This is a genomic window from Rhodovulum sp. YNF3179, assembly GCF_050586465.1.
GTDB lineage: Bacteria > Pseudomonadota > Alphaproteobacteria > Rhodobacterales > Rhodobacteraceae > CAJXYS01.
Map to the genome: position 1 here is coordinate 329,898 of NZ_JBOCEG010000005.1, position 57,671 is coordinate 387,568.

The 57,671-nt window shown below is 66.0% G+C and carries 40 protein-coding genes, 1 tRNA gene and 1 pseudogene (2 of these 42 cut by a window edge); 19 read left to right on the plus strand and 23 right to left on the minus strand.

The genetic code is table 11. The annotated features are described in order from the left end of the window. The 7 genes from ACQ5SP_RS11380 to ACQ5SP_RS11410 all read right to left on the minus strand — a co-directional run. Positions 1-1,643 carry the 5' portion of a hypothetical protein gene (locus ACQ5SP_RS11380; protein ID WP_430938490.1) on the minus strand. It extends 163 nt beyond the left edge of the window, so the window shows 1,643 of its 1,806 coding nt (coding positions 1-1,643); its start codon is at positions 1,641-1,643; its stop codon lies beyond the left edge, outside the window. Between the two features lie 17 nt (positions 1,644-1,660). Continuing rightward, complete coding sequence (locus ACQ5SP_RS11385) at positions 1,661-2,884, minus strand: HlyD family type I secretion periplasmic adaptor subunit (protein ID WP_430938491.1); 1,224 nt, start codon at positions 2,882-2,884, stop codon at positions 1,661-1,663. Between the two features lie 84 nt (positions 2,885-2,968). After that, positions 2,969-4,615 carry a hypothetical protein gene (locus ACQ5SP_RS11390; protein ID WP_430938492.1) on the minus strand — a complete coding sequence of 549 codons (1,647 nt, stop codon included), beginning with the start codon at positions 4,613-4,615 and terminating at the stop codon, positions 2,969-2,971. 11 nt (positions 4,616-4,626) lie between these two features. Further along, complete coding sequence (locus ACQ5SP_RS11395) at positions 4,627-6,000, minus strand: TolC family protein (protein WP_430938493.1); 1,374 nt, start codon at positions 5,998-6,000, stop codon at positions 4,627-4,629. 211 nt (positions 6,001-6,211) lie between these two features. Continuing rightward, entirely contained in the window at positions 6,212-7,927 is a 1,716-nt protein-coding gene (locus tag ACQ5SP_RS11400; protein ID WP_430938494.1) for an ATP-binding cassette domain-containing protein, read from the minus strand. 106 nt (positions 7,928-8,033) lie between these two features. After that, positions 8,034-20,456 (minus strand): hypothetical protein, encoded by a 12,423-nt coding sequence (locus ACQ5SP_RS11405; RefSeq protein WP_430938495.1) that lies wholly within the window; start codon positions 20,454-20,456, stop codon positions 8,034-8,036. A 714-nt stretch (positions 20,457-21,170) separates the two neighbouring features. After that, on the minus strand, positions 21,171-22,205 hold the full coding sequence (locus ACQ5SP_RS11410; protein ID WP_430938545.1) for a zinc-binding dehydrogenase: 1,035 nt from the start codon (positions 22,203-22,205) through the stop codon (positions 21,171-21,173). A 220-nt stretch (positions 22,206-22,425) separates the two neighbouring features. On the opposite strand from ACQ5SP_RS11410, the gene ACQ5SP_RS11415 reads away from it, so the two are divergent. Continuing rightward, a complete protein-coding gene (locus tag ACQ5SP_RS11415) occupies positions 22,426-23,205 on the plus strand; it encodes a transglutaminase-like cysteine peptidase (RefSeq protein WP_430938496.1) in 780 nt (259 codons plus the stop codon). Between the two features lie 47 nt (positions 23,206-23,252). On the opposite strand, the gene ACQ5SP_RS11420 is transcribed toward ACQ5SP_RS11415, so the two are convergent. Further along, entirely contained in the window at positions 23,253-24,926 is a 1,674-nt protein-coding gene (locus ACQ5SP_RS11420) for an alpha/beta hydrolase (RefSeq protein WP_430938497.1), read from the minus strand. Between the two features lie 291 nt (positions 24,927-25,217). Here ACQ5SP_RS11420 and ACQ5SP_RS11425 point away from each other — a divergent pair, with 291 nt between their 5' ends. After that, positions 25,218-26,255: an alpha/beta hydrolase gene (locus ACQ5SP_RS11425; RefSeq protein WP_430938498.1), complete on the plus strand. Its 1,038-nt coding sequence runs from the start codon at positions 25,218-25,220 to the stop codon at positions 26,253-26,255. Positions 26,256-26,266: 11 nt separating this feature from the next. Here the strand turns inward: ACQ5SP_RS11425 and ACQ5SP_RS11430 are convergent, their stop codons facing one another. After that, complete coding sequence (locus tag ACQ5SP_RS11430) at positions 26,267-26,452, minus strand: hypothetical protein (RefSeq protein ID WP_430938499.1); 186 nt, start codon at positions 26,450-26,452, stop codon at positions 26,267-26,269. A gap of 1,304 nt (positions 26,453-27,756) precedes the next feature. Here ACQ5SP_RS11430 and ACQ5SP_RS11435 point away from each other — a divergent pair. The 7 genes from ACQ5SP_RS11435 to ACQ5SP_RS11465 all read left to right on the plus strand — a co-directional run bounded on the left by ACQ5SP_RS11435 (position 27,757) and on the right by ACQ5SP_RS11465 (position 34,335). Then, positions 27,757-28,551 carry an alpha/beta fold hydrolase gene (locus tag ACQ5SP_RS11435; RefSeq protein ID WP_430938500.1) on the plus strand — a complete coding sequence of 265 codons (795 nt, stop codon included), beginning with the start codon at positions 27,757-27,759 and terminating at the stop codon, positions 28,549-28,551. 300 nt (positions 28,552-28,851) lie between these two features. Beyond that, on the plus strand, positions 28,852-29,595 hold the full coding sequence (locus tag ACQ5SP_RS11440; RefSeq protein ID WP_430938501.1) for a gamma-glutamylcyclotransferase: 744 nt from the start codon (positions 28,852-28,854) through the stop codon (positions 29,593-29,595). After that, a complete protein-coding gene (locus tag ACQ5SP_RS11445) occupies positions 29,592-30,656 on the plus strand; it encodes a dipeptidase (protein WP_430938502.1) in 1,065 nt (354 codons plus the stop codon). The genes ACQ5SP_RS11440 and ACQ5SP_RS11445 overlap by 4 nt, the downstream gene beginning before the upstream one ends. Then, the gene (locus tag ACQ5SP_RS11450; RefSeq protein WP_430938503.1) at positions 30,644-31,414 is read left to right on the plus strand and encodes a gamma-glutamylcyclotransferase; all 771 of its coding nucleotides are present in this window, start codon (positions 30,644-30,646) and stop codon (positions 31,412-31,414) included. Before ACQ5SP_RS11445 ends, ACQ5SP_RS11450 begins: the two co-directional genes overlap by 13 nt. After that, positions 31,411-32,274, plus strand: a complete 864-nt coding sequence (locus ACQ5SP_RS11455; RefSeq protein WP_430938504.1) for a GNAT family N-acetyltransferase — start codon at positions 31,411-31,413, stop codon at positions 32,272-32,274. Before ACQ5SP_RS11450 ends, ACQ5SP_RS11455 begins: the two co-directional genes overlap by 4 nt. A gap of 360 nt (positions 32,275-32,634) precedes the next feature. Further along, positions 32,635-33,810, plus strand: a complete 1,176-nt coding sequence (locus tag ACQ5SP_RS11460; protein ID WP_430938505.1) for a CynX/NimT family MFS transporter — start codon at positions 32,635-32,637, stop codon at positions 33,808-33,810. Positions 33,811-34,077: 267 nt separating this feature from the next. Beyond that, complete coding sequence (locus ACQ5SP_RS11465; RefSeq protein ID WP_430938506.1) at positions 34,078-34,335, plus strand: hypothetical protein; 258 nt, start codon at positions 34,078-34,080, stop codon at positions 34,333-34,335. 191 nt (positions 34,336-34,526) lie between these two features. On the opposite strand, the gene ACQ5SP_RS11470 is transcribed toward ACQ5SP_RS11465, so the two are convergent. The 6 genes and pseudogenes from ACQ5SP_RS11470 to ACQ5SP_RS11495 all read right to left on the minus strand — a co-directional run bounded on the left by ACQ5SP_RS11470 (position 34,527) and on the right by ACQ5SP_RS11495 (position 39,020). Continuing rightward, positions 34,527-35,162 (minus strand): glutathione S-transferase family protein, encoded by a 636-nt coding sequence (locus ACQ5SP_RS11470; RefSeq protein WP_430938507.1) that lies wholly within the window; start codon positions 35,160-35,162, stop codon positions 34,527-34,529. Positions 35,163-35,359: 197 nt separating this feature from the next. Beyond that, positions 35,360-35,785 (minus strand): hypothetical protein, encoded by a 426-nt coding sequence (locus ACQ5SP_RS11475; RefSeq protein ID WP_430938508.1) that lies wholly within the window; start codon positions 35,783-35,785, stop codon positions 35,360-35,362. A gap of 181 nt (positions 35,786-35,966) precedes the next feature. Then, the gene (locus ACQ5SP_RS11480) at positions 35,967-36,392 is read right to left on the minus strand and encodes an ester cyclase (RefSeq protein ID WP_430938509.1); all 426 of its coding nucleotides are present in this window, start codon (positions 36,390-36,392) and stop codon (positions 35,967-35,969) included. Positions 36,393-36,812: 420 nt separating this feature from the next. Beyond that, positions 36,813-38,246 carry a pyridoxal phosphate-dependent decarboxylase family protein gene (locus ACQ5SP_RS11485; protein WP_430938510.1) on the minus strand — a complete coding sequence of 478 codons (1,434 nt, stop codon included), beginning with the start codon at positions 38,244-38,246 and terminating at the stop codon, positions 36,813-36,815. A 118-nt stretch (positions 38,247-38,364) separates the two neighbouring features. Continuing rightward, positions 38,365-38,523 (minus strand): annotated as a pseudogene (locus ACQ5SP_RS11490) (integrase core domain-containing protein); the annotation flags it as partial. A 410-nt stretch (positions 38,524-38,933) separates the two neighbouring features. Beyond that, positions 38,934-39,020, minus strand: a tRNA-Leu gene (locus ACQ5SP_RS11495). Positions 39,021-39,156: 136 nt separating this feature from the next. Here ACQ5SP_RS11495 and ACQ5SP_RS11500 point away from each other — a divergent pair. Beyond that, a complete protein-coding gene (locus ACQ5SP_RS11500; protein ID WP_430938511.1) occupies positions 39,157-40,140 on the plus strand; it encodes a complex I NDUFA9 subunit family protein in 984 nt (327 codons plus the stop codon). 3 nt (positions 40,141-40,143) lie between these two features. Here the strand turns inward: ACQ5SP_RS11500 and ACQ5SP_RS11505 are convergent, their stop codons facing one another. After that, positions 40,144-40,962: an undecaprenyl-diphosphate phosphatase gene (locus tag ACQ5SP_RS11505; RefSeq protein WP_430938512.1), complete on the minus strand. Its 819-nt coding sequence runs from the start codon at positions 40,960-40,962 to the stop codon at positions 40,144-40,146. Between the two features lie 228 nt (positions 40,963-41,190). Here ACQ5SP_RS11505 and ACQ5SP_RS11510 point away from each other — a divergent pair, with 228 nt between their 5' ends. The 7 genes from ACQ5SP_RS11510 to ACQ5SP_RS11540 all read left to right on the plus strand — a co-directional run bounded on the left by ACQ5SP_RS11510 (position 41,191) and on the right by ACQ5SP_RS11540 (position 51,415). Continuing rightward, positions 41,191-42,630, plus strand: a complete 1,440-nt coding sequence (locus ACQ5SP_RS11510) for an NAD(P)-dependent oxidoreductase (RefSeq protein ID WP_430938513.1) — start codon at positions 41,191-41,193, stop codon at positions 42,628-42,630. A gap of 69 nt (positions 42,631-42,699) precedes the next feature. Then, entirely contained in the window at positions 42,700-47,235 is a 4,536-nt protein-coding gene (gltB, locus tag ACQ5SP_RS11515; protein ID WP_430938514.1) for a glutamate synthase large subunit, read from the plus strand. Between the two features lie 138 nt (positions 47,236-47,373). Next, positions 47,374-47,907: a DUF1269 domain-containing protein gene (locus tag ACQ5SP_RS11520; protein WP_430938515.1), complete on the plus strand. Its 534-nt coding sequence runs from the start codon at positions 47,374-47,376 to the stop codon at positions 47,905-47,907. Positions 47,908-47,940: 33 nt separating this feature from the next. Then, on the plus strand, positions 47,941-48,702 hold the full coding sequence (gene mtgA, locus ACQ5SP_RS11525; protein WP_430938516.1) for a monofunctional biosynthetic peptidoglycan transglycosylase: 762 nt from the start codon (positions 47,941-47,943) through the stop codon (positions 48,700-48,702). Positions 48,703-48,762: 60 nt separating this feature from the next. Then, entirely contained in the window at positions 48,763-49,428 is a 666-nt protein-coding gene (locus ACQ5SP_RS11530) for a glutathione S-transferase family protein (protein ID WP_430938517.1), read from the plus strand. 80 nt (positions 49,429-49,508) lie between these two features. Further along, positions 49,509-50,540: a tRNA epoxyqueuosine(34) reductase QueG gene (gene queG, locus ACQ5SP_RS11535; protein ID WP_430938546.1), complete on the plus strand. Its 1,032-nt coding sequence runs from the start codon at positions 49,509-49,511 to the stop codon at positions 50,538-50,540. After that, complete coding sequence (locus tag ACQ5SP_RS11540) at positions 50,537-51,415, plus strand: SDR family oxidoreductase (protein ID WP_430938518.1); 879 nt, start codon at positions 50,537-50,539, stop codon at positions 51,413-51,415. The genes queG and ACQ5SP_RS11540 overlap by 4 nt, the downstream gene beginning before the upstream one ends. A gap of 64 nt (positions 51,416-51,479) precedes the next feature. Here ACQ5SP_RS11540 and ACQ5SP_RS11545 read toward each other — a convergent pair whose 3' ends face one another. Together ACQ5SP_RS11545 and ACQ5SP_RS11550 are read right to left on the minus strand one after the other, a co-directional pair. Then, on the minus strand, positions 51,480-51,665 hold the full coding sequence (locus ACQ5SP_RS11545) for a hypothetical protein (protein ID WP_430938519.1): 186 nt from the start codon (positions 51,663-51,665) through the stop codon (positions 51,480-51,482). Between the two features lie 159 nt (positions 51,666-51,824). Next, entirely contained in the window at positions 51,825-52,409 is a 585-nt protein-coding gene (locus ACQ5SP_RS11550; protein ID WP_430938520.1) for a L,D-transpeptidase, read from the minus strand. A 164-nt stretch (positions 52,410-52,573) separates the two neighbouring features. Here ACQ5SP_RS11550 and ACQ5SP_RS11555 point away from each other — a divergent pair, with 164 nt between their 5' ends. Continuing rightward, on the plus strand, positions 52,574-53,125 hold the full coding sequence (locus ACQ5SP_RS11555) for a CAP domain-containing protein (RefSeq protein ID WP_430938521.1): 552 nt from the start codon (positions 52,574-52,576) through the stop codon (positions 53,123-53,125). Between the two features lie 25 nt (positions 53,126-53,150). Here the strand turns inward: ACQ5SP_RS11555 and ACQ5SP_RS11560 are convergent, their stop codons facing one another. The 3 genes from ACQ5SP_RS11560 to ACQ5SP_RS11570 all read right to left on the minus strand — a co-directional run bounded on the left by ACQ5SP_RS11560 (position 53,151) and on the right by ACQ5SP_RS11570 (position 55,529). After that, positions 53,151-53,648 carry a L,D-transpeptidase family protein gene (locus ACQ5SP_RS11560; RefSeq protein ID WP_430938522.1) on the minus strand — a complete coding sequence of 166 codons (498 nt, stop codon included), beginning with the start codon at positions 53,646-53,648 and terminating at the stop codon, positions 53,151-53,153. A 77-nt stretch (positions 53,649-53,725) separates the two neighbouring features. After that, complete coding sequence (gene rlmN / locus ACQ5SP_RS11565) at positions 53,726-54,907, minus strand: 23S rRNA (adenine(2503)-C(2))-methyltransferase RlmN (protein ID WP_430938523.1); 1,182 nt, start codon at positions 54,905-54,907, stop codon at positions 53,726-53,728. Positions 54,908-54,998: 91 nt separating this feature from the next. Continuing rightward, a complete protein-coding gene (locus ACQ5SP_RS11570) occupies positions 54,999-55,529 on the minus strand; it encodes an invasion associated locus B family protein (protein WP_430938524.1) in 531 nt (176 codons plus the stop codon). A 181-nt stretch (positions 55,530-55,710) separates the two neighbouring features. Here ACQ5SP_RS11570 and ACQ5SP_RS11575 point away from each other — a divergent pair, with 181 nt between their 5' ends. After that, positions 55,711-56,706, plus strand: coding sequence for an asparaginase (locus tag ACQ5SP_RS11575; RefSeq protein ID WP_430938525.1), 996 nt, complete (start codon positions 55,711-55,713; stop codon positions 56,704-56,706). Positions 56,707-56,733: 27 nt separating this feature from the next. On the opposite strand, the gene ACQ5SP_RS11580 is transcribed toward ACQ5SP_RS11575, so the two are convergent. Further along, positions 56,734-57,153, minus strand: coding sequence for a universal stress protein (locus ACQ5SP_RS11580; RefSeq protein WP_430938526.1), 420 nt, complete (start codon positions 57,151-57,153; stop codon positions 56,734-56,736). Between the two features lie 118 nt (positions 57,154-57,271). Further along, on the minus strand, positions 57,272-57,671 hold the final stretch of the coding sequence (locus tag ACQ5SP_RS11585; RefSeq protein WP_430938527.1) for a mechanosensitive ion channel domain-containing protein. 956 nt of this gene lie beyond the right edge of the window; the window shows 400 of its 1,356 coding nt (coding positions 957-1,356); its start codon lies off the right edge, out of view — the gene reads right to left on this strand; the stop codon is at positions 57,272-57,274.

The window sequence follows — 57,671 nt, forward strand, 5'->3', positions numbered from 1 at the left end:
TCGCGCAGGGTCTCGAACTGCGACCGGATCAACTGGACGATTTCGTCCCGCCGGCCTTCGTTCTCGAGGATCATCCGGTTGATATCGACGAGGCTGGAAAGCTCGCGCCGGCGTTCTGAGGCCTGTTCGGACAACCTGGCGAGATGCTCGCCAAGGGCCTTGCTCCGCCCGATCAGCGCGGTGAGGCGACCCTCGTAGCGTTGCTGGCCTTTCACGAGAGCGTCTTGACGTTGGCCGGCACTCTCCATGGTGGACTGCAGATTGGCGAGGTCCTGCTGGATTTCGGCAAGTCGGGTCAGGGCGTCGAGTTTCTCGGAGATTGTTGCCAGAGAGGTCCCGGTCGCATGCAGCCCCGCCTGCATCCGTTCCGCCGAGTCGCGGACCATGGCGGCGCGGCTCTCCTCTGCTTTTGCGTTGGTCCGGTAGGCCTCCACGAGCGTTTTGTTCACGGATTTCTGATCGTCCACGGCATCGTGCAACGCGTGCAGCATGCGATTTCGCGCGACACTCTCCGACTGGAACCCCGTCAACAGCGCCTGGCTCGATTGTGCCTGCGACCGCATCGAGAGATCGAGCGCGGCAAGCTGGGACCGCGTCTGGTCGAGCGCCCCGGGCAGGTTACGGATGACGTTCAGCGTGTCCGGCAGAGCCTCGGCGCTTTTCACGAAGCGGTGCATCCCTTCGATGGCTTCCTGGTTGGACAGCGCCAGCCGGCGGACCGCCGCGTCCGTCTGGCCGACGAGATTGACCAGCTTGTCCATCCGGGTGCCGGCTTCCTGTTCGCGGGCGGCCACGAGGCTGATGAACTCGGCGATGGAGTCGCTGTCGAAGCTTTCCAGGGCCGGATCGAGGGCCTTTTCCCGCAGAACGTCCGTGAGGCTGCGGCGGGACAGTTCGAAGTAGCGTTCGGCCGCCCGGGCGAGGATCAGACCCATGATCCCCGTGGTCATGGAGCCGACCAGGCCGAACATGGACGAGCTGAATGCGGTGCCCATGGCGGACAGGGGTTCCTGGAGCGACAGGACCATGTCGTTGAAGGCCGCGTTCAGTTCCTCGGCGCTTTCCCGGCCCGTGCCGCCGCCCACCTGCTCGAGGATTTCCCCGGCCGAGACGAGTGTCCGCAGCAGGCCGATGAAGGTTCCCAGAAGCCCGAGGGAAACGAGCAACCCGGTCAGGTATTGCAGGAACACCAGCCTTTGGCGGAACCAGGCGCGGATAATGTCCATCTCTGCGCGCACCGTGTCCCGGATCACGCGGGTGCTGAGGGCCTGCGTCTCGCCCAGCATCTTGGACACCGCCATCGCGAGATGGGTTTCTTCCGGAAGTGCCTCCACCCGGAGGTCGCCGCTGTCGATCTGGCGCTTCAACATGCGCAGCGCGGCATATTCTTCATCGATGTGAAAGGCGCTGAGAACCCCGGCGACAACCCCGAAACCGAGCACCAGCAGGATCATGAAATTGATGAAAAAGTTGGCATTCAGCGCGAACAGGAAAAAGTCGAGGATGAAAAGGACGACAGCGGTCAGGAATCCGATCGGAAGAAGCGCGACCACCTTTACGGGGAGCCCGATTTCCGTCGGCCTGACCTCGTCGCCCGGCTTGCGCCGGGGCGATCCGCGTCCCTGTTTTGCGACCTCGTTCATCTTGACCTCCGGGTTACTCAACTGCTGTCCTGCAGGGCCGTGGAGAGACCCCTGACGACCGGCGAAGACAGGTACTGAAAGACGGTTCGCTCGCCGAGAACGATGTCGGCCGTCGCCACCATGCCCGGCACGAGCGGGCGGCCGAATTCGGCATAGCTTTCGCCGTCGACGCCGATGCGCAGGCGGAAGAAGCGGTTGCCGTTCTCGCGCGGCAGCGTGTCCGAGCTGACATCCGTCACCCGGCCTTCGAGCGTGCCGTAAACGGCATGGTTGTAGGCGCTGACCCGGATCTTTACCGGTAGGCCGGACGTGATTTCCGCGCGGTCGGCGGGGCGGACCCAGGCCTCGATGGTGGGGCGGTCGGTATCGGGCGTGATTTCCATGATCGGCTCGCCGGGGCGGACCACCCCGCCGATCGTCGAAACCTCGATCCGATTGACGGTCCCGTTGGTGGGCGACAGCACCGCGGTCCGCTGAAGCCGATCCCGCGCCGCGTTCATGTCCTGTTCGAGACGGGAGAGTTCGACGCGCACTTCGTCCAGCCGGAGAAGCGCGGACTCGCGGAATTCCGCAACCAGTTCGACGGCGTCGTTCTGTGCCTCCTCGATCTGGAGGCCGAGCTGCGGGGCACGGCTGTCGAGCTCTACGATCTGGGCGCGCACATCCTCGACCTGGCCCTCCGCCTGCAGCACCTGCAGCCGCGATCCGGCGGAGCGGCGCTCCATCCGCTGGTAAACCTCCAACTGCGCCTGCGCGTTCTCCAGCCGCCGTTCCAGCGCCAACCGGCGCGCCGCGTTCTCGTCAAGGGCCGCGCGCAACTGCGCAATCCTGTTGTCCATCCCGTCGAGCGAGAGACGGAGGGTATCCTGCCGGGCCGCGTAGATCTCGCGCTGCCGCGCGACGGTCTCCGGGGGCGAGGCGACCCCGGTCCAGTCCGGCCGGCGTTCCGCCACCTCGGCCATGAGGCGTTCGGCCTCTGCATAAAGCGAAGCGAGGCGCACCTCCCGCTCGCGGACGGTGGACTCGGCCTGGATGTCCGAGATCCGCAGCAGGGTCTGGCCCGCGCGAACCTCCTCGCCCTCACGCACGAGTATCTCTGAAACGACGCCGCCCTCGAGGTGCTGCACGATCTGCACGAATTCCGACGGAACGACGCGCCCCTGGGCCCGCACCACGCGGTCGACCTTCGCCGTCAGGCTCCAGAACAGGATCAGCAGAAGAACCAGGGTGATGATCGTCACGACCGCCCTCGGCAGGAGATACCATTCCTGCCGACCGAGCCGGGGACCGTTCCTGTCCGCCCTTCTCGCGCGCGATGCCATGACCTAGCCCCCCGAGCCTGCGGCGGCCTGCGACGGGAACAGCTCAAGCACCAGGCGGCCCTTGCGCAAGGGGCTTTGTGCGTCATGCACCCGAACCGAGATGCGCGCGCTGCCGATATCGTTATCGAGCAGGTAGTTGCGGACATCCATGGCGCGGAAGAACGCGCTCTGACGCTCCATCGTCAGGTAACTGACCGCGGGATAGGCGTGAATCTCCACGACAGGGGGGGTATCGGCCTCGAAGATGGGCCCAAGCAGTTCGCCCAGGGTCGCCCGGGCATCTTCGTCCAGCAGGATCGACTCCGCCGGGTAGTCGATCACGATCCGGACAAGATCGCGATCCCCGGCCGCGACCGCGTTCTCGCCCTCGCCTTCGGCCTCGGGGACGCGCGCCTCGATCTCGATTCCTCCCCCCGTCGGGGCGAAGCCGCTGGGCTCGCCCGCAGCCTCGGGCGCAGCGATCTCGTCGGTCTCTTCACGCTCTGCGTTTTCCGGGTCGGTGGCACGTTCATCGGCTTCGCCATCACCGGGCCGGGCCGCGTCCGTCTGTCCGGATCGAGCCTCCGCATTCGAACCCGCCGCGGCGTCCGCGGGTCGTGCCCCCGGAGGCACTTGATCGGGGGCCGCTTCCTCGGCGCGGGCCTCGGCGGGGCTTTCCGTCTCCGGCGCCCCTTCATCCGCCTGTTCCGGGGCCTCGGCCGCCGCCGGCGCCCCGCTCTCCGCGACGGTCGCCGCGTCGTCTGCCGGGGCGGCATCCTGCGCCGCGGGGGCTTCGGGGACGTCGGCCTCGGCAACCTGCTCTTGCGGACGCATGGGATCGGCGTCCTCGGCGCGGGTTTCGCCGGGGCTTTCCGTCCCCGGCGCCCCTTCATCCGCCTGTTCCGGGGCCTTGACCACCGGCGGCGCCCCGCTCTCCGCGACGGTCGCCGCGTCGTCTGCCGGGGCGGCATCCTGCGCCGCGGGACCTTCGGGGGCGTCGGCTTCAGCAACCTGCTCTTGCGGGCGTGTTGCCTCGTCGGGGGTCTGGCCGGCCATGGTCATGTCCGGGGCGCCGTCGGCTTGTGCATCTGCACCGACGGGTGCCGGGTCTGCTGGCCGGGCGTCGTCACGCGCGGCCGCCGCCCCGGTCGCGGTCGCCGGGTCGCCCGGCGGGCTTGGCCGGGCCTCTGCCTCTGCGGGATCAATCGGTGCCTCTTCGGGCGTGTCGGCCGCTTCTTGAGGCATCTCCGCCTGGTCGTCGGCGCCCGCACGCTCCTGCGGGGTTTCGGCCGGCGCACGCGCGGCGTCGAGGCGGGCGCGAAGCTCCGCGTTTTCGGCCTCGAGCGTCTGCAACCGCGCGAACAATTCGCCAACCTCCTGCCGCGCGGAGGAGGACAGGTAGGCGTCGGGGGCGGGAGCCCGGGGCGCGTCCGACCCAGGGGGGGAATCTTCCCCCGTGGGCGCGACACTGAAATCCTGCAGGATGCTCTCGACCGTCTCGGACACCCGGTCCGCCAGCATGCCCTCGACCGAGACGCGGGTCTTTACGACCGAGTAGAGGGACAGGGACATCGCCAGGATCAGGATGATGAAGACCATGCCGAGCAGCATGTTGCTCAGCGCATCGACGTAGCCGGGCCAATAGCCCTCGATCCGGTCGTCGTCGTCCAAGGCGCCACCACTCATTTGCCGTCAGCCCGTTTGGCGGTGTCGAATTCCGCCAGGAGATCACCAAGCAGATGCTTGGCCTGAAGCAGCGTCACGGCCTCGGTGACGGCGAGATTCGTCATCTCGACCCTGGCCTCGTAAAGCGTCTGGTAAGCTTCGAGGACCTCCAGCGTGTTCGGATCGGTCGTGAGGAACTGTTCTTCGAATGCCGCGACAACCGCCTCGCTGGCACGCAGCCGCGCAACGGTCGCGCCGTATTGTTCGTGGATGGACCCGAGGAGCGCGTAGACGTTGCGCAAGTTCCGGCTGAGCTGCCGCCGCGCCTGCGTGAGACGCAGTTCGTATTCCTCGTTTCGCGCCGCGTTGAGCCGGCGTTCGGAGTCGAGCTGGCCGTTGCGAAACAGGGTCATGTTGAAATTCAGGCCGACCTCCGTCTGGTCCTGGGTGCCGCCGGTCGCCGACAGCCCGTCCTCTATGGTGTGGGACAGTTCCAGGTTCACGACGGGATGCCGTTTCAACTCGGTCCGCCGTTCCTCGAGAAGCGCCCGGTCCAGCTGAATGCGGCTGAGCGCGATTTCGTTGTTCGCCTCCATCGCGTGCTCGAACGCCGCCGTGATGCTGGCCGGCAACCGATTGCCGAGCGTCGCGGGCACGCGCAGCGTGTCGGGGATGAACCCGGTCTTGCGCGTGAATTCCGAGATGTTCTCGGTCAGTCCCGCCCGGATATCGGAGATGGAGGCACGCACCGTCTCTATCCGCGCGCGCACCCGCTCGCGATTGGCCGGGCTTGCCCCGCCGGCATCGACGCGCTCTCCCACGATCGCGAGGAGCGCGTCGAGCTCCTCCTCGTGGCCTTCGGCGAAGCGGACGATCAGCGCACTTTGCACCACCGAGAGATAGGCCGTCGCGATGTCGAGCGCGGTCAGCGACCGGATGTTTCGCCGCGAGATTTCCGCGGTCTCCACGTCGTTCTCGCGGAGCTCTACGTCATGCAGCAGGGACAGGTTGAAAAGCGGCTGGCGCAGCGCGACGCTGAGCTCCGATGCCTCCGCGCCGGGTGAAAGGCCGGACAGCCCGTCGGACGACCGCACGGCCGTTGATCCCTCGAGCGTGATCTGCGGACCCATCGCCTGGCGCGCCGCATCGGCCCGCGCACGTTCCTGGTTCAGCTGCACCTCGCCGATGCGCGCTTCGGGGACGCTGTTCAGGGCCCGCGCGATGACGCCCGAAAGGCTCATGGCGCCATCGATCGCCTCCACCCCGATGAGGAGCTCGGGTTTCGGAACGGGGATCGCGGCGGGCGTCCCCATGACGCGGCCCAGCTCGGCAAGCTTCAGGGTGGCGGACTGCACCCGAAGCTGCGCATCGCCGGGCAGCGGGCGCGGCATGTCCTGTTCCGGCGTCCTGCCCCCGGTTCCGATAAGCCGATCACCGGCGCATCCTGCAGCCATGACACTGACCAGGAGGAGGGACACGGCAAGTCGCAGCCGCTGGCGGGCAGTCCGTTCACGGCCTGCCCGCGTCAGCGGTCCGGTTATCGGGCGTGCATATCCTACACGTTCCAAGCCCACTCCTGCTCGTCTCCGCCCGCGGTGTTCATCAGGCCGATTTTCGTCTGCTGTCCTGCCCATCCATGGCCAGCAGGTCGTTGGGGCTGCCTGCGGCTGCAAGTTTTCCGTCATTCACGTAGATCAGGCGGTCCGCGACCCGGATCAGCTCCGGATCATGGGTGGCCACCACGAGGGTGCGCTGTCCCTTCAGTTTGCCGAGCAGCCCGATCACGCGGGCACGCGCATCCGAGTCGAGACCGGTCAGCGGTTCGTCGAGCACCAGGGCATCGTCGCTTTGCAGCAGGGCGGTGGCCAGGGCCAGCAACTGCCGCTGCCCCCCCGACAAGCCGCCCCCGAAGGTGGTGACGCGCGTCTCCAGGGACAGCGCCCCGGTATCCAGCGACCGGTCGAGCCCGATCTCGCGCAGCAACGCCAGCCGCTCGGCCGCGCCCTGGCCGGTTCCGTTTTCCTCGAGGATCGCGTCGACCGTCATGGTCAGGAACTGCGGCTCCTGAGGCTTGAAGCCCACTGCCGCGGCGAGCCATTGCGTCCGCTCGGGCGTTATCTCGACCCCGCCGGCCACCAGCGTGCCGGTCGTGGGTGCGATCCGCCCGGCGAGCAGCCGCAGCAGCGTTGACTTGCCCGATCCCGTCCGCCCCACCACGGCGACGAATTCCTTGGGCCGGACCCGGAGCGACACGTCATCGATCAGCGCCCGTTCGCGGGCAGACCTGCGATAGGTGACATGGGACAGGGCGAATTCGGGCGAGGGCAGGCGCGTCTTCCGTGCCTTGCGGAGCCGCTTGCGCTGCGCCTTGGGATCGCCCAGCGTCACCAGGTCGCCCAGCTCGTGCAGCGCCCGCACGAAATCCCCGTAGCGCCCGACGAGCGCCGCCACCGACCCGAACAGCAGGACCGTGCGGCTTACCAGCATGGTGCAGGCGATCAGCGCCCCGACCGTCATCAGCTGCGATTCGACCCGGTAGGCCCCGACGACCAGCGTGGACGCCGTCGCCAGCACGGCGAAGCCGGGCATGAGCGACTGGATGACGCCGGACCAGCTTCGGGCGCGGGCGGCGTCCGCGGCGCCGGCCTCGGAATGGGTCAGGAACCGGCCGAGGCTGTTGATCTGCGCCCGTGGCCGCTTCATCGTCTCGAGCGCGCCGAGAACCTCGACGATCAGCGAGGCCTTTTCGCTGGAATTGCGAATCTGCGCCTGGTGCGCGCGGCGTGCGCGCCATTGCGACAGGACCGAGATCACCAGCAGCGCCACGCCGAACCCGGCCGCGACATAGGCGATCGGCCCGCCGATCACGAAGAGAAAGCCGAGAAACAGAAGGATGAACGGCAGGTCCGAGATCGGCAACAGATAGGCCGCGGACAGGAAATCGCGCGCGCTCATCACCTCGCGGTATTTCGCCATGGCAAGCCCCGGGGGTGGCGCCGACATGGGCGAGGCCGCCAGCAAGCCGGTAAAGATGCGCTCGTCCAGCGCCCGGTCCCAGCGTGCGCCCACATGTTCCACCACGAGGACACGGGACTGGCGCAGCAGGAAATCGAGCACCATCAGCACCGCGACCCCGATCGCCAGCGCCCAGAGCGACGAGAACGCGGCATTCCCGATGATCTTGTCGTAGACGATGATGGTGAAGATCGGCAGCGCCAGCGTCAGGCAGTTGATGATCAGCCCGGCGAGGAGCAAGACCCCGATCTGGCGATTATTGGCACGCCAGACATTGCGCCAGGCGCGCCAGCTCTGGCGCACGGCATCGCGCCCGCGGAAGTCCGTGGGCGGGGAACCGGTCTCGTGTTGGGGCGATGCTGAACTCAAGCGGCACTCACATTACACTTTGCCAGGGAAAGACCGCCCCCTAGGCCGCGGTTACGATATGCACCTCGGCAAGCACTGTCGAGGGGACGGACACGTCCGTGTACTGGTAAAGGTTACCCTCTTCCCCTTTCGCATTCGTTTCCGACGTGGTCGACTCGTCAAAACTCGTCGGATCGTCGGTCACCGTGAAGGTGTCGCCGCTATCCAGCCGGATGCTGATGGGCTCGGCGCCGCCGGTCGCCCCGGACGTCAGGGCGGCGAGATCGTCCAGACTGACCTGCACCGTGTCGCCCGCCGTATCGTTCCTCAGGTCCAGAATGTCGAAGTTCACGGCCCGCGCATCGCCGCCGCCATCGCGGAAATCGCCCAGGTCGAAGGTGCCCGACATGTCCTCGACCACCACCTCGTCGGCATCGCCGTCGGCCCCGCCATCCACGGCACCCGCCGCGAGATTGCCGACCTGGCTGGCGAGAATGTGCAGGTAGTCCGCCCCGGCCCCGCCATCGAGCGTATCTGCCCCGCCCCGTCCCTCGATCACGTTGGCGCCGCCATCCCCGGTCAGCGTATCGTCATGGGCCGAGCCGATGACGTTCTCGAAATTGGAGAGCGTATCGTTGCCATCCGCCCCGCTGGCGGTTCCGGCCGCCAGGTCCACGGTCACCGCGCCGGTGGCATTCTCGTAGGACACGGTGTCGATGCCGCCTTCGCCATCCAGCGTGTCGGCCCCGAAGCCGCCCTCGATCACGTTGGCGCCGCTGTTTCCCGACAGCGTGTCGCCCGTCGACCCGCCGACCAGGTTCTCGATGCTGGTCAAGGTGTCGGCGTTGCCGAAGCCGTCATTGACGGCGGTGGCGTCGCCATTGTCGTCGAGATCGATCTCGACGGCCTGCAGGCCGTTGACGAAGCTGGCCGTGTCGGTGTCGTCGCCGCCATCCAGCGTATCGAGTCCGGCGCCGCTGATCAGCACGTCGTCGCCCGCGCCGCCAAGCAACGTCAGCGACGGTGTCGGGCCCGATCCGGAATCGCTGCCGGCGAAGAGATCGCTTTCGCCCGCGTAAGGATGGTCAGCATCCAGCGTGCCGCCCCATTTCCAGGCAACGAACCCTTCGAGCAGATGGCGGTCCGAGTCCGAAAGCGGTGCGTCGAAGATCATCAGGTCCTTGAGCCTGGCGTTTTCACCGTGGTCGTAGACCCGGGCCTGCCCGACATAGCCGCCGAAATCCAGGGTGTTCGCCACGATGATCGTACTCTCTTCGCCCCAGGTCGCATCGTATGCATCGTCCTGGTTCCAGTTCACCAGTTCCCCGTTGTGATACATTGCGCCCGGATTCACGTTACGCCATTCATCGCTCGTATGGCCGTTCCGGACCGACCAGCCCTTGTATGCGTGGGACATGTCCGCGAGCAGGGTCGCGCCGTCCTGGACATCCTCGGTCACGCTGACAAGCGCGCCGACACCGGCGTCGGCAAGGTCATTGATCTGGGCCCAGTCGTCGGCGAACTTGACCATGTAACGCGCACTTTCGCTGTCCCATTCAATATTGGGCTTCTTGTGCGACGCGTCGTGCCCCCGGATGTTGTAGCCGTTCCCGGTCTTGTCCCGCCACGTCGCGACGCGTTGGTTAACTAACAAGCCGGCCTCGTTGCCGCCCTCCTCTACCCAGTCGCCATCGATGTCGCTGCCGTCCAGCCATGCCATCAGGCTCGAAATGGACAACGGCGTCCAGACAGCCTGCGGCGCCGCGCCGATCACGTCGTCGCCCGCACCGCCTTCGAGCTGGCCGTCGGTGTCCCCCGCGCGCAGCGTATCGTCATGGGCCGAGCCGATGACGTTCTGGAAATTCGAGAACGTATCGTTGCCAGCCGCCCCGCTGGCCGTTCCGGCCCCCAGGTCCACGGTCACACCCCCGCTGGCACTGGCGTAGGACACGGTGTCGTTGCCGCCCTCGCCATCCAGCGTGTCGTCGCCGCCGCCGCCCTCGATCACGTTGTCGGCGCTGTTGCCGGTCAGCGTATCCGGTGCGCTGCCGCCGACCAGGTTCTCGATGCTGGTCAACACATCGCCGTTGCCATAGCCGTCATTGCCCGTCGTCGCGTCGCCGTTATCGTCGAGATCCACCACCACGCCCTGCTCCGCCGTGACGAAGCTGGCCGTGTCGTTGCCGTCCCCGCCGGCAAGCGTATCGGCCCCGCCGCCGCTGATCAGCACGTCGTCGCCGGCACCGCCGTCGAGCGTCAGGACCCCGCTGTCGGCCGTGCCGGCAAAGAGGCTCGTGTCTTCGGCATAGGGATGTTCGTCCGGCAGGGCGATGTCCCATTTCCAGGCCAGGTAACCTTCCAGCAGCTGCCGGTCGGATTCGCCGAGGGCGCCGTCGAAGATCATGACATCCATGAACCGGCCGTTGGTGCTCCATCCGCCTAGAAACAATTGGGTTCCTTTCTCGTCCCAGTCGAGCCAGGCCGAAGAGGTCGTGACGAGACTGTTTCCCGCGCCATAGGTGGCGTCATAGACATCGTTCGGGGTCGCCCAGTCGACCGACTCTCCGTTGAGGAAAAAATCCGGATCCGCACCCGGCATGATGCCGTTGGGCGTGGTATCGCCGTTTTCCGATATCCAGCCTTGGCGAGTGGAGTGCCGGTACAACAGCGTGCCGTCCAGGTTCCTTGTCACACTGGCGAGAGAGCCACTCCCAATGTTCGGTTCCTGGACGAACCCCGCCAAGGCGGTGGCGAACCGCGCGTGATCAGGGTTGGTCCCGGAAGCGTCTATCAGCCAGGGCCTTCGATGCGCTGAAAGGCCAGACGGGTCGAGGTCATGGCCATTGCCGCTCTTGTCGACCCAGTAGTTGATGAGGTGATTGCCATAATATGCGTTGGGTTGGACACCGTCCTCCGACGTTCCTTCGGAGGTCCAGTCGCCGTCGATGTCATTGCCGTCAAACCACACGGCCAGGTTTGAAATCGCCAGCGGCGTCCAGACGGCCTGCGGCGCCGCGCCGATCACGTCGTTGCCGGCACCGCCCGTGATCTCGTCCGTGCCCCCGCCCGAGATCAGGCGGTTGTCCTGGTCGTCGCCGGTCAGGGTGTCGTCATGGACAGATCCGATCACGTTCTCGACGCCGGTCAGCGTGTCGTCCCCGGCCGCGCCGCTGGCAGTGCCGGCGTCGAGATCCACGGTGACCGCGCCCGTCGCACCGGAATAATCCGCCGTGTCGGTCCCGGCACCTCCGTCCAGCGTGTCGTTGCCTGCGCCGCCGGTCAGCGTGTCGTCGCCATCGCCACCCTCCAGCGTGTCGGTCCCCGCGCTGCCCAGGAGCACGTCGTCGTCAAGCCCGCCGCGGAGCGTGTCGCCCCCGTCGCCGCCGGTCAGCGTGTCGTCGCCGGCGCCGCCCGCGAGGGTGTTGGCCTGGCTGTTGCCGGTCAGCGCGTCGTCGCCACTGCCGCCGGTAAGGTTCTCGATCCCGGAGAGATCGTCACTCCCGCCGAGGCCGTCACTCACCCCGGTCGCATCGCCGCTGTCGTCGAGGGTGATGTTCAGGTCACCGGCGCTTGCGCCGTAATCCGCCGTGTCGATGCCGTCGCCGCCGGTCAGCGTGTCGTCTCCGGCGCCGCCGGTCAGCACGTCGTCGCCAAGCCCGCCCAGGAGCGTGTCGTTCCCGCCCCCGCCCGTCAGTGCATCGCCCCCCGCGCCGCCGGTGAGCCGGTTGGCCGCGGCGTCGCCGGTCAGGTGGTCGTCATGGTCCGAGCCGGTCACGTTCTCGATGTCTCTCAGCGTGTCGTCGCCCTCGGTGGCAGAGATGGTCTGGGCATTCGTGTCCGAGAGGTCGACCGTGACCGCGTCGCCTGCGCCTGAATAATCCGCCGTGTCGATCCCGTCGCCACCGTCGAGCGTGTCATCCCCGGCCCCGCCGGTCAGGGTATCTTCGCCGGCGCCGCCCTCGAGCGTGTTGTCCCCGGCGTCGCCGGTCAGGGTGTCGTCGCCGCTTCCGCCGATGACGTTCTCGATGCCGGTCAGCGTGTCGGCGCCCTCGGTGGCAGAGATGGTCTGGGCGGTCGTGTCCGAGAGGTCGACCGTGACCGTATCCGTCGCGGCCGAATAATCCGCCGTGTCGATGCCGTCACCGCCGGTCAGCGTGTCGTCCCCGGCGCCGCCCAGGAGCGTGTCGTCGCCGGCGCCACCCGTCAGCACATCATCCCCGGCCCCGCCGGTCAGCCTGTCGTCGCCAAGCCCGCCGAGGAGCGTGTCGTTCCCGGCGCCACCTGCCAGCGTATCGGCGCCCGCGCCACCGGTGAGGCGGTTGGCCCCGGCATCCCCGGTCAGGGCGTCGTCATGGTCCGAGCCGATGACGTTCTCGATGCCGGTCAGCGTGTCGGCGCCCTCGGCGGCAGAGATGGTCTGGGCATTCGTGTCCGAGAGGTCGACCGTGACCGCGCCCGTCGCACCGGAATAATCCGCCGTGTCGGTTCCGTCGCCGCCCTCGAGCGTGTCATCCCCGGCGCCGCCGGTCAGCGTGTCGTCGCCGGCGCCGCCCAGGAGCGCATCGTTCCCGCCCGCGCCCGAGAGCGTGTCATCCCCCGCGCCGCCGGTGAGGCGGTTGGCCTTGTCATCGCCGGTCAGGTGGTCGTCGCCGCTGCCGCCGATGACGTTCTCGATGCCGGTCAGCGTGTCGGCGCCCTCGGTGCCAGAGATGGCCTGGGCGTTCGTGTCCGAGAGGTCGACCGTGACAGCGCCCGTCGCACCGGAATAATCCGCCGTGTCGGTTCCATCGCCGCCTTCGAGCGTATCATCCCCGCCTCCGCCGGTCAGCGTATCGGCCCCGGCGCCGCCGGTGAGGCGGTTGGCCTCGGCGTCCCCGGTCAGGTCGTCGTCGCCGCTGCCGCCGATGACGTTCTCGATGCCGGTCAGCGTGTCCGCGCCCTCGGCGGCAGAGATGGACTGGGCGGTCGTGTCCGAGAGGTCGACCGTGACCGTATCCATCGCGGCCGAATAATCCGCCGTGTCGTCCCCGTCACCGCCCTCGAGCGTGTCGTCCCCGGCTCCGCCGCTCAGCCTGTCGTCGCCGGCGCCGCCCAGGAGCGCATCGTTCCCGCCCGCGCCCGAGAGCGTGTCATCCCCCGCGCCGCCGGTGAGCCGGTTGGCCCCGGCGTCGCCGGTCAGGTGGTCGTCATGGTCAGAGCCGGTCAGGTTCTCGATGTCTCTCAGACGGTCAGCGCCGGCGGTCACCCACCCATCGGGATCCGTGCTTGAAAGGTCGATCGTCAGCCCCGTTGCGCTGGCGGCGTAGCGAACGTCGTCGATCCCGTCACCCCCATCGAGATGGTCGGCCCCGGCTCTGGCGATGAACGTGTCGGCCCCGGCACCGCCGGTGAGCCGGTTGGCCCCGGCATCGCCGGTCAGGATGTCGTCATGGTCCGAGCCGGTCACGTTCTCGATCCCGATCAGCGTATCGTCGCCGGCCGCGCCGCTGGCCGCGCCGGCGTCGAGATCCACCGCCACCGGGCCTGCGGCACCCGCGTAATCCGCCGTGTCGATGCCGTCGCCGCCGTCGAGCGTGTCGTCGCCGGCGCCGCCCGTCAGCCTGTCGTCGCCGCCGCGGCCCTCGAGGGTGTTGTCTTCATCGTTCCCGGTGAGCGTGTCGTCGCCGCTGCCCGCGACGACGTTCTCGATGCCGCTCAGCGTGTCGGCGCCGGCCGCGCCGCTGGCAGTGCCGGCGCCAAGATCTACCGTGACCGCGCCCGTCTCGCCGGCGTAATCCGCCGTGTCGATCCCGTCGCCACCCTCGAGCGTGTCGTCCCCCGCGCCGCCCGTCAGCCTGTCGGCCCCCGCGCCACCGGTGAGCCGGTTGGCCCCGGCATCGCCGGTCAGGGTGTCGTCATGGTCCGAGCCGGTCACGTTCTCGATGCCGATGAGCGTGTCGTCGCCCTCGGTGGCAGAGATGGCCTGAGCGGTCGTGTCCGAGAGATCCACCGTGACCGCGTCGCCTGCGCCTGAATAATCCGCCGTGTCGATGCCGTCGCCACCGTCGAGCGTGTCGTCCCCACCGCCGCCCGAGAGCCTGTCGGCCCCCGCGCCGCCGGTGAGCCGGTTGGCCCCGGCATCGCCGGCCAGGGTGTCGTCGCCGCTGCCGCCGATGACGTACTCGATGCCGATGAGCGTGTCGGCGCCCTCGGTGCCAGAGATGGCCTGGGCATTCGTGTCCGAGAGGTCGACCGTGACCGCGCCCGTCGCAGCGGAATAATCCGCCGTGTCGATGCCGTCGCCGCCCTCGAGCGTGTCGTTCCCGCCCCCGCCCGAGAGCGTATCGGCCCCCGCGCCGCCGGTGAGCCGGTTGGTCCCGGCGTCCCCGGTCAGGGTGTCGTCATGGTCCGATCCGGTCACGTTCTCGATACCGATCAGCGTGTCGGCGCCGGCCGCGCCGCTGGCCGCGCCGCTCGAGAGATCCACGGTGACCGCGCCCGTCGCAGCGGAATAATCCGCCGTGTCGATGCCGCCGCCGCCCGTCAGCGCGTCGTCCCCGGCCCCGCCGGTCAGCCTGTCGTCGCCAAGCCCGCCGAGGAGCGCATCGTCCCCGCCCCCGCCCGAAAGCGTGTCGGACCCCGCGCCGCCGGTCAGCCGGTTGGCCCCGGCGTCGCCGGTCAGGGCGTCGTCATGGTCCGAGCCGCTCACGTTCTCGATGTCGATCAGCGTGTCGTCACCCTCGGCGTCAGAGATGGTCTGGGCCCCGGACCGCGAGAGATCCACCGTGACCGCGCCCGTCGCACCGGCGTAATCCGCCGTGTCGGTCCCGTCACCGCCGTCGAGCGTGTCGTCGCCGGCGCCGCCCGTCAGCCTGTCGTCGCCGCCGCGGCCCTCGAGGGTGTTGTCTTCATCGTTCCCGGTGAGCGTGTCGTCGCCGCTGCCCGCGACGACGTTCTCGATGCCGCTCAGCGTGTCGGCGCCGGCCGCGCCGCTGGCAGTGCCGGCGCCAAGATCTACCGTGACCGCGCCCGTCTCGCCGGCGTAATCCGCCGTGTCGATCCCGTCGCCACCCTCGAGCGTGTCGTCCCCCGCGCCGCCCGTCAGCCTGTCGGCCCCCGCGCCACCGGTGAGCCGGTTGGCCCCGGCGTCGCCGGTCAGGGTGTCGTCATGGTTCGAGCCGGTCACGTTCTCGATGCCTTTCAGACGATCCGTTCCGCCCTGGCCATCCGCCACGACGACCCAGCCTTCGGGATCGACATTCGTCAGGTCCACAACGAGGCTCGAGCCGCTGTCCGACAGGTCCACGGTGTCGGATCCGGCGCCGCCCTCGAGCGTGTCGTCCCCGGCGCCCCCGCTCAGCGTGTCGCCGCCGTCGCCGCCGGCCAGAGAATCGGCGCCCGCGCCGCCGTCCAGAATGTCGGCGCCCGCGCCGCCCTCGAGAAAATCATCACCGGTGCCACCGACGAGCTCGTCGTCGCCGTCGTCCCCGAAAAGCCGGTCATCGCCGGCGCCACCGTCGAGCCTGTCGTCCCCCGCGGCGCCATACAGCCGGTTGATCTGCGCGTTGCCGGTCAACTCGTCGTTGCCCGTGCCGCCGACGAGGTTTTCGAAGCCGAAAAGCTGATCGGTGCCGCCGAGCCCATCCTGCACGCCGACCGCGTCGCCGTTTTCGTCAAGCGAAACGAACACGGCCCCGGTGCTCGTCGCGAAATCGGCCGTGTCCGTCCCGGCGCCACCCGTCAGCCTGTCGTCGCCGCCGCCGCCGCGCAGGGTGTTGTCCTTGGCATTGGCCGTCAGAACGTCGTCGCCGGCGCCGCCGTAGAGCGACTCGATGCTCAGCAGCTGGTCGATGCCCCCGAGGCCGTCGGCCACGCCGGCCGCGTTCCCGTCGCTGTCGAGCGTGATGGAAAGCGGCCCGACCGCGGTGCCGAAGTCGGCGGTATCGTGACCGCCGCGACCGTCGATCAGGTTGTCCTCGGCGTTGCCGCCAAGCAGATCGTCCCCGCTGCCGCCGATCAGGTTCTCGAAGCCGGCAATCTGGTCGGTCCCGCCAAGACCGTCCTGCACGTCCGCGGCATCCCCGTTTTCGTCGAGGCGAATCACCACGCTGCCCGTGCTGGTCGAGTAATCCAGCGTGTCCGATCCCGCGCCGCCGACCAGGGTGTCGTCGCCGCCACCGGCTGCGAAGCGGTTGTCGAACTGGTTACCGAACAGGTCGTCGTCGCCCGCACCGGTCACGACGTTTTCGATACCCTGGAGCTGACCGCCGGCGAATGTCTGGTCGGGGCCTCCGACCGACTCGCCACCGAACCCGAGCCGCAGGGCGATATCGGTCCCGAACTGCGAGATATCGATGGTGTCGGACCCGCCGCCACCGTCGACCGTGTCCTGCAGCGTCCCGGGGTAGAACATGTCATCGCCGGTCCCGCCGGTGAACCTGTCGATACGGCCGCTCCCATGGACGGTAATGCCGTCCGCGCTGTCCGCGTTGGTCACCGTGACGCCGGCACGGCCGCCGGCCGCACGCAGATCGATGTCATGGCCATTGGCCAGGACGGTCACGTCCCCGGACAGGATGTCGCCGGGGCCGGCGGCCCAATCGGCACGCATTTCGATCGTCGCACTGGCGCGCGGCAAGACACGGACCGTGTCCGGGCCATCGCCGAAATCGGTGATCTGGTCCTGCCCGGAAGAAACGAGAAAGCTGTCCGCGCCCCCGCCACCGGTCAGGACGTCATCATAGAGACCGCCGTCGAGAACGTCGTCGCCGGCGCCACCCTCCAGCGTGTCGGCCCCGTCGCCGCCATCCAGGCGATCGGCCCCGGCACCACCCCAGAGCGTGTCGGACCCATCCCCCCCGGACAGCCAGTCCTGGCCCGCGCCCCCGCGCAGGGTGTCGTCGCCGGCCTGTCCATGCAGGGCGTCGTCGCCATCGCCCCCGTCGATGTCGTCGGCGCCCGCCCCCGCGAAGACCGCGTCGTCGCGCGGATCACCGAACACGTTCACGCGCCCGGTGATGACGTCGTCTCCGCCGGTGCCGTCGGTCCGTTCCATGCCGGGGGCAACGCCCCCGAAAATGACATACCCGGCACCGGAGTCGGCGCCGCCTTCATCCGCGCCCGGCGCCCCGATCAGCATGTCGGAGAACCCGTCGGCGTTCACGTCCCCGAGCAGCGCCACGCTGGCACCAAGCTCGTCGCCGGGGGCATCGCCCTGGACGATGAGCCCCCGCTCCGGCGTCAAGGCCCGCAGATCGAGACTGCCGCCCGAAACGTCCTGCCTGTGGCCGCCATAGACGAGGTAGGCGATACCCGCGGAGGTTCCGCCGTCATCGGCCAGCGGCGCCCCGAGAAGCAGGTCGTCATAGCCGTCCCGGTTCACGTCCGCGCCGCCGGCGACCGCGCGCCCGGCGACATCCCCGGCCGAAACCCCGATCAGCTTGAAACCGTCCGTCGGCGCCAGGTTCGCGAGATCCAGGTCTCCAAGGCCGGCCGCCTTGCCGTAGACAAGATAGGCCGCGCCCGCATCGGCGGCCACGGTGTCGTCCCCGTGGGCCCCGATGAGCAGGTCGTCGATTCCGTCGCCGTCGAAATCGCCGGCATTGGCAAGGCTGTAGCCGATAGTGTCGCCAGCGGCGCCTCCGGACAGGACGAGGCCCTCGCTTGCCGAAAGATCGGAAAGGTCGCGCGTGCCGGCCCCTTTCAGACCGGGATCTCCGAACACGACGAAGGCGGCGCCCCCGCCGGTCCCCGGCGCACCGACGAGGATGTCCGCGAGGCCGTCGCCGTTGAAATCACCCGCGCCGGTCAGCGCGATGGCGCCGTCCGCGCCGGCAGACGTGCCGCCGAGGCTTAGCGCATGTTCCGGAGACAGGCTCGCCAGGTCGAGCGGGCCGGACAGCGAATCCTGCCCGAACACGACATACGCCTCTCCGGCCCCGCCATTGCGGCCGGGCGCCCCGATGAACAGATCGCTCAGCCCGTCTCCGTCGACGTCGCCGGTGCCGCCGACATCCCGGCCCGCGGCGTCGCCGGCAGCGACACCGCGGATCTCGATGCCCTGGCCAGGCGCGAGGCTGCCGAGGTCGATCGCAGCGGGTCCGCCCGACGTCCCGAAGATCAGGTATGCCGCGCCGGCCCCGTCCTTTCCCGGTGCGCCGAGCACGAAATCTTCCTGCGCGTCGTTGTTGACGTCCCCTGCCGCGGCGATGCTCCACCCTGCCAGGTCATCGCTGCCGGCCCCCCGAATGACGACGCCGTCCGACCCGCCGAGACCCGTCAGGTCCAGCACGCGGCGACCGTCGCCATCCAGGACACCGACGGGGCCGGTCTGCCCGTAGACGAGATAGGCCGCGCCGGCATCCGTGCCGGAGCCGTCTCCTTGCGGTGCGCCGATGGCGATATCGGCCCGGCCGTCGCCGTTGATGTCGCCGACTCCGGCGCCGCTCCAGCCAGCGTGGTCGCCGCCCGTGTCGCCGATGATGACGAAGCCATCCGCCGGGTCGAGCGATCCTGCGTGAAGGCGCGCATTCGCGATCCGGAACTGACCGGTGGCGCCGGACGCGCCGTCTTCGCCGCCATCGGCCAGCAGCACGTCGAACGACACGCTCTGCCCGTCATGCCGCAGGGCGACCCGGCCATCGGCAAGCTCTTGCGCGGTGAAGTTCCGCGACGCCTGCGCAACGCCATCGATCAGCACCTGTGTTCCCGGGGCAGGCCCGAGGAAGAAACTGACCCCGGTCGCATCATCGTCCGGATCCGTGAAGAACAGGTCCTCGGGCGTCAGGGTATAGGTGCCTTCATAGTTCACATGGGCGACGAGATCGCCCAGGAACGCCGGGGCGTCGTTGATCGGCGTCACGTTGAAGGTAAGGTCGTAGCTTTCGCGCGACGCGACGCCGCCCTGGTCCACCACCCGGAACTCGAACCCGGCATACTCCGCGCCGTTCTCGTTTTCAGCCGGGCGATAGGTCAGCAGCCCCTCGGCGAGCTCGTTGCGCCCATCGGTCAGGTCAAGCTCGACCGGGCCGGTCAGGGGCTCGCCGTCAAGCGCGAGCGTGCCGCGTTCCGGCAGGGTCTCGATCCGCAGGGCGGACAGGCGGTCCAGCCCCGAGTCGCTGAAATTGAAATCGTCCTGCGAGAAGGTAAAGGTCGTATCCTCGTCCATCGTGACGACACGGTCTTCGCTTTCCGGGGGATCGTTGACGAAGACGGTATAAGTGGTCTCGCTGAAGAGGGGGTCTTCGGCGTTGTCACGGACGCTGAAGCGGATCCGCGCGTTTTCCTCTCCGGTCCTATGGAAGACGAGGTTCGGGATTTCACCCACCGGGATCACGGCGCCTTCCGACACGGCGTCGCCGCCGAGACGCAGCACACCGCCGCCGATGACCGCATCGATCCGGATCGCCCCGAGATCCTGGCCATCGGTCGCGATGTCGACGTCATCGAAGGCGAAATCCGAACGCGAGAAGGTGTAACTGGTGCCGACGGGCACGTTGATCAGCCCGTCCCCGCTGGTGGGGGCGTCGTTGACGGGGACCAGGTCGACCACGCCGACCGTCGAGATTTCCGCCCAGTCGCCCTCGGAGCCGCGGACGTGGAACGTGAAGACCGAGTAATCCTGCCCGTTGTCGTTCTCCGCCTCCTGTCTGAAGGACAGGCGGCCTTCGGCGATCTCTTCGGCCGAAACCTCCAGCCCCTTGGTGGCGGGGGTTCCGCCCATGAACAGCGTGCCGCGGGGCGGAAGCGTCACGATCCTGATGGCAGATACGCCGGCGCCCAGATCGAAATCCTCGACCGCGAAGGTGTAGTCGGAGTCCTCCGTCGCGGCGAAGCGGCGGACGCCACCGCCCTCCCCGGCGCTTTCGGTGTCCTGGTCGGTGCTGTCCTCCTCGGGCTCTTCTGCCGCGATGTCCTGGCGCATCCTGCTGTCGTCGGTGCTGGCCTGCGCCGCCTGGCTGTCGGCATCGCGCCCCTCTTCGGCGACGCCGAGCTGCGCCAGGTCCGGCCGGCTTTCCTGCGCCTCCGCGACGGGCTGCGCGGCATCGATGACCGAAACGGACTGCGCGCGTGAAACGACCACCGCGTCTTCGGGCATTTGCGGCGACGTCGGTTCAGGCTGACCGGAGGGTGTGGACTCTGCCTGATCCGACGATACCCTGTCGCCGGTGCCGTCTTCGTCTTCCTCTTCTTCCATGGCGGCGGCCGGGACGTTCGTGTCTCCGCCGAGCTGGTCGTCCGGCTCCTCCCCCTCGACCGTTGCCAGGGATGCCGAGATCTCGGACCCGTCGGCGGGCTGGGGAAAGGGCAGCCTGAGGCCGTTGTCGAGCGTGACACGCTCGACGGAGGAGAACATCCATTCGCCGGCTTCGACCGACGCGCCGTCAGAGAAGGACACCATCGGGCGGGTATCGGACACGGCCATGAGCGCGAGGTCGCGGACGAAGATCTGCGCGCCACCGTCGAGAGAAAACACCACGTCGGTGCCAACGACGTCGATGCGCACGATGTCGTTAAGGCTGAAATCCAGATCTAGGGAGCTGTCGACAACTTCACGTACTTGCAAGCCAGTCACCGTTTACCCACAAGGCAAGCCCCTCACCCAAACTCCTGGCTTGCCCGGTTACCCTTACTGAAGGGCGATTTCGCAAGATCACCCGAAAAACTACATGATCCGTGTAGGGGAGGCTAGTCGCCGAAGCGCCACGCTACCCCCGCCGGATACTTTCGTATAACATTTGACAGGGCGTTAGCGGAAGCCTCGACCACCGGCTTAGGTAAACGATTTGGTGAAGTGGGCTTCATCACCAGAGGGGAATCCGACACCCCCGCGCCGTTGAGGCGCCGTTGGCGACAGGGCTTCCGAGACCGCCCCGGCCCGGAGCGGACAGCTTGGCGGAACGCTTGTGGAGGCGCGGGCATCGTCCACACCGTTCGCAATCGGCCCGCGGCGGGCAATAGGGGTGCCTTGCGCGCCCCTTACCGACGTCGCGATCTGTGCGGCCCTGCGCTTAAGATGCGCCAATACCGAAAACGATGCTTGTGCTTGCACTGGTCGGGGCGCAAGGAGCGGTCATCTCGCGACGTCCACGATGCCAAGTCATGATCGTCGGACGATCCGCGCCGGATGACCGCGGTGCGGGCTTTGCAGGCCTTGCCGGGTCCGCCAACCATCCCCTGAACCGCTGTCCGGAAGACCCGTGCACGCCACGGGAAAAGCCTACCGGGTGAAGTCGGTTATGACCGCCGTTCCAGGGGGTGTCGGGCCCTTCATCGCGCGCAGTTCAGCACCGGCGGCGGACAACGCGATCTCCCTGTCGAGCATCGGGCCCAGATCCACGTCGCCCCGCTCGATCATCCCCAGAAGCGACGGATACTTCCATGAGGGCATGCCGCGCGTGCCGTAGAACGCCAGTTGCTTGGAATAGATCGCCCGCATGTTGACGTTCATGAAGCCATCGCCCGACGGCATTCCGACATGAACATGCCGGCCAAGGGTCGCCAGGCACTCGACCGACGCGTTCGTCGTGGCCGCGATCCCCAGTGCCTCGATGGAGACCTGCGCGCCGCCACCGGTGATGTCGCGGATCGCCTCTGCGACATCGCCGTCCGACGCGTTCACGGCAGCATCGGCGCCCAGTTCCAGGGCACGGGTCAGTTTTTCCTCAACGACATCGACAACCACGACCCGTGCACCCAGCATCTTGGCCAACAGCAGGGCAGACAGGCCAATCCCCCCGGTGCCATGAACGGCGACCCATTCCCCCGTTCGGACATTGGCCCGGTCGGTCAGGGCGTGCCAGGCCGTCGTGACCCGGCAGCCCAATCCAGCCGCAAGGGCCGGCGAAAGCGTTTCCGGCAGATGCACGAGATTGTGGTCGAAGGGCACGGCGACGAATTCCGCGTAGGCGCCGGGCGGTCCGAACCCGGGCACAACGGAGTTTTCGCAGGTGTTCGACGCGCCGGTCTGGCAGGCGAGACATTCGCCGCATCCCAGGATGAACGGGGCGATCAGCTTGTCGCCTGGCTTGTGCTTTGCCCGCGCCCCGGCTTCGACAACCGTCCCGCAATACTCGTGGCCGAGGATTGAACCCCGCGTGACCTTCGGATGGGCGCCGACCCAGCCATGAAAGTCGGACCGGCACACGCCGCAGGCAGCGACCTCGAGCACGACGCCGTTATCCGGGCAGGCTGGGTCCGGGACCGTTTCGATCGACAGGTCTGCGTTGAAGTTCTGAATGACTGCTGCGCGCATTGCCCAACCACGTTTCTTATTGGGGATGCTCCCCGGAACCGCCATCACATCTCAATCGGACCATATAGGCAAGGTCGAGACGTCACAGGGGGATCTTTCTGTCGCTTGCGAGCGTGCCGCGCGATCGGAGCGGCCGTCTCGCGATTGCAGCCAGAAGCCTGCCAAATGGACCACTCGGACCTTGGAATTGATTGCGCTGGCCAATTCTTGTTCAGGGGGGATGTATTTCAGCTCGCCCATTTTGGGGCGAGACAGCGTTGAGAATTGCCCTAGTTTCTCGACTATCCTTAAAAAGATTTTTCGCATTGGAGAGCAAATGAGATTTCCTGGCCACTTTTTAAAATGGGCCCTCGCGCTCATGTTTTCCTTTGCGTGGGCACCAATCCTGAAAGCGGAGTTGCGCACCCTGCCTGCGCATGTGCCGATGGTACGGGCCACCACCCCGCCCGACGGGGCCAAAAACCTATGCGAGACATATAGCTGGGCCTGCCGCCGCGGTTCGCAAAAGAACCTGCCGGTCGAGCGCGCGATCGAGTTCGTCCGCAAGATCAACCTCGACGTCAATCGCAAGATCAGGTCTCAATCCGACCAGCGACAATATGGACGGGAGGAATACTGGACCTTGCCCGAGTCCGGGCGAGGCGACTGCGAAGGTTATGCGCTTTTGAAAAAGCGTCTTCTTCTGGCGGAGGGTATCGATCCTTCCCGGCTTCTGCTGGCCACCGTACTGGATACGAGGATGAGCTCGCATGCGGTCCTGGTCATCCGGCGCCCCTCGGGCGATTACGTGCTCGACAACCTGTCGAACCGGATCCTGCACTGGTCGGAAACCGGTTACGTTTTTCTGCGTATTCAGGATCCCGAGGCGCCGCATCGCTGGTTCATGGTGATGCGCGGCGGTCGTGTCGACGATGCGATGCAGCGACGCGGAAGCATGAACCAGCCGACATCGTCGCTGGGTAGGGCACTGGCGCCGCCGAGCAGACTGGTGCTGCCGTGATTTGAACAAGCGGTGTCGGGCCGGCAAGGGCACCGTGGTTTTCAACATCACTGCGCGCCGTTCGAACAGCCCTGCTGGAAGCCGTTGTCGCAATGCAATTTCAGGCGCTCGGTGTCCGTTGGCGACCAGGTCTCAGGCGCCGTGACCTGGACCCATGGACCGATGTAGTCCTGCGCGTAGTAGGCATGGCCGTGTCCGGCGGGCGCGCCGAAAGAGAGCGCCATGTCGAGTGCAAGCTGGAACTGCGTCACGACAGGTACGAAGATGAAGTGATCCGTCATGTCTTCGGCCGGAGGGTCACGCATCCATGGCGGCGCGCGCCAAAGCGAGTAAGGATCGTAGAACACCACGGGATCACTCGAGTATTGCAGGAACGCGATACGCATTTCCCCCCAGTCCGACGCGGCCTCCGAGGCATCGGCCGTGTGAGAGGCGTAGCGCACGAGCGAGCCATCGCCGATCTGCGGCAGAACCCAGGACGTTCCCGGATTTCGATGGTTCTGCACGTAATTCCAGAAACGCGACGGGAACGGCGGACCGGCCCAGAACGCGCCGTCTATCGGATCGTCGAGCAGGCGGAAAATGTTCGTGGCATGCATCGACGACCAGGCCCCGAGGCTCAGGCCGTGGGCGTAGAGGCGCGGGCGCGCATTCTCCGGCAGTGTCTTCCAGTAGCCGTGCACCACTTCCTGCAATGCGGTCGACTGTTCCAGGCCTGTACGGGTCTCGAGGATCAGCGCCAGCGGCGATTGCAGGTAGGAATATTGCGCGGCGACCGTGGCGATGTCTCCGCCATGCATGTATTCGACCGGATCGTGGGATCCGGGGTCCATCCAGCCGGTGCCGGTGGGGCTGGCCATGATCAATACCTCGCGCTCGAACGCGCCCTGCCGGATGAGCTCGGCCAGCGCCAATTCGGCGCGCGCCCGTGGCGTCCCGCCATTGGCACGCCCGACATAGACGCGGATCGGATCAAGCGCGGGCCGACCGGTGAAGGCCGAGATATCCTCGGATGAGGGGCCGGAGGTTATGAAGTCCCGTCCTGGCTTGCCTATGGATGCCCAGTCGATCAGGGACTCGACGCTGCCGGTCATGTGCGGGCCGTCCGGTGGCGGGGGGGCGTCCTCGAAAAGTTCCTGGGCGGCTTCGTAACTTTCGTCGAGGCCCGTCACCACGTGGTCCACGATGCCGTCGCGCGTCACGACCACGAGAAACAGAACGACAACGACGAAGCCCAGCACGTTTGCGCGGCGCGCCGGCATCACCCGAAGAAGCCGGGCGCGCACGAGGCGGAACAGCGAGGCGACAAGGCGCCCCAAGGCAAAAGCGACGACAAAGGTCACGACGGCCAAGAGCAGGATCGTCGCGAAATGGAGCGCATCGGCAGGGTCCATGCCCATTTTTTGACGGATGTCGTTCTGCCAGGTCCGGCTGGATCCCAGGACCCAGAAAAAGAATGCCATGATCGGGGCGGCAATGATCCATGTCAGGCCCAAGGCCGGCCGCCCGGAGAGACGCGGCATGTCGGCCGCACGCCACAGCAGCGCGACGATCTGCCCGATCAGATACCCAAGCGCCGTGACGAGGCCCCCGAGAATACCCTGTACCTCCGGCCCGCGCGGGATAAGCGATGGCGTAAGCGAGGCGGCGAAGAAAAGCAGGCCGAGCAACAGGCAAGGCACCGAGAAAGGCCCGAATACCCAGGACAAGCTCTTTTTCACGCACACCTCCCGTTTACGCGCGCCAAGGCGTCGGTTCTGCCCCGGGCCGATGCGTCTTGCCGTAAGACATGCCGTCTCGGATCGCGGCAACCTTAATGCCTTCTGCGTTGCGACGAACCTATCGCCAAACCAGTGTGTTGCGAAGGTCCATATCCACCCCCGCTCCCGGCCCTCCATCCCTGGTCTCTCCGTCGCGGACGTTCTCCCCAGGTCGCGTTTTTCTGTCCTTGGGCGGTGTGGCTCATGTATAGGGTCCGAATGCGACAGGTTTTTGCCGAACTGGCCCGCAAGATGGGCGTCATCCTTGTTTCAATGTTTTTCGCAGGGGCGTACGCCGTGCCGTCTTTCGCGCAAGCGGATCTGGCGCAACCGGAGATACACGCCATGGAATTTCCCTTTTTCACGCTGCGCAACCGCACGGGATCACTGGAGCCGGAAAAAATCTACGGGAGCGAGCGAAGTGATCTGAAAGCCGGCCTGTGCCGGGTCGAAGAGCTCGACCTCGGGGTGCTTTCGCCGCTCGCCGACGTCGCGCCGAACTTCATGCGCGAAGAGTTGCTGCGCGTGGAGGACGTCTGGGAAAAGGAAAGCGCTGTCATTCTTGACGGGCTTGAAGCCACGGCGGGGGCGCGCGGGCCCGCGCTTTTCGTGCATGGCTACTACATCGGGTTTGAGAAAGGCTGCCGCCGCGCGGCGCTTCTTCAGCAGAACGCGGATCTCGCGGGGCGGTTCCTGTGGTTCAGCTGGCCCTCGGACGGCTCGGCCGCTTACTACACCCATGACGAGTCCGACCTGTACTGGAGTGTCCCCGATCTCGCGGACACGATCATCGAGCTGGTGCGCCGATTCGGCGAAGGCGCGGTTGACTTGATCGGTCACAGCCTCGGGGCGCGTGGCGTGGTTCTGGCCTTGTACGAGGTGGCCAACAGGCAGCCGAACATCGAACTCGGACATATCGTGCTTCTGGCACCGGATATGGATTTCGAGATCTTCGCGCGCATGCTTCCTCGCATTGAACCCGTTGCGAAAAGTATCTCCGTTTATGCCGCAAGCGGGGACAGGCCCCTGGCCCTTTCCAGGCAACTCCACGGTTATGCGCGGCTTGGACAGTCAGGCAACGACGTCTCCAGGATCCCGGGCGTCGAGGTGATCGATCTCAGCGACCTGCCCAGCGACGGTCCGACGGGGCATCTTTACCATATCTACAGTCCCGACGTCGGCGCGGACCTGCGGCAGCTTCTAAACGAGGGGAAGCCGGCCGAGACGCGCGGCGGCCTGGTGGCGAAAGGTGCCAATCTGTGGCACCTGAAGCCGGGCGCACGGGACTGATTGTGCCGCGATCAGTGGATGATGTATTTGACAACCGACAGCACAGCGCCAATCCCGCCGACGAAGAACGCCCCAAGGATTGCCGGGACAACGCGATGATCCAGAACCCAGCCCGCCCGCGCGCCCAGCGTTGCCAGCAACGCAATGCACAGCACATGTGACGCCAGCAACGCGGTGCCCGGCTCGATCCAGCCCATCCAAGCCGCCAGAAACAGCGCCGTGGGCAAAATTCGCCACCGCCAGGGTCGGCGTGCTGTGGCGCCAGGCTGCGCGCCAACTGTCCCGGGTCATGCGCGTCTTGGCCTCCAGCGCGTGGCCGAGAAACTCCGCGAAGGTCTTTGCCAGCGTGATAGCCAGCACCGAACCAAACAACACGACCGCCGTCTCAAGCGGCGGGGCCGGGGAACTGCCTTGTGCAAGCAGGATGCTCAGCACCATGATCGTGCCGTAAATTATCCCGAAGGCTGCGTGATCGAGGCGCTGCCAGCCCGATGTATCGGCTTGGGTCATCGTGTTCTCTTTTTTGTCGCTCACATCGTTTCCGGGTATTCGTGAGGGTCCCGATACGCGGTTCATGTGAAACGCGATAGATCAAGCGTCGTTCGTCCTGATGGCCTGTCCCCGGAGCTTTCCGGGGATCGCAGGCTGTTTCGTAACGGAGGCTCCGGTCCGGTTCCTGTTTTAGATTAGGCAGCCGTGGCGTGGTGCTGCAAGCGCCGTTTCCGGATTGTCCTTTTCTTGGTTTCCCTCTCACCTTCAGGACGGTCGCCGGCGAGACCCACCCCCAGCCAATCACTCCGGGATCGGTGACGGCGGTCTGCCAAGGCTCGCTCGGGCGGCGGAACACGTATCGCGGAGGCTTCCGCACCGTTTCGGCCATGATGATCTCCCGCCGCGATACGGTGCCCGGGGACACGCGCATAGGACTGTCCGGAGCTGGCGTTGCAAAGTTCGGTTGCGACGACAGCATGGTCCCGAAACGGTCCCGGCACGTACGCTAGACGCCGGTTCCCGTCAGGGTCTTCGATACGTGTCGGGAAATGGTTCCCGGGAGAGGCAATCAAACAATCAAGAAAGCCATTATTTACCGGGGCGTTAACGTTGAACTCGGTTACTAAAGCGGTCCTGAAAACGGTCCTTATTTCCGGTTGCCTGAGCCCCTGGCCAATACCCCACTCCTTACAAGGCTCCAATCAGTCATCCGTTCCGCTGACGCGAAGGTCTGGTCCGGGCTAGCAAGCGTTCATTTGGTGAACCAGGGCGAACTTCGGGTCTGCGGACAGAGCGGGCATAGCCGACGAGCGTGCCCAGAGTGGCCGAAATCCGTTCGTAGCCAAACACGCTTGCACAGCATGACCCAGATCAAGGCAGTGAAACCGACCGGATGCCTGCTCACCGAATAATTCCGACCCCGGAGCACTATATCGACGACAAATTTTCGCGATCGATTGGCTCACCATTATCCTGATATGCTTTACGACGTCCCGGATCGGGGGAGGCCATGATCGGAACGGTGAAGCCAGACTTCCTGGAGGCCGGTTCAGGAGAAACCGTGATCCTTCTTCATTCGAGCGTCGCCGGTGCCCGCCAGTGGCGAAGCTTGATGACCGTGCTCGCACATCGCTGCCACCTGGTCGCGATCAACCTTTTTGGCTACGGCAAGACCGCGCCGTGGCCGACGGAAAAACAGCAGTCACTTGAAGATCAGGCACAATTGGTTGCACCGTTTCTGCCTGCCGATGGCAGCAGCGTCTCGATTGTCGGACACTCCTTCGGCGGCAGTGTCGCGATGAAGGCGGCGGCCCTTTTCCGGGGCCAAGTTCGTCGGCTCGTTTTGATCGAACCAAACCCGTTCTACCTTCTCGAGCAGCATGGGCGGGGCGAAGCTTTCCGCGAAGCACTCCGACTGCGGGACATCATCAAGGAGAACGGAAGCCGAGGGTCCTGGAAAACCGCCGCCGCAGAATTCGCCAATTACTGGAACGGGGAAGGCAGCTGGGAGGCCATGCCAGAAGACCGCCGAGATAAATTCATCGACGCCCTGAAGCCGAACTTCCATGAATGGGACGGCGTTATGAACGAGCACACGCCCCTTTCCGATTGGGCGAAGAGCCTCCCCGGGCAAACGACTGTCATCTCGGCGAAAGATACTGTGCGTTCTATCGACGAAATCATCGTCCTGATGCGAGAAAACATCCCCCATTGGAGGTTCGAGCAGATTGACCGAGGCGGGCATATGGCTGCTTTGACCAAGCCTGACCTGGTCAATCCGCTCGTTCAGCGCGCACTGATTTGAGATCCGGTACGGGCTCGGACCGGTCATCGATCCAATCAGGCCCAAGGTCCGCCTTGCGGACCTTCCGGACCTTCGCCGGGTCGGCTGGCGCTCTCGGCCCAATGCCGATTTCAGTGCAGGATGCAGTTAGTGGCTGGTTTCCGCCATTCCTGTATGGCTCAGACGCCCAAAACCGGACCTGGGCTCAATGCCCGGGGCCGGATTGCAACGGGTGACCGCGTCAGAAGAATTTCCGGGTATCATCGCCGAAATCGATATATGGATGGTGTTTACCCCTGACGCGACTGCCGGAGTCCCTCTTTGACAGACACTCACGATCCTTTCGCCCATCACCCCGAGTTGCGCGCCAGGATCAAGAGTCCCGAGACGTCGTTCTTCCGCGATTTTACCCTCGACGGGATGATCGCCGAGCACCCGCACATGGAAGAATTCCGCGCCAAGTTTCACACGGATGCGGAACGCGAGGCGCTCCGTGCCAAGGCTCTTGCAGGCCGTGAAGGAGATTTGTGGGTCTTCGCCTATGGTTCCCTGATGTGGGACCCGGCGCTGCGCTTCGCGGAGGTGCGCCGCGCCCATCTTGACGGGTATGCGCGGCGGTTCATGCTCAAGGATGAAGGCGCGCGCGGATCGAAAGAAGCGCCTGGCCTTATGGCCGCCCTGGACCGCGGCGAGGGCTGCGAGGGCCTGGCTTTCCGGATCCGTGAGGCGGAGGTAGGAGCCGAGACCGAGATTTTGTTTCGCCGCGAGATGATCGGCCCGGCTTATCTGGCAAAGTTCGTAACGGTCCGTCTCGACGAAACAGAGGTCGCGGCGCTGACCTTTCTCGCGAACCATGCCTCGCCCGATATCGACCCGCAAATCCCGCATAGCGACCAGGTGCGCCATATTGCGACCGGACATGGCATTCTGGGCAGCAATCGCGACTACCTCGTCAACGTCGTCGAGCATTTCGCCCATCTCGGCATCGAAGATCCACATTGTTCGACCCTGTTGCGCGATGTGGACGCCTATCTTGAAACCCACGCAGTGGAGCCGAGCCCATGAGCGAACCGATCCCGTTCTTCGACGGGCACAATGACTTTTTGTTGCGGCTCTGGAAGTCTCCAGCCCCAAGGGAAGAAACCTGGCTCGGCGCGGGCGGCGCGGGGCATCTCGACCTGGCCCGGATGAAGGCGTCCGGTTTCGCCGGCGGGCTGTTCGCGATCTTCGTGCCACCGGTATCTTCGGGTCCGCCGCCGGACTTCAAGGCGCTGATGGCTGATCCGCCCTATGCTCTGCCCATGCCACCGCCGATGGAGCACGCCACAGCACAGCCGCCAGCACTGGCGATGGCGGGGCTGCTGCACTGGATGGCGCGGGCCGCTCCCGAGGACTTCCGCGTCTGCCGCACCGTCCCCGAGATACGCACCGCCATTGCCGAGGACGCAATCGCCGGCGTCATGCATATGGAAGGGGCGGAGGCGATCGGCCCCGATCTCGACGCGCTCTACCTGTTTCACGAGATCGGGCTACGCTCGCTCGGGCCGGTCTGGAGCCGCGATACGATCTTCGGCCACGGGGTGCCCATGGCCTTTCCCGGCGGACCGGATATTGGGCCGGGCCTCACCGGCATTGGCCGAGACCTCGTGCGGTTGTGCGACGAACTCGGTGTCGTGATCGACCTGTCTCATCTCAACGAAAAGGGCTTCGACGATGTGGCGGCAATAACCTCGGCGCCGCTGGTGGCGACCCATTCCAACGCGCATGCGCTCTGCGACAGCCCGCGCAACTTGACCGATCGCCAGCTGCACATGATCCGCGAACGCAGCGGGATGGTGGGTTTTAACTTCGCCACCTTCTACCTGAATGCAGATGGGACTGCATCGACCGACACCGGCTGGGACGTGATGCTCCGGCATCTCGACCACCTGATCTCCGAGGTCGGCGAAGATCATGTCGGACTCGGTTCGGACTTCGATGGCTGCGTATTGCCTGACCTGATCGGTGACGTCACCGGCGTGCCGCACCTGTTCGATGCCATGCGCGCCCACGGCTACGACGACGAGCTGATCGGCAAGCTGGCGCGGGACAACTGGCTCGCCTGCCTCGAGCGGTGCCTGAAGTGACGATGGCTGCAAGTAACTCCATGCTCCGGGCCCGGAGACTTACCCGCGCTCTTGTCGACCGGCCGCCGCCCCGCTCTGACGAACGTGGACCGATCCTGCTCGATGACCCCGATCCGGACTATCACGATCGGACGGCCGCGGAGATCCTTGATCGGGGTGATCCGCCCGGCTCCGTCTGGGTCTTTGCCGCGGGCTTCCTCATCTGGAACCCGCGCATGGAGGTGGCCGAGCGCAGGACCGCTTTCCTGAAGGGTTGGCGCCGCGCCTTTTGTCTCATGGATCGCGGCTCCCGCGGATCACACGCGACGCCGGGGCTTATGATGTCGCTTGACCGCGGCGGAAATTGCACGGGCGTTGCCTCGAGGATGGATCCGGGCGACGACGCACATGCGGCCCTCGTCAGCCTCCTTCAAAAGGAACCCCCGGTACCGCCAGAGCGCGTCGTCGCCGAAACCGACGCAGGCCCTGCGCAGGCGATCTTGTTCGCCGCGCACCCGGGGTTTTCCCTCTACAGGCCCAAGCCCGACATCGAAGAGCTTGCCGACATGCTCGCCTCGGCGGTCGGTCATCTTGGCACGATGGCGGCGTATCTCCTGAAAACGGTCATAGAACTCGAACGGGCCGGCGTTCATGACCTCCACCTCTGGCGATTGCAGGAAATGGTGGCTGAGCGTCGCGAAAGGCTTCCGCATCAGATACCTGGGTGTCATTCGCGACCGGAGATGGGCGATCCAGTTGACCCGGGGAGACGAAGATGAACGAAAAGGAAGAAAACTTCTCGGGTGGGAAAGACCGCATTCCCTCCGGATTGACGGGCGACGGGGAATTCTTCGGAAGTCACGGCCAGCAGGAGCTTCAGCGACGCTCCGACTTCCTTTGGCGGATCGTCAAGGACGACCCGCGCTTCCAGAGCCATGGCCGCGCGATTGCGCTCGCGGACCCGACTGCAGAAAACGTTGCAGACCAAATAGCGGTGGCGAAACTAATTGGTGTCTGTGCGTGCGAAGCCGTACCCGAAGAAGATGTCCCTTGGCGCAGGAGAGCGCTCGAAGCCGCCGGCCTGACTACCGACTTCTACGTGGAATGGCGCGGCGAGGCCAGTGCGCTGGGTGCGGCCCGAGGCGTTCTGGAGGAGCGTCCACTGCCAATGGACCTCACGCTGCGCGCGGTGGACGCCAACACGTCATCGGAGACGATGCAGGGTCTGGACGCGGTCACGCAGGCCTGCGAGGTGCTGCTGCCGAACGGTGCTTTCATGCGCGGCGTCCACCGGCCGTCTGTGTGCCTTTACGCGGAAGATTCTTCCGGGAGCGTGGTCGGCACCTCGGCCGCAGTTGCCGCGTTTCACCCGGCCCATGCGCGGGCCGGCTGCGCGTGGTGGGGCATGCTGGCCACGACGCCCGATCGACGGGGAGCGGGCATTGCGCTTCATCTCGGCGCGCGCGCGCTGATCGAGATGAATGAACGCCACGGGATTGGAGAGGTATTCACCGGGGTCCGACCCGGGAACAGGCCTTCGGAGGCGCTGTGTTCCAAGCTTGGCCTCAGGCCTACAGAATTCCAGATCCTGCTGGCCATCGCACCCGAAGTTCTAGGCGCCGGCCAGGTTACGAAGTAACCGTCGAACCGATGTGATCCGCGGGACGTGCTCTTTCTGGGGACGGCCTGGCCCACTGGCGCGAGGCAGGTCCCGTGCGCTGCGCGCATGGTGCGGATCACGAGGCTGACCTTGGAAAGTATGCGGCGATCGGGAGCCAACCCGCCGTTAATGAAGAATCCCGCATTTTTTGGTAGGTCCGCCTTAGGCTCGGAGCGGTTATTGGCCGATCCTCTTCGGATGCTGGCTCAGCTTGAGAAGTCAGACGTTGTTTCACGTGTCAGCGGCTGGCCTCGGCGCCGCTTGCGCATCCACTTCTTGCAATACGGGACGTGGTGCCGAAGAGTTGCAAACACGGAAATCCAGAAGCGAAAGCCCCGTTTGGACCGTTTGATTGCCAATCGCTGGTTCGTGTTGTCGGTCCTGTTCGCCGGGCGTGTCGCCATGGCGTTCCAGTTTCAATCAGTTGCCGCCCTATCGCCCGCCTTCATGGCTCGTTTCGACGTCGCACTTGCCGACATCGGTCTTCTTATCGGGCTCTATCTTGCGCCTGGCCTGGCAATCGCCTTGCCGGGAGGTGCTATCGGACGTCGTTTCGGCGATCGACGGGTCATTGCGTTTGGCATGGCGCTCATGCTTGCCGGTGCACTCTCCATGATCCTTGTGCAGACATGGGAAGGGCAGATCCTTGGGCGTTTCATAGCGGGCACCGGAGGCGTGTTGCTGAACGTTCTGATGTCCAAGGTCGTGACAGATCATTTCGCCGGGCGCGAAATCGCGACGGCCATGGGAATATTCGTGAACTCGTGGCCCGTGGGAATTGCTGCAGCTCTTCTCTTCCTGCCGCTCGTCGGCAATCCGGGTGATCCGCAGGTCGCACAAACGCTGGTGGCCGTCACGACGCTGGCTGGTTTGGTTCTGTTCCTTTTGGGAACGCGCGCCGCCGTCCAGCCCGATACGCATACTGTCGAAGCCACAAGATTGGCGGGGCCGAAGATGAAGGCCGTCATCCTCGCGGGCGCCATCTGGGGCCTGTACAATGGCGCTTTGGGTATGGTCTTCGGGTTTGGACCGGCAATGCTGGTAGAGCAGGGCTGGACCCTCGCGCGCGCCAGCGCATCAACGAGCATCGTGCTCTGGTTGGTTGCGCTCTCGCTTCCCTTGGGCGGATTTCTCGCCGACAGGTTCGGGCAGAGAGACGCAGTCATGATCCTTGGGTTTGTGGCGTTTGGACTCTGCCTCTGCGTCGCACCGAATACGGAGCAGGTCTTGCTGCTACTTGTGCTCTTGGGTGTTTTCGCCGGGATTCCAGCCGGTCCCATCATGAGCCTGCCAGCCAGTGTTCTCGATCCTGGCAACAGAGCGCTGGGGATGGGCGTGTTCTTCACGCTCTTCTACGTTGGTGTCGTATTCGCCCCGATAGTGGGCGGTCTGCTTTCTGACCTGTCAGGGACTGCAAAGACGACGTTCTACTTTGGGGCTGCAATGATCGCTGTGTGTTGCGTGGCGCTCGTCGCGTTCAAGAGGACCGCCAATGCGTTAAAGTCCCGGCCATGATCTTCGTGGCACTGCTGTGCTAGCGCCCGGTTCATCGGGCGAATTGCCCAGCGGAGTGGATCGCGCGCGGTAAAGCGTCTCTCGCTGTAATCAGTTTGCGACGGGCCCATCGCGGCCAGCTTGCGCAAGTTGTCACCCGCATTGTGCCGATGCGATGCAGGCCTCGACATGCCCCACGCTCACGAGATGGTGAGTGCTCACAAGGCAGCGATAATGATCTGCCCGTCTTGAGGTCGCGTAATCCACCCCCACAAGGAGGTAAATGACATGATTGACAAAAGGGTTGTTAAAAACAGCTGGGACGCGGTTATGGATGAGTCCAAGAACCCGCTCCGCTTCTTTCCCCTGATGACGGCACACATGGTGATGCAGGTGCTCGCCTGGATGTGGAGCGCAATTTTTGCCGTGGCCGTCGGCAGCTTCATGGTTTTCGGCGTCTCCCTGGTTGCCCACGTGCTGATCATCGCGGGCCTGATAGCGACGCTCGCAGTCTTTCGCCGCGCGGAATTCCGAAACGAAATCTAGTCCCAAGAGACCTTGAGTTGCGCCCCGGCCTCGATGGCCGGGGCATTTTGCGGACGATCTCTTTATAGTCGGCGATCAAGCACGACTTTTTTCGCGAAGCGCGTGTTTTGCCTCGTAACGCGCCCTGATCCATACGGCGCCCGTGCGACTGAACCGGACTTGGGCAGATGCCGATACCCGGTTTTGATCGTCTAGCCCAAGTCCGGTTCAGTCGCCGTGAAGGTCTCAATTTCCTGCATCGCGGCCCACCATTCGGAGACACCCGGCACATTTAGCAAGACTTCGGAATCGGGTGTAAGCGACACATAAAACATGATCGGGGCAAGGAAGTAGTCCGCTAGGCTGGGCTCGTCGCCAGCCAGCCATTTGGCGTTTCCCTTGTTTTCCATCAGGAGCGCCATCAGCGTTATTGAATTCTCGAGGCAATTGGCGCGCGCCTCTTCATTCTGCCCGCCGATAAAATCTGGAAAGAGATGATAGCCGGCGACGCCAACCAGAGCGCCGTAGCCATACGAATTGATCAAGCTGATTGCCTCATTCATCAACGCCCGTTGCTCTGGGTTATCAGGCATCAGCGCAGGCTTCGGACGCGTCTCCTCGAGATAGCGGCAGATTGCGTCAGTCTCGCGTATGCGAAGACCGTCGATGTCCAGAACAGGCACCTTTCCAAAGGGGTGGCGTTCCAAGTGTTCGGGCTGCCTTGGCTCACCCTCAAGCACGTTGATCTGGTCCTGATCGTAATCGATGCCCTTGTCCCGCAGGACCATCTTTACGGTGCGTACATAGGTCGAGCCGTCGAAACCAAAAAGCTTGGGTGTGCTGGCCATGGTCGCCTCCTGTCGGCTGGCTAGAGCAGATGAAAGTATCTGAGTATCTGACAACTTAGCTTGGCTCGGCCAAAGGCACATTACTTACGTGGGCTCGGACCGGTCATCGATCGAAATCAGCCGAGCGTCCGCTATGCGGACATTTCTGCCGTGCTGACCTTCGTTTCGTCTGCGCGGATGAATTTTTGCTTCCGCTTTCAGGCGGTAAGGAACCGCCGAGCCTCTTCACCGCTCTTGCAGACTTTGGCGCTTACGCGATCACCAAAATTGGCAAGCGTGTTCGCCTCCCAATCCGCGACCCAGCTGTCGTCTTGTCCCGATTCCGGCAGTGGCGGAATTAGAACAAATCTACGGAGCGGCGAATTCAATATGAATGAACGAAACTCGTTGCTGCTTACCCACTGGTAGTCTGCTGCCGAAAGCGACCGCGATGAGGTGGATACGTCTACCACCCAGTGTTCAACTCTATTTCCGCGAACCCAAGTCAGGGCTGCCATGACGGCGTCACGGACACCTGTTCCTTCGTCATACTCACTGAACCATTTAAGATAGACTGCCGAGAGGTCTGGCCGCCAGGTAACGTCTACCAATTCTGATGCCCGGTAGATCAGTTGTTCGTCCACTGTCTCGCCCCCGAAGCCAACCGGCGCTATCAAGATAGTCAGCCTGCGAAACGTCTACTACGGCCTCATCCCGGTCACTGCGCAAAATCAGACCAACGCCGGCGATATAGGGCGGAACGGCTTCGAAGCTTGCGTCATGCGAGGTCCATCACATGTAAGGGGAAACAGCTAACCCGGTCGATCAGTCGACAAGTCCTAGCTGTCGAGCGATAGTGGCGCTGTCGTAGTAATCTCGGCCCTCCACGACCATGCCGTCTTTGACGCGCATCACTGAACAATACCGGACCTCAGCCTGCTTACCCGTCGGTGGAAAATCTCCAAGGCTGGAGCGCAGAACCCCGGTATGCGTGCCCGTGTTGCGAAACTCGACCGTCGCCCATTGTCCGTCCTGGCTGACTATGACGTTTTCGACTTTGCACAATCCATCCGGGAATGCCTCGCGCCAGCGATAGTAGTCGGCCTTGTAAGCTTCCTTCCCCGGCAGCTTCTCGCCGCGGGCAATATCCTCAAAGGCACAGTCTTCAGCAATAACTTCTGCGCCACGATCAGGGTCGCGCATATCCCAAGACTCGTGAAACTGTCGAACGACCTTTTCAGTAGGGTGCATTGCCTTGATCCTTTTGTGCGTCGTTCAGTCGACATTAGCAGCCGACCGTTGTTGGTACACTGTTAAGTGAGCTTCGGGCTCCGACCGGTCATCCATCCAATCAGGCCGAAGGTCCGCCTTGCGGACGAACCGGCCGGATGGGCCTGCGGCATCTTATGTCTCGAGACACTATCTGACTGCGACCTCATCGCTGCAGCGCAGCTCAGTTTCTAGAAGGCGGTCGTCCGGGAGATGCGAGATTGGCCAGATTGGAACCGGCCGTTCGCGGCACAGCAGCATGACGTCTCATGTGCGGGACTAAGCGGACCTTTGGGCAATGCAAAGCTCTGACGTGGTTGGCCCAGAGCGATTAATATCCCATGCGCGCTATGCCGCAGCCTCGTGTTGCAACGCAAAGAGATGAAGCGATGCAGCCGATCGCTACTCAGGGTGCTCCAGACACCATCGATGTGCAGAGATGATTTCCGATGACAGAAGATCAGCATCCTCTTGTTGCATGGCATATCCAATTACGGAAACGCGAATGATCCGGCGTCCTGCCCAGGCGCCATGGCTCGGATAGACCCTTGCCTGATCATGCACCCTCTTCAGAACACGTTGCGTGAGCGAGTCGCCGTAAGGTCCCTCACCGCAAGTGATTGCCACCTGATTGCTGTGGATCTCGTTGAGAACCGTGAGTCCGGGCTCGGCCGAGACCGTGTCGGCAATCGACTGCGCCAAATAGCAATGGCGCTTTATCATCTCTTCGACTCCTTCGCGCCCAAGATGCCGCAAGATTGCGTAGCTCGGGACACCCCGCGCCCGCCGGGAAAGCTCTGGCGTAGAATCCGGTGGCTCCCAATGCGCCGTTAGATCCGGAAGATAGGCTCCCCGGGCGGACATGGCCGAGACCAGCGAGCCTCTGTCTCGCACGATGGCAACGCCAGCATCGTAAGGCGCATTCAACCATTTGTGCAGATCCACCGCCCAGCTGTCCGCGAGCGTGACTCCCGCTAGGCGAGGGGCAAGGTCCGGCACTGCTGCGAGCCAAAGGCCGAAAGCCCCATCGACATGGACCCACCCCTGCTTGTCGTGCACGAGCGGAATCAGTTCGTCGAAGGGATCGAACGAGCCGGTATTGATTTGTCCGGCCTGTAAGATCACGAGCGGGGGCGCCGTGCAGCGCCCGAGAGCGCTCCGAAAAGCCTCCGGCTCGATCCGCCCCTGCGCGTCCGTGCGGACACGTACCGCGAAATCCGCCCCCAGCCCTGCGTAGCGTAGCGCGGCGAGGGGAGCGGAATGCGCGTCATCTCCAATCAGGACAGGAAACTCGGGCGCGCCAAAAAGCCCCTTAGCCTCCACATCCCAGCCCTGCGCGGTAAGGAGGGCGTGCCGCGCAGCCATGACCCCCACCATGTTGGCAACCGAACCGCCCGTGACAATTCCCGCCCCACTGCCAGAGGGAAGGCGGAGCAGGTCGATGACCCAATCGCATACAGCACGCTCCATGCCGGTGATTGCGGGTGTCTCAAACGCAGACCCGGCGTTCTGCCCCCAGGCGGAGACGAGAAAGTCGGCGGCGACGCCGACAGGGTGAGAACTGCCGCAGACGTAGCCGAAGAAGGTTGTTCCGACCATTTTGTGCAGACCGCCCTCGGCGTTTTCGAGTATCTGTTCGATGACTTCGTCTTCGGGCGTCCCAGCATCCGCGAGCGGCACCAAGAAACGACTAACTGCCTCGTCAAGACCGAGTGTCGGTCTGGCTGGCAAGGACGGCAGTTGATCCCGGTACGCTTTTGCTGCCTTGGCCGCCACATCGATGGCCCGCCTCTGGCTATCACTCAGGCCAGTCGGCTTTAGCGGCGCGTCGTCCATGCTTCCGTCTCCCCCGACTTCTGATCCGCGAACAATAGCAGATTCTTGAGCGGTCTTTAGCCGAGACTTGCCGCAGGGTTGCCGTGGGCTGCCCCCACCGAGTGGTCCGGTTTGTTTTTTAGTGCATGACAGGCCTCTGATCCACTGGGACGATGCTCTCGGGTGCAGGTGGGCGGAATCCGAGGGCACTGTGGGAGCGAGTTGTGTTGTAGTGCCTGCGCCAGTGTTCGATCAGGATCTGAGCTTCGCGAAGGCTGTCGAAGACCTCACCCTTGAGGCTCTTGGCCAGCTAGATCTCCTGGTCCCGGTTGGTCTTCTTGCGCTCTACCTCGAAGATCGGCCCGATTCGCGCATGGAAATACGGGAAGGCCTTCATCGCCTCCGCGTAGCTGTTGCCGAGCTGGCGTTAGAGGGTTTGCTTTCCCGGGAGGCCGACGAGCCACTTGGGCACGTCTTTCTTGTACCGGAAGGACCCGTTCGGGCGGCGGAACACGCATCGCGGAGGCTTCCGCACCGTTTCGGCCAAGATGATCTCACCCCGCGATACGGTGCCCGGGGACACGCGCACAGGCCTGTCCGGACCTGGCGTGACAAAGTTCGATTGCGACGACAGTATGACCCCGAAACGGCCCCGGCACGTCCGCTAGACGCCGGTTCCCATCAGGGTCTTCGATACGTGTCGGGAAATGGTGCCCAGGAGAGGACTCGAACCTCCACTTCCATACGGAAACTAGCACCTGAAGCTAGCGCGTCTACCAATTCCGCCACCTGGGCCGGTGTCGTGACGCCGGCATGTAAACCCGCCCGCGGGCGGTGTCAACGGCCTCCGTGACGCGGAAAGCGATTTGCGCCTTGTCCGGTGCGTTGCGGGCAGGTAGGACACGGGACAACACCGGATCAGGAGGGTGCCATGTCGAAACTGGTCACGATCTTCGGGGGCTCGGGCTTCGTCGGGCGCTACATCGCGCAGCGCATGGCGCGTGCCGGCTGGCGCGTCAGGGTCGCCGTGCGCCGCCCGAACGAGGCGATCTTCGTGCGGACCTATGGCGTGGTCGGACAGGTGGTGCCGGTTTTTGCCAATATCCGCGACGACCGGTCCGTGCGTGAGGTCATCCACGGGGCCGACGCGGTGATCAACTGCGTGGGCACCTTCGATGCCGGCGGCAAGAACAATTTCGAGGCCGTGCAGGAGCTTGGCGCCGGCCGCATCGCGCGGATCGCCGCCGAGGAAGGCGCGGCTCGGCTCGTGCATATCTCGGCCATCGGGGCCGACAGCGAAAGCGAGAGCCGCTACGCCCAGACGAAGGCCGCCGGCGAGGCGGCGATCCTCGAGGCCTTCCCCGAGGCCGTGATCCTGCGCCCCTCGGTGGTGTTCGGTCACGAGGATGCCTTCTTCAACCGGTTCGCCAACATGGCGCGCTTCACGCCGGTGCTGCCGCTGGTTGGCGCCGACACGAAGTTCCAGCCGGTTTATGTCGAAGACGTCGCGACCGCCGCCGCCAAGGGCGCCCTGGGCGAGGCCGCGCCCGGCATTTACGAACTTGGCGGCCCCAGGGTGGCCAGCTTCCGCGAGCTGATGCAGACGATGCTGCAGGTCGTCCGCCGCCGCCGGCTGCTCGTGAACATGCCGTTCTGGGCGGCGCGAATCATGGCGACGGTGCTCGACGGGTTGCAGGCGGCCACGCTCGGGCTGTTCCACAACGGGGTGCTGACGCGCGACCAGGTCAGGCAGCTGGGCACCGACAACGTGGTGGCCGCGGATGCGCGTACGCTGGCCGATCTCGATATCGAGCCCACCGCGATGGAAGCGGTCCTGGAAAGCTATCTCTACAGCCTGCGACCGGCCGGCCAGTACACGGCGCTGCGCGAGTCGGCGCGCAACCTCAAGACCTGAGCGTCAGGCGGTGCCGCCGCCGCCCCATGCGATCGCCAGCAGCACGAGGCCCAGGATCACCCGGTAGATCACGTAGGGCGTGAAGCTCACCGATCTCAGCAGGCGCATCATGAAGCTGAGCGCGGCAAGCGCGGCCGCGAAGGCCATCACGGCCGCGATGGCGCCGTCGCGGGCGGCTTGGCCGTCGGCCGTCGCGACCACCTCTGCCCCGAGCAGGACGCCCGAGGCCGCGATGGTCGGGATCGACATCAGCATCGCGAGCTTCGCCGCGTCGTGGCGCGCGTAGCCCATCGCCCGCGCGCCCGAGATGGTGATGCCGGATCGCGACGTGCCCGGGATCAGCGCCACGGCCTGCCAGAGTCCGAGTTTCACCGCGTCGCCGAGGGTCCAGTCGGCCGCGGTCTTGTTCTGCCCGCCCCGCTGATCCGTCCAGTAGAGCACCAGCCCGAAGACCAGCATGGTGACACCGATCACGGTGATGTTGCGCATCGCGTCGTCGAGTCCGGTGAGCTTCAGGATCAGCCCGAGGATCACAACCGGCACCGTCGCGACCCCGAGCAGGAACGCGAGCCTCGCCCCGGGCGTATCGACCCGCCCGGACAGAAGCCGTGGAAGCCCCGACAGGGCCTCGCCCACCTCCCGGCGGAAATAGAGGATGACCGCGGCCAGCGTGCCCACATGCACGGCGACGTCGATGACCTGCCCCTGGTCTTCCAGCCCCGAGAGCTGCGGCAGCAGGATCAGGTGACCCGACGACGAGACCGGCAGGAATTCCGTCAGTCCCTGGATGACCGCGACGAGGAAAAGGTGGAACAATGTCATTTGGCGGAGGCCCTGATTCTCTCTCCTGCACGCTAACCGTTGGCTCTGGAAAGGGAAGTTCCGTAAAATGTAAGTCATCCTGACTTAAATTTGCGACGCTGGCGGGCGCATTTGCGGCAGGGGCCGAATATTTCTCTTATTAGGTCAGTAGCGCTGCCTTTTATTTGGGCCGGGACCGCTGTAGACATACGCGCCCGAGCCAGACCATCCGTGGAAGGAGCCACCAACATGGCCAAGCAGCCGATGCTGAAATTCGTGACCGTGGAAAAGGAGATGCCCGAAAAGCGTCCGCCCGATCTGCGCGCCAGGGATTTCCACGAGATCTACGCGGAATATGCCGACCAGAAGGCCGCGGAACAGGCCGGGCGCTGCAGCCAGTGCGGCGTGCCGTATTGCCAGTCGCATTGCCCGCTGCACAACAATATCCCGGACTGGCTGCGCCTGACCGCGGAGGGCCGGCTCGAGGAGGCCTACGAGGTCAGCCAGGCCACCAACACCTTCCCCGAGATCTGCGGGCGTATCTGTCCGCAGGACCGGCTCTGCGAGGGCAATTGCGTGATCGAGCAGTCGGGCCACGGGACGGTCACCATCGGACAGGTCGAGAAATACATCACCGACACGGCCTGGGAACGCGGCTGGGTCAAGGCGATCGCGCCGGAGACCGAGCGCGAGGAAAGCGTCGCGATCATCGGCGCCGGGCCGGGCGGGCTGGCCGCGGCCGATCGGCTGCGCCGGGCCGGCGTCCAGGTCACGGTCTATGACCGCTACGACCGCGCGGGCGGGCTGATGACCTACGGCATCCCCGGCTTCAAGCTGGAAAAGGACGTGGTCATGCGCCGTAACGACCAGCTCGAGTCGGGCGGCGTGACCTTCGTCCTGAACTGCGATGTCGGCACGGACATCAGCTTCGACGAGATCCGCGAAAAACATGACGCCGTGCTGATCGCGACCGGCGTCTACAAGTCGCGCGACCTGGGCGGTCCGGGCGCCGGGCTCGACAACATCGTGCGGGCCATCGACTACCTGACCGCGTCGAACCGCGTCGGCTTCGGCGACGACGTGCCGGAATTCGAGTCCGGCGCGCTCAACGCCGCGGGCAAGCGCGTCGTGGTGATCGGCGGCGGCGACACGGCGATGGACTGCGTGCGCACGGCCGTCCGCCAGGGCGCCGAAAGCGTGAAATGCCTCTACCGCCGCGACAGGACCAACATGCCCGGCTCGCAGCGTGAGGTCGCCAACGCCGAGGAAGAGGGCGTGGAATTCGTCTGGCTGACGGCGCCCAAGGGCTTCACCGGCTCGGCGCATGTCACCGGCGTGAAGGTTGCCCAGATGCGGCTGGGCCAGCCCGACCAGACCGGCCGCCAGAGCCCCGAGGAAATCGAGGGCGCCGACTACACCGAGGATGCGGATCTTGTGATCAAGGCGCTGGGCTTCGAGCCCGAAGAGCTGCCGAAGCTCTGGGGCGTCGACGGGCTGGAGGTGACCCGCTGGGGCACGATTAAGGCGGATTTCCGCACGCATGAGACCAGCCTGGGCGGCGTCTACGCCGTCGGCGACGTCGTGCGCGGCGCGAGCCTCGTGGTCTGGGCGATCCGCGACGGCCGCGAGGCCGCCGACGCGATCCTCGACCGGTTCGCGGCCGCCGCCGCCCCCGTCGCCGCAGAGTAATCCGGCCCAATCCGGCAATGACAGCATGACCGGGGTCCGTGACCCCGACGACACCGAAAGGGTGGAAGAATGACCGAATACGACGCCAACTGGGTAGCCCAGGAAGAAGCCAAGCGCGCCTTCATGGCCGAAAACGGGCTCTACCGGCCCGAGGACGAGCATGCCTCCTGCGGGGTCGGGCTGGTGGTGTCCATCGACGGCAAGCCGAGCCGCAAGGTCGTGGAGAACGGCATCGACGCGCTCAAGGCGGTCTGGCACCGCGGCGCGGTGGATGCGGATGGCAAGACCGGCGACGGGGCCGGCATCCACGTTCAGATCCCCGTCCCGTTCTTCTACGACCAGATCAAGCGCACCGGCCACGAGCCCCGCCGCGACGAACTCATGGCGGTGGGCCAGGTCTTTCTGCCCCGCACCGATTTCGGCGCCCAGGAAACCTGCCGGACGATCGTCGAGTCCGAGGTTCTACGGATGGGCTACTCGATCTATGGCTGGCGTCACGTCCCGGTGAACATCGAGGTGCTGGGCGAGAAGGCCAACGCCACCCGTCCCGAGATCGAGCAGATCCTGATTTCCAACGCGAAGGGCGTGGACGAGGAAACCTTCGAGCGCGAGCTCTACGTCATCCGCCGCCGCATCGAGAAAGCCGCCGCGGTCGCACTGGTGCCGGGGCTCTATATCGCGTCGCTGTCCTGCCGGTCGATCATCTACAAGGGCATGATGCTGGCCGAGCAGGTGGCCGAGTTCTATCCCGATCTCAAGGATGAGCGTTTCGAGAGCGCCTTCGCCATCTACCATCAGCGCTACTCCACCAACACCTTCCCGCAATGGTGGCTGGCGCAACCCTTCCGCATGCTCGCCCATAACGGCGAGATCAATACGCTGAAGGGCAACCTGAACTGGATGAAGAGCCACGAGATCCGGATGGCGTCCAACACCTTCGGTGACCATGCCGAGGACATCAAGCCGATCGTGGCCAACGGCTCGTCGGACTCGGCCGCGCTGGACGCGGTCTTCGAGGTGATGGTTCGCGCCGGGCGCAATGCGCCGATGGCCAAGACCATGCTGATTCCCGAGGCCTGGTCCAAGACCGCCGACGCCATGCCGCAGGCGTGGCGCGACATGTACAACTACTGCAACGCCGTGATGGAGCCCTGGGACGGCCCCGCGGCGCTGGCCATGACCGACGGGCGCTGGGTCTGTGCCGGGCTTGACCGGAACGGCCTGCGCCCGATGCGCTACGTGGTCACCGGCGACGGGCTGATGATCGCGGGCTCCGAGGCGGGCATGGTGCCGACCGACGAATCCGCCGTGGTCGAGAAGGGCGCGCTGGGCCCCGGCCAGATGGTCGCCGTCGACATGGGGGCGGGGCGGCTCTACCACGACACGGAACTCAAGGATCAGCTGGCGGCCGCGCAGCCCTTCGGCGAATGGGTTGGCAAGATCGTCGATCTCGAGGAAGAGACCGACGGCATGACCGAAACCGCGATCCACAGCGGGACGGAACTGCGCAAGCGCCAGATCGCGGCCGGCTATTCTCTCGAAGAGCTCGAGTCGATCCTCGCCCCCATGGCCGAGGACGGCAAGGAAGCCGTGGCCTCGATGGGCGACGACACGCCATCGGCCGTGCTGTCGGAAATGTACCGCCCGCTTTCGCATTATTTCCGGCAGAATTTCAGCCAGGTGACCAACCCGCCGATCGACTCGCTGCGGGAATACCGGGTGATGAGCCTCAAGACCCGCTTCGGCAACCTCAAGAACGTGCTGGACGAGGATTCGAGCCAGACCGAGATCCTGGTTCTGGACAGCCCCTTCGTCGGCAACGCCCAGTTCGCCGAGATGGTGAGGCATTTCGGCGGTTCGGTCGTCGAGATCGACTGCAGCTTCCCCGCCGATGGCGGCGAAGGCGCGCTGCAGGTGGCGCTGGACCGCGTGCGCGCCGAGGCGGAAGACGCCGTGCGGTCGGGTGCCGGCCATCTCATCCTGACCGACGAGTACCAGGGCCCCGAGAAGGTCGCGATGCCGATGATCCTGGCCACCAGCGCGGTTCATAGCTGGCTGACGCGCAAGGGCCTGCGAACCTTCACCAGCCTCAACGTCCGGTCCGCCGAATGCATCGACCCGCATTACTTCGCGGTTCTGGTCGGCTGCGGTGCCACCACCGTGAACGCCTACCTCGCGCAGGACAGCATCGCCGACCGGATCGAGCGCGGCCTGCTCGACGGCACGCTCACCGAGAACATGGCGCGCTACCGCGCCGCCATCGACCAGGGCCTGCTGAAGATCATGTCGAAGATGGGCATTTCGGTGATCTCCTCCTATCGCGGCGGTCTCAACTTCGAGGCCGTGGGCCTGTCGCGCTCCATGGTCGCGGAATTCTTCCCGGGGATGCCGAGCCGGATTTCCGGCATCGGCGTCAGCGGCATCCAGCGCAAGCTGGTGGACGTTCACGCGCGCGGCTGGCACGGCGGCGCCGACGTGCTGCCCATCGGCGGCTTTTACAAGGCGCGCACCAAGGGCGAAAAGCACGCCTGGGGCGCACAGACCATGCACATGCTGCAGGCGGCCTGCGACCGGGCGAGCTACGATCTCTGGAAGCAGTATTCCAAGGCGCTGTCGGCCAATCCGCCGATCCACCTGCGCGACCTGCTGGACATCAAGCCCTTCGGCAAGCCCGTTCCGATCGAGGAGGTGGAATCCATCACCTCGATCCGCAAGCGGTTCGTCACGCCGGGGATGTCGCTGGGCGCGCTCAGCCCCGAGGCGCACAAGACGCTGAACATCGCCATGAACCGGATCGGCGCCAAGTCCGACTCGGGCGAGGGCGGCGAGGACCCGAAGCATTTCCACCCGATGCCGAACGGCGACAACGCCAGCGCCAAGATCAAGCAGGTCGCGTCGGGCCGCTTCGGGGTGACGGCGGAATACCTCAACCAGTGCGAGGAACTGGAGATCAAGGTCGCCCAGGGCGCCAAGCCCGGCGAGGGCGGCCAGCTGCCCGGCATGAAGGTGACCGAGCTGATCGCCAAGCTGCGCCACTCCACCCCCGGGGTGACGCTGATCTCGCCGCCGCCGCATCACGACATCTACTCGATCGAGGATCTCGCGCAGCTGATCTACGATCTCAAGCAGATCAACCCGCGCGCCAAGGTGACGGTGAAGCTGGTGGCGCAGTCGGGTGTCGGCACGATCGCGGCCGGCGTCGCCAAGGCCAAGGCCGACGTGATCCTGATCTCGGGTCACAACGGCGGCACCGGCGCTTCGCCCGCGACCTCGATCAAGTACGCGGGCCTGCCCTGGGAGATGGGCATCACCGAGGCGCACCAGGTGCTGGCGATGAACAACCTGCGTGACCGGGTCACGCTGCGCACCGATGGCGGCCTGCGCACCGGTCGCGACATCGTCGTCGCCGCGCTGATGGGGGCCGAGGAATACGGCATCGGCACCGCGGCGCTGATCGCCATGGGCTGCATCATGGTGCGCCAGTGCCAGTCGAACACCTGCCCGGTGGGCGTCTGCACCCAGGATGAAAGCCTGCGCGCCAAGTTCACCGGCACGGCGGACAAGGTGGTGAACCTGATCACCTTCTACGCCCAGGAAGTCCGCGAGATCCTCGCCTCCATCGGCGCGCGCTCGCTGGACGAGGTGATCGGCCGGGCCGACCTGCTGACCCAGGTCAGCCGCGGCTCCGCGCATCTCGACGACCTGGATCTCAACCCGTTGCTGATCACGGTCGATGCCGCGGACCGCGTCACCTACGATCGGACCAAGCCCCGCAACAGCGTGCCCGACACGCTGGATGCCGAGATCGTCCGCGACGCCGAGCCGTTCTTCAAGGAGGGCGAGAAGATGCAGCTCTCCTACGCGGTTCGGAACACGGACCGCACCATCGGCACGCGGGCCTCGAGCCATCTCGTGCAACGCTTCGGCATGAACAACAGCCTTCAGCCCGATCACCTGACGGTGAAGCTGACCGGCTCGGCCGGCCAGTCGCTGGGCGCCTTCCTCGCGCCGGGGCTGAAGCTCGAGGTGTCGGGCGATGCCAACGACTATGTCGGCAAGGGGCTTTCCGGCGGGCGGATCGTCGTGCGCCCGCCGCTGGCCAGCCCGCTGACCGCGGCCGAGAACACGATCATCGGCAACACGGTCCTCTACGGCGCCACGGCGGGCAAGCTCTTCGCCGCGGGCCGCGCGGGGGAACGCTTCGCGGTGCGGAACTCCGGCGCCCATGTCGTGATCGAGGGCTGCGGGTCGAACGGCTGCGAATACATGACCGGCGGCGTCGCCGTCATCCTCGGCGAGATCGGCGCCAATTTCGCGGCCGGCATGACCGGGGGCATGGCCTATCTCTACGATCCCGAGGGCATTGCCCGCAGCCTGATCAATCCCGAGACCGTGGTGATGTGCCCGGTCACGGTCGATCACTGGGAGGCCGAGATGAAAGGCCTGATCGAGGAGCACGCCGCCGAAACGCGCAGCCGCAAGGCGGCCGATATCCTGCAGCACTGGGACCTGGAGAAGGACAAGTTCCTGCAAATCTGTCCCAAGGAAATGCTGCCGCATCTCTCGCACCCGCTCGAGGCGGGCGCGGCCGAGGAGCGCGCCTGACGCGACCCGCGGGGCCATGGCAGGACCAGACGGGGGAGGGGCGCGGCCGGTCCGCGCCCCTTCGCCGTTTCGGGTTCCGGACGGAACCGGGGCGATCCCGGGACGTTGATCGCCCGACCCCGACCCGCGGAGACCGACATGTCGGACCTGCTCGTTATCGTCTTCGACGATCAAGACACCGCCCGCGCGATGCATGCCGCCGTGGCGCGGATGGGGGCGGACCACGTCATGGATCTTGCCGACCTCGAGCTGGTCGTCCGCGACGGCGATGGCGGGATCCGTTTCGGAGCGTCCAAGGCACAGGTGCCGGCCCGCGCCGTCGGCGGCGGGATCTGGGGACTCGTGCTCGGCGCCGTCTTCACGGTTCCGGTCGCCGGCGCCGCGGTGGGCGCCGCCGCCGGGGCCCTCACCGGGCTCGACAGCGCGATCGGGATCGAGGATGCCTTCCTCGAAGAGCTGGGCCGCACCCTTATGCCGGGCAGTGCCGCCGTCTGCGTGATGGTCCGCGACGTCTCGGTCGACGAGATGCTCGAGCGGCTGCGCGGCTTCCACGAAACCGGCCACGTCATCCGGGCGCCGCTGGCCCCCGAGGACGCGGGACGACTGCGCCGGCTGGTCGAGGGCGAGGAGCTGGCCCGCGATATCGCGCGCGATCCCGCGGCAGGTGCTTGACCTCCGCCGCCGCCTCGTGGCTAGAGTGCGCGCGTGTCGAAAACCGGATCCCGCCCCAGGAAGACCGCCCGGAAGTCGCCGGCCCGCCGCGCGTCGCGCGCGCCCGCGCCCGCGCGCGGCGACGGTCTTCTGCGCCGGGCCTGGCGTTGGGGCCTGCGCGGGCTGGCCGGCGTGCTGGTGCTGCTGGCGGCGGCGCTTGTCGCGTTCCGCTTCGTGGCGCCCCCGCAGGGCATCTACATGCGGATGGAGGCGGCGCGGCTTGACGGGATCGACCGGCAATGGGTCGCGATGCCGGCGATCTCGCCGCACCTGGCCCGCGCCGTGGTCGCGGCCGAGGACGCCAATTTCTGCCGCCACTGGGGGTTCGACATGGGCGCGATCCGCGCCGCGATAGAGGACGGCGCGTCGCGCGGGGCCTCGACCATCAGCCAGCAGACCGTCAAGAACGTCTTCCTCTGGCAGGGGCGCAGCTGGCCGCGCAAGGCGCTGGAGGCCGCGATCACGCCGCTGGCCGAGGCCGCCTGGCCCAAGCGCCGCATGCTCGAGATCTATCTCAACGTGGCAGAGTTCGACACCGGCGTCTTCGGGGCCGAGGCGGCCGCGCAGCATCACTTCGGGGTCCCTGCCGCGAAACTGACGCCGGCGCAGTCCGCGCTGCTGGCCGCGGCGCTGCCCGCGCCCCAGAAGCGATCCGTGGTGCGGCCCTCGGCCTGGATGCAGCGGCGGGCGGCGGCGATCCGCGCAGGCGCGGCCACCATAGCGGCCGACGGCCGCGATGCCTGTTTCCGGAGTTGAAATGACCCCGGCGAACCTGCGAAGAGATAAGGCAATTCACGAAAACCGGATTTCCCGCCCATGATCCGCCTGTATCACAGCCCGTTGTCGCCGTTCTGCCGCAAGGTGCGGCTGGTCCTTGCCGAGAAGAGGCTCGAGGTCGAACTCGTCGAGGAACGCTACTGGGAGGGACGGGCGGATTTCCTGCGGATGAACCCGGCGGGAAAGGTGCCGGTGCTGCGCGAGAACGGCCTGACCCTGGGCGAGAGCACGGCGATCTGCGAATATCTCGAGGAAACCCATCCCGAGCCGGCGCTGCTGCCCGCGCGCCCGGCCGAGCGGGCCGAGGCGCGGCGGCTGGTGTGCTGGTTCGACGACAAGTTTCACCAGGAGGTCACGAAGAACCTCCTCTACGAGCGGGTCAACAAGAAGGTCATGGGGCTGGGCTACCCGGAGTCCAAGAACGTCAAGGCGGGCGCGCAGAAGATCAAGTTTCACCTCGATTACATGGCCTGGCTGCTCGATCATCGCCGCTGGCTGGCCGGGGACCGGATGACGCTGGCGGATTTCGCGGCGGCGGCGCATCTTTCCTGTCTCGACTACATCTCGGACGTGGACTGGCACCGGAACGAGGCCGTCAAGGACTGGTACGCGAAGATCAAGTCGCGCCCGGCCTTCCGGTCGATCCTGGCCGACCAGATCCCCGGTTTTCCCCCGCCGCCGCACTACGCGGACCTGGATTTTTGACCCGCCGGGGCGGAGACGGCGGGGGGCCGTCTGCCCCCCGCACCCCCCGAGGATATTTCGGGAACGATGAAGCGGCGGCGCTGGCCCGCCGGCTCAAGGCGCAGGCGCGGGTCGAAGGATTCGCCGCCTGCGGCATCACCGGGCCCGACGCGATCCCCGAGGCCGCCGGGCGGCTCGGGCGTTTCGTGGCGGATGGCCGGCACGGACAGATGCGCTGGATGGAAGAGCGCATGACCTGGCGCGGCGATCCGCAGGCGCTCTGGCCCGCGGCGCGGTCGGTCGTGATGCTGGCCGAGAGCTACACGCCGGACCATGACCCGATGGCGGTGCTGGAGCGGCCGGACCGGGCGGCGATCAGCGTCTACGCGCAGAACCGCGACTACCACGACATCGTCAAGAAGCGGCTGAAGCGGCTGGGCCGCTGGCTGATCGCCGCGGCGCCGGGTGCCGAGATCAAGGTGTTCGTCGACACGGCCCCGGTGATGGAGAAGCCGTTGGCCGAGGCCGCCGGGATCGGCTGGCAGGGCAAGCACACCAACCTGCTGGGCCGCGCGCTTGGCAACTGGATCTTCCTCGGCGCGATCTTCACCACGCTGGACCTGCCGCGCGATGCGCCGGGGGGCGAGCATTGCGGGCAGTGCACGCGCTGCCTGGACATCTGTCCGACCGATGCCTTCCCGGCGCCCTTCCAGCTCGATGCGCGGCGCTGCATTTCCTATCTCACCATCGAGCACAAGGGGCCGGTGGACCCGGAGCTGCGGCCGAAGCTCGGCAACCGGATCTACGGCTGTGACGACTGTCTCGCGGTCTGCCCGTGGAACAAGTTCGCGGTCGCGGCGGCCGACCAGCGCTATGCCGCGCGCGACGACCTGGCCGCGCCGCGGCTGGCCGATCTCGTGACGCTGGACGATACGGGGTTCCGGGCCAAGTTCTCGGGCTCGCCCATCAAGCGGATCGGCCGCGACCGGTTCGTGCGCAACGTACTCTACGCGATTGGAAACGGGGGCGATCCGGCCCATATCCCGGCGGTGGAGGGGCTGACCGACGATCCCGACCCCGCGGTGGCCGATGCCGCGCGCTGGGCGCTGGAACGACTGAAAGGACGGGCATGACAGGCACGCTGCTGAGCATCGGGCACGGCTATTCCGCGCGCTGGCTGGGGCGCGATCTGATCGCCGAGGGATGGCGCGTGATCGGCACCACCCGCTCTGCCGAGAAGGCGGAGGCGCTGCGCGCGGCGGGCGTCGAGGCGCTGATCTGGCCGGGATCCGATATCGCCCCGGCGCTGGCCGCCGCGGATCACCTGCTGAGTTCGGTCGCGCCGGATGCCGATGGCGACCCGATCCTGCGCGAGATCGGCGCGGAAATCGCCACCGCGGCCCCGCGGCTGCGCTGGGCGGGCTATCTTTCGACGACCGGCGTCTATGGCGATCACGCGGGTGGCTGGGTGGACGAGACCACGCCGCGCCGGCCCACGACCGAGCGCGGCCGCCGCCGCGTGCTGGCGGAGGATCAGTGGACCGCCCTGGCGCGGGAGAGCCGCTTGCCGCTGCATATCTTCCGGCTGGCCGGCATCTACGGGCCCGGGCGCGGTCCGTTCTCCAAGCTTCGCGCCGGGACGGCGCGGCGCATCGTGAAGCCGGGCCAGGTGTTCAGCCGGATCCACGTGGCCGATATCGCGCAGGCGCTCAGGGCCTCGATGGCGCGTCCGGACCCGGGCGCGGTCTACAATCTCTGCGACGATGCGCCGGCCCCGCCGGAGGACGTGATCGCCTGCGCGGCGGAGCTGCTGGGCGTGCCGGTGCCCGAGGCGGTGCCCTTCGAGGCGGCGCAGATGTCGGAGATGGCGCGCAGTTTCTACGCCGAGTCCAAGCGCGTTCGGAACGATTACGTGAAACGCGCCCTCGGGCTGCGCCTGCGCTACCCCGATTACCCGAGCGGTCTGCGCGCGGTCCTCGCCGAGGAGACGGGCGGGACCGGCGCATGAGAAAAGGGGCGGCGCCCGATGGACACCGCCCCTTTCGCAGTCCTGTCGTCCGGTGCGTTCCGGATCAGTCGGCGCCGGCGATCGCCGCACCGATCAGGATGATGGCCAGCAGCGGAACCAGGATGCCGCCGTCGGACGTCGCGGTGTCCTCGACGATGACTTCCGGCTCCATCACCGGCTCGGCCATGTTGCCGGCGAAAGCCGAGGTGGCGGCCAGCGAAAAAGCAGCAGCGAGTGCGATACGTTTCATTACTTCCTCCAGTATTTCCTGCCACCTGCCCGGGTAAACGGGTCAATTATTGCGGCGGCAAGCGCCCGTTACATCAGTTCACAAGGCGGATAAACCAGCAAGAGCATGAAAATGCAATGCAAACAGCGTCACATCGGGCCCTTGAACCGGTCGGTGTGGTCAAATCAGCAACACTTGGGTGCCGACCGTCGAGAGGCTGAAGAGCTGGGCGATGTGTTCGTTGTAAAGTCCGATGCACCCGTTCGACGATTTCCGGCCGATCTTGCGCGTGTCATGGGTGCCGTGGATCCTGTAATAGGTCCAGGACAGGTAGAGCGCATGCGTCCCGAGCGGGTTGTCCGGGCCCGGCGGCACGTAATCGGGCCATTCCGGGTTACGCTCCTTCATCGAGGGGGTCGGGCGCCAGTCGGGGCCTTCCACCTTGCGCACGACGCGGGTGCGCCCGAGCCGGGTGAGGTCCTCGGAGAGCGGCACGCTCGTCGGGTAGAGCTTGTAGACGCTCTCGTCCTCGGACCAGTAGTGCAGCGCCCGCGAGGTCGTATCGACGAGGATCGCACCGTTGTCGAGGCTCGAGAAGAAGGGTTTCCAGTCATAGGTGCGGAAACTCGAGACGTTCCGGCGCACCGTGTTGGAGATGTCGGGCTCGATCTGCGCCTCGCCCGTGGCAAGGGCAGGCGTCGCGAGGCCGGCCGCAAGGCCGCCGGCGAAGGCGCGCCGGGTCAGGGTCGGCATCTTGCGTGTCATCGGGGTGTCTCCGTATCCGATCAATATCCTGTGCCAATTTATGTCCGAAACGCCGCAGTCGCAATTCAAACCGGCTTGATCTTGCCAATTGCGGCCGCTCGGTGTTTGAACAGGGTCACGTATCCCGCTAGGTCTGCGGGACACAGGATGTTCGGAGGCGTGCGATGCGACGTTTTTACCTGGCGCTTTTCCCGGCGTTGCTGGCGCTCGCCGCCTGCGGCCAGCCGGCCGCCGGTCCGCGGCTGGGTCCCGACGGGGAGCCGCTGCCGACGGTCTTTCGCATCAGCGCCGGCGACGTCGCGCCGATCAAGTTCCGGATGCTCGACTCGATCAACACGCTTCGCGCCATGCGGGGCCTGCCGATGCTCGACTACGACGAGCGGCTGAACGCCGCCGCGGCGACCCATGCGCGCGACATGTCGGTGCAGAACCGGCCGTGGCATTTCGGATCCGACGGGTCCTCGCCCATCGACCGGGCGGCGCGCGCCGGTTACCCGGGCGCGCTTCTGGGCGAGAACATCTCGGAGACCTACGAAAACGACATCCAGACGCTGGCGGCCTGGATGGACAAGCCCGATACCCGCGACGTGATCCTCGACCCCGCGGCCCGCGACCTGGGTTTCGACTGGTTCCAGGAGCCCAACGGCAAGATCTGGTGGACGCTGGTCACCGGTGCGCCGGGGCAGGACGCACAGCAGGTGGCTGACGCGTCGTGATCGCGCGCCCTCTGGCCCGGGCCGGTCAGGGATAGATGTCGATCACCGTTCCGTTGCGCACCATGGCGTAGATATCCTCGATCTCGCGGTTGGTGACCGCGATGCAGCCCGCCGTCCAGTCGGGGCTGTTGGACGCGCGGCGCCATTTCCCCTTGCCGTGAATGAAGATGTCGCCGCCGGGATCCTTTCCCGACTTGCGCGCGAAGGCACGGTCGTTCTCGTTGGGGTAGGATATCCCGATCGAGAGATGGAAATTCGAGTTCGGGTTGCGCCGGTCGATGACGTAGCGCCCCTCGGGCGTGCGGCCGTCGCCCTCGAACCGCTTGTGGCCCTCGGGCGCGAAGCCGAGATCGATCTCGTAGCCGGCCAGTGGCCGGTCGTGATGCCAGAGAAACATGCGCCGCGCGTCCTTGTGGACCGTAACGCGGGTCACCTCGGGCCCGTCATAGGTCCGGAACTTGCTGGCGCAGCCCGCCGTGAAGAGAAGCGCCGCCAGCGCGAGCGCAATGCCGAGATACCGCATGGTGGACCTGCCCGGGCCTGTCTTGGTTTTGCGCCAGTATAGCGCGAACCGGCCCGTCCGGGAATCCCCCGTCGCGGTCAGAGCCCGGCTTCGGCGGCGATTTGCGCGCGGCTCTTGCGGGCGCGTTCGGTCGCGGATTTGAGCTGGCCGCAGGCGGCCATGATATCCTCGCCCCGCGGCGTGCGGATCGGGCTGGCATAGCCGGCCTTGTAGACGATGTCGGCGAAGGCCTCGATCCGGTCCCAGTCGGAACGCTCATAGGGCGCGCCCGGCCATTCGTTGAAGGGGATCAGGTTGATCTTGGCGGGAATGCCGGAGATCAGCTTCACCAGGCGCCGCGCGTCGGCGTCGCTGTCGTTCACGTCCTTGAGCATCACGTATTCGAAGGTGATCCGCTCGGAGTTGGAGAGCCGCGGATACTCGCGCAGGGCGTCGAGCAGCGTGGCGATGTTCCAGCGCTTGTTGATCGGCACCAGCCTGTCGCGGACCTCGTCCGTCGTGGCGTGGAAGCTCACCGCCAGCATGCAGCCGATTTCCTCGGCGGTGCGGGCGATCTCGGGCACGACGCCCGAGGTCGACAGCGTGATCCGCCGGCGCGACAGCGAGATCCCCTCGCCGTCCATGGCGATCTTCATCGCGTCGCGGACGTTCTCGAAATTGTAGAGCGGCTCGCCCATCCCCATGAGCACGAGGTTCGAGACCAGCCGCGGCCGGGTGCCCGATCCCTCGCCCGGCTTCGGCCAGTCGTCCAGGTCGTCGCGCGCGACCATGACCTGCCCGACGATCTCGCCCGCGGTGAGGTTGCGCACCAGCCGCTGCGTGCCGGTATGGCAGAACGAACAGGTCAGCGTGCATCCCACCTGGCTGGAAACGCAGAGCGTGCCGCGGTCTTCCTCGGGGATGTAGACGGCCTCGACCTCGTGGCCGCCGGCGATACGCAGCAGGTATTTGCGCGTGCCGTCCGCGGAAACGTCGCGCGACACGATCTCGGGGATCTCGACGGTGAAATTCTCGGCCAGAAGCGCGCGATACTCCTTGGCGAGGTTCGTCATCGCCGCGAAATCGCGCACGCCCTTCTGGTAGATCCACTGCCAGAGCTGCGTCGTCCTCATCTTCGCCTGCTTCTCGGGCGTGCCAGCGGCGATCAGGGCGTCGCGCAGGCCATCGCGGGTCAGGCCCACCAGGTTGGTGCGGCCGTCCTCGGGCAGCTTGCGCGGGATCGTCAGAAGATCCTGCGTGATGGGCGCAGATGCGGTCATTTCAATGGCTCCGGTCGGATAAGGGGCCGAGATACACGATTCCCGTGCAGATGGGAACCATCCGGCGCCGGTCAAGCCCGTGCGGGCCGGATCAACTGGAGCAGCGTGCCTCGGCCTCGTCCAGCGCGGCGGTGATCCCCATCAGCGAGAAGGTGTCCTTGGTCGTCGTCCCGCGCGAGGACAGCCCCGTGACCACCGCCTCGGCCCCGCCCTTGAGCGCGGTGACGATCCGCTGGTCGGCCTGCGGGTTCTCGGCCCAGGCCCATTCGCCATCGGTGAAAAGCTCGAAGCTGTCTTCGCCGACCTGGAGGCTGACGGTCGAGCTGTCGTTGAAGGGATATCCGCCCGTGAAGGACACCTCGCCGTTGACCCCCGATCCCGGCCGGTAGGAGACGAAGAGCAGGATGTCCCCGCGCCGCACCGCGACCACGCGGCCGTTCTTGGTGTTGACGGTCTCCTTCGGGCTGGAAACGACCCAGCATTCCGTCGGGTCGTCCTCGACGAAGACGCTCCAGTCCGTTTTGGCGGCGACCCTGTTGTCGGATTCCTCCTGTGCGGCTGCACTCATGGCCGAAAACGCCAGCGCCGCACCGCCGATGGCCAGGCCCAAAGATTTCAACATGCGATCCACAGCCTCCTGCTGCCTCTGCCTCGTTCTGCCACCCCGTTGTGTTGTCCTTCTCCGCGGGCGGCAATCCTCGAAAACTGCACCGGCAAAGTTTAGCTTACGCCGCCCCTTGTTTTCCACCCCGGATTGCGGAATTTCGGGGCCCGAGTCATCACGACGCCGTAAGGAGGGCGGAATGGCCGAGGCGGAAGCACTGACCGAAATCTGGCGCGGGCCGTTTCTGGAGTCGCTCCATCGCGGACATGCCGTTATCTGTGACGCCTCCGGCGACACCCAAGAGGTCTGGGGCGATGCCGAGAAGGTCATCCTGCCCCGGTCGTCCTGCAAGATGCTCCAGGCGCTGCCGCTGTTGGAAAGCGGCGCGGCGGATGCCGCCGGGCTGACGGACGAACACCTGGCGCTTGCCTGTGCCAGCCACGAGGGGGCCGCGATCCACACCGAGCGCGTGGCGCGCTGGCTCGACGATCTTGGCCTGTCGGAGAGCGATCTGCGCTGCGGCGCGCATCCGCCCAAGGATCGCGCGGCGAAATTCGCCCTGATCCGCGCCGGCCTCGCGCCGAGCCAGCTTCACAACAACTGCTCGGGCAAACACGCGGGCTTCCTGACGCTGGCGCGGCACCTCGGGGCCGGGCCGGAATATATCGACCCCGACCACCCGGTTCAGAAGGCGGTGCTCGCCGCCTTCGAGGCGATGACCGGCGAAACCTCGCCCGGGCACGCCTTCGACGGCTGCTCGGCGCCGAATTTCGCCTGCACCCTGACCGGACTCGCCCGGGCAATGGCGCGGATGGCGCAGGCGCAGGATGCGGTCGACGGTCGCGACCGGGCGGCGGCGCGGCTCGTGCGGGCGATGACGGCCCATCCCGAGCTCGTCGCCGGCGAAGGCAAGGCCTGCACCGAACTGATGCGCGCGGCGGCGGGGCGTGCCGCGGTCAAGACCGGGGCCGAGGGCGTCTATGTCGCGATCCTGCCGGACCTGAAACTGGGCGTGGCGCTGAAGATCGAAGACGGCGCGACCCGCGCGTCCGAATGCAGCATCGCCGCCCTTCTCTGCCGTCTCGGGGTGCTGGACGCCGCGCATCCGGCCACCCGCCGGGTCATGGACGCGCCGGTGGTGAACTGGCGTGGTATGGAAACCGGATCGATCCGGCCGGCCCCGGCGCTGCGCTAGGGCGGCGCCGGTGACCCGCCCGCCGGGTCACTCGCCGCGGACGACGAAGACCGAGCAATGCGCGTGCGAGGCGAGATAACCGGCGTTCGACGCGAAGATGTGTTCGGCGAAGCCGGGGATGTGCGAGGCCATGACCACGAGGTCGAACCCCTCGCCCTCGACGATCTCTTCCATCAGGTCGTCCTTGTCGATCGCCGGATCGTGGCTGATCTTCGACTTGTGCGAGATCGTGACGCCGTGCTTCTGGCCCTGCTCGTCGGCATAGGCCTTGAGCTTGGTGTCGTATTCCTCGGGGTTGTGGGCCACCGAAGAGGGCTGTGACGTGGTGACCCCGACGAAGGTGATGTGCGCGTCGTTGGCCTTGGCGATGTCCACGGCGGTCTTGATCGCCTTCCCGAGGGTGTCCGTGTGCCGCAGATCGACCGGAACCATGATCTTGTTATACATATCCCTCTCCTTTTTTCCTTCCCCGTCCGCTGCCCACCGAAGGGCATGCGCTTCTTCAGGTCAAGCATAGCCTGCCTTTCGATACCGGATTTTACAACCGATCGGCGGGTATTCCGTTTCACTCTGCGACGCTCCCGGCGTGATTCGCGCCGCCTCCGGACCCGGCGAGGGTGACCGTGCTGCCCGGCAGCAGCCGCACCTCGCGCTGGGGGAAGGGGATGGAGATGCCGTTGTCCTTCAGCGCGTCCCAGAGCGCGAGATAGACCGCGCCCCGGACATTGGTCAGCCCCGACGTGGCGTCGCCGATCCAGAAGCGCAGCACGTAATGCACGCCGCTGTCGCCGAACTCGGTGATGTGACAGACCGGCGCGCGATGGTTGAGCACCCGCTCCACCGTCTGGGCCGCGTCTATGGCGATGCGGCGCACGGCGTGCGGATCGTCGTCGTAAGAGGTGGAGAAATGGATGTCGAGCCGGACGAACTCGTTGGAATGCGACCAGTTCACCACCTGGTTCGTG

Bases quoted from the DNA above. Each gene is read 5' to 3' on its own strand.
- ACQ5SP_RS11395 (WP_430938493.1), bottom strand. From the start codon at position 6,000: ATGCCGCGCCCGCTGCCCGGCGATGCGCAGCTTCGGGTGCAGTCCGCC.
- ACQ5SP_RS11410 (WP_430938545.1), bottom strand. From the start codon at position 22,205: ATGCGCGCAGCAGTCATTCAGAACTTCAACGCAGACCTGTCGATCGAA.
- ACQ5SP_RS11415 (WP_430938496.1), top strand. From the start codon at position 22,426: ATGTATTTCAGCTCGCCCATTTTGGGGCGAGACAGCGTTGAGAATTGC.
- ACQ5SP_RS11425 (WP_430938498.1), top strand. From the start codon at position 25,218: ATGGGCGTCATCCTTGTTTCAATGTTTTTCGCAGGGGCGTACGCCGTG.
- ACQ5SP_RS11430 (WP_430938499.1), bottom strand. From the start codon at position 26,452: ATGGGCTGGATCGAGCCGGGCACCGCGTTGCTGGCGTCACATGTGCTG.
- ACQ5SP_RS11435 (WP_430938500.1), top strand. From the start codon at position 27,757: ATGATCGGAACGGTGAAGCCAGACTTCCTGGAGGCCGGTTCAGGAGAA.
- ACQ5SP_RS11445 (WP_430938502.1), top strand. From the start codon at position 29,592: ATGAGCGAACCGATCCCGTTCTTCGACGGGCACAATGACTTTTTGTTG.
- ACQ5SP_RS11455 (WP_430938504.1), top strand. From the start codon at position 31,411: ATGAACGAAAAGGAAGAAAACTTCTCGGGTGGGAAAGACCGCATTCCC.
- ACQ5SP_RS11465 (WP_430938506.1), top strand. From the start codon at position 34,078: ATGATTGACAAAAGGGTTGTTAAAAACAGCTGGGACGCGGTTATGGAT.
- ACQ5SP_RS11470 (WP_430938507.1), bottom strand. From the start codon at position 35,162: ATGGCCAGCACACCCAAGCTTTTTGGTTTCGACGGCTCGACCTATGTA.
- ACQ5SP_RS11480 (WP_430938509.1), bottom strand. From the start codon at position 36,392: ATGCACCCTACTGAAAAGGTCGTTCGACAGTTTCACGAGTCTTGGGAT.
- ACQ5SP_RS11485 (WP_430938510.1), bottom strand. From the start codon at position 38,246: ATGGACGACGCGCCGCTAAAGCCGACTGGCCTGAGTGATAGCCAGAGG.
- ACQ5SP_RS11500 (WP_430938511.1), top strand. From the start codon at position 39,157: ATGTCGAAACTGGTCACGATCTTCGGGGGCTCGGGCTTCGTCGGGCGC.
- ACQ5SP_RS11505 (WP_430938512.1), bottom strand. From the start codon at position 40,962: ATGACATTGTTCCACCTTTTCCTCGTCGCGGTCATCCAGGGACTGACG.
- ACQ5SP_RS11510 (WP_430938513.1), top strand. From the start codon at position 41,191: ATGGCCAAGCAGCCGATGCTGAAATTCGTGACCGTGGAAAAGGAGATG.
- gltB (WP_430938514.1), top strand. From the start codon at position 42,700: ATGACCGAATACGACGCCAACTGGGTAGCCCAGGAAGAAGCCAAGCGC.
- ACQ5SP_RS11520 (WP_430938515.1), top strand. From the start codon at position 47,374: ATGTCGGACCTGCTCGTTATCGTCTTCGACGATCAAGACACCGCCCGC.
- ACQ5SP_RS11530 (WP_430938517.1), top strand. From the start codon at position 48,763: ATGATCCGCCTGTATCACAGCCCGTTGTCGCCGTTCTGCCGCAAGGTG.
- ACQ5SP_RS11540 (WP_430938518.1), top strand. From the start codon at position 50,537: ATGACAGGCACGCTGCTGAGCATCGGGCACGGCTATTCCGCGCGCTGG.
- ACQ5SP_RS11545 (WP_430938519.1), bottom strand. From the start codon at position 51,665: ATGAAACGTATCGCACTCGCTGCTGCTTTTTCGCTGGCCGCCACCTCG.
- ACQ5SP_RS11550 (WP_430938520.1), bottom strand. From the start codon at position 52,409: ATGACACGCAAGATGCCGACCCTGACCCGGCGCGCCTTCGCCGGCGGC.
- ACQ5SP_RS11555 (WP_430938521.1), top strand. From the start codon at position 52,574: ATGCGACGTTTTTACCTGGCGCTTTTCCCGGCGTTGCTGGCGCTCGCC.
- ACQ5SP_RS11560 (WP_430938522.1), bottom strand. From the start codon at position 53,648: ATGCGGTATCTCGGCATTGCGCTCGCGCTGGCGGCGCTTCTCTTCACG.
- rlmN (WP_430938523.1), bottom strand. From the start codon at position 54,907: ATGACCGCATCTGCGCCCATCACGCAGGATCTTCTGACGATCCCGCGC.
- ACQ5SP_RS11570 (WP_430938524.1), bottom strand. From the start codon at position 55,529: ATGTTGAAATCTTTGGGCCTGGCCATCGGCGGTGCGGCGCTGGCGTTT.
- ACQ5SP_RS11575 (WP_430938525.1), top strand. From the start codon at position 55,711: ATGGCCGAGGCGGAAGCACTGACCGAAATCTGGCGCGGGCCGTTTCTG.
- ACQ5SP_RS11580 (WP_430938526.1), bottom strand. From the start codon at position 57,153: ATGTATAACAAGATCATGGTTCCGGTCGATCTGCGGCACACGGACACC.